43 protein-coding genes, 9 tRNA genes, 3 rRNA genes and 1 pseudogene are annotated in these 57,671 nt (G+C 39.9%); 16 read left to right on the plus strand and 40 right to left on the minus strand.

What is annotated here, in order from left to right; translation table 11 throughout:
• Window positions 1–54: 54 nt before the first annotated feature.
• The 14 genes from QE422_RS18310 to QE422_RS18375 all read right to left on the minus strand — a co-directional run bounded on the left by QE422_RS18310 (window position 55) and on the right by QE422_RS18375 (window position 14,798).
• Window positions 55–127, minus strand: a tRNA-Arg gene (locus tag QE422_RS18310).
• A 286-nt stretch (window positions 128–413) separates the two neighbouring features.
• Window positions 414–487 (minus strand) — tRNA-Ile (locus QE422_RS18315).
• An 815-nt stretch (window positions 488–1,302) separates the two neighbouring features.
• Window positions 1,303–1,587 carry a hypothetical protein gene (locus QE422_RS18320; RefSeq protein ID WP_307461558.1) on the minus strand — a complete coding sequence of 95 codons (285 nt, stop codon included), beginning with the start codon at window positions 1,585–1,587 and terminating at the stop codon, window positions 1,303–1,305.
• 5 nt (window positions 1,588–1,592) lie between these two features.
• Window positions 1,593–2,612: a lipopolysaccharide assembly protein LapB gene (locus tag QE422_RS18325; protein WP_307461560.1), complete on the minus strand. Its 1,020-nt coding sequence runs from the start codon at window positions 2,610–2,612 to the stop codon at window positions 1,593–1,595.
• Window positions 2,605–4,302, minus strand: coding sequence for an APC family permease (locus tag QE422_RS18330; protein WP_307461561.1), 1,698 nt, complete (start codon window positions 4,300–4,302; stop codon window positions 2,605–2,607). The genes QE422_RS18325 and QE422_RS18330 overlap by 8 nt, the downstream gene beginning before the upstream one ends.
• Entirely contained in the window at window positions 4,292–6,577 is a 2,286-nt protein-coding gene (locus QE422_RS18335) for a hypothetical protein (RefSeq protein ID WP_307462401.1), read from the minus strand. The genes QE422_RS18330 and QE422_RS18335 overlap by 11 nt, the downstream gene beginning before the upstream one ends.
• Window positions 6,578–6,677: 100 nt before the next feature.
• Window positions 6,678–7,421, minus strand: a complete 744-nt coding sequence (locus QE422_RS18340; protein WP_307461563.1) for a hypothetical protein — start codon at window positions 7,419–7,421, stop codon at window positions 6,678–6,680.
• Complete coding sequence (locus QE422_RS18345) at window positions 7,394–8,527, minus strand: AAA family ATPase (RefSeq protein WP_307461565.1); 1,134 nt, start codon at window positions 8,525–8,527, stop codon at window positions 7,394–7,396. Before QE422_RS18345 ends, QE422_RS18340 begins: the two co-directional genes overlap by 28 nt.
• Before the next feature lie 88 nt (window positions 8,528–8,615).
• Window positions 8,616–9,257 carry a hypothetical protein gene (locus QE422_RS18350; protein ID WP_307461567.1) on the minus strand — a complete coding sequence of 214 codons (642 nt, stop codon included), beginning with the start codon at window positions 9,255–9,257 and terminating at the stop codon, window positions 8,616–8,618.
• A gap of 396 nt (window positions 9,258–9,653) precedes the next feature.
• Window positions 9,654–9,762: ribosomal RNA gene (rrf, locus tag QE422_RS18355) — 5S ribosomal RNA — on the minus strand.
• 151 nt (window positions 9,763–9,913) lie between these two features.
• Window positions 9,914–12,673 (minus strand): 23S ribosomal RNA (locus QE422_RS18360).
• Between the two features lie 158 nt (window positions 12,674–12,831).
• Window positions 12,832–12,905 (minus strand) — tRNA-Ala (locus tag QE422_RS18365).
• 80 nt (window positions 12,906–12,985) lie between these two features.
• Window positions 12,986–13,059 (minus strand) — tRNA-Ile (locus tag QE422_RS18370).
• A gap of 222 nt (window positions 13,060–13,281) precedes the next feature.
• A 16S ribosomal RNA gene (locus QE422_RS18375) occupies window positions 13,282–14,798 on the minus strand.
• The 16S, 23S and 5S rRNA genes sit together here with 2 tRNA genes alongside, the layout of an rRNA operon.
• A gap of 814 nt (window positions 14,799–15,612) precedes the next feature.
• On the opposite strand from QE422_RS18375, the gene QE422_RS18380 reads away from it, so the two are divergent.
• From QE422_RS18380 to QE422_RS18390, 3 genes are all read left to right on the plus strand, one after another.
• Window positions 15,613–15,750, plus strand: coding sequence for a hypothetical protein (locus QE422_RS18380; protein WP_307461569.1), 138 nt, complete (start codon window positions 15,613–15,615; stop codon window positions 15,748–15,750).
• Window positions 15,751–16,475: 725 nt separating this feature from the next.
• The gene (gene deoD, locus QE422_RS18385) at window positions 16,476–17,186 is read left to right on the plus strand and encodes a purine-nucleoside phosphorylase (protein ID WP_307461570.1); all 711 of its coding nucleotides are present in this window, start codon (window positions 16,476–16,478) and stop codon (window positions 17,184–17,186) included.
• Window positions 17,187–17,419: 233 nt separating this feature from the next.
• Window positions 17,420–18,241, plus strand: a complete 822-nt coding sequence (locus QE422_RS18390; protein ID WP_307461572.1) for a glycosyltransferase family 2 protein — start codon at window positions 17,420–17,422, stop codon at window positions 18,239–18,241.
• On the opposite strand, the gene QE422_RS18395 is transcribed toward QE422_RS18390, so the two are convergent.
• From QE422_RS18395 to QE422_RS20030, 10 genes and pseudogenes are all read right to left on the minus strand, one after another.
• A complete protein-coding gene (locus QE422_RS18395; protein WP_307461575.1) occupies window positions 18,233–19,033 on the minus strand; it encodes a TatD family hydrolase in 801 nt (266 codons plus the stop codon). The genes QE422_RS18390 and QE422_RS18395 overlap by 9 nt on opposite strands.
• A gap of 68 nt (window positions 19,034–19,101) precedes the next feature.
• The gene (locus QE422_RS18400; RefSeq protein WP_307461577.1) at window positions 19,102–19,929 is read right to left on the minus strand and encodes a Sir2 family NAD-dependent protein deacetylase; all 828 of its coding nucleotides are present in this window, start codon (window positions 19,927–19,929) and stop codon (window positions 19,102–19,104) included.
• 18 nt (window positions 19,930–19,947) lie between these two features.
• Window positions 19,948–20,017, minus strand: a tRNA-Val gene (locus QE422_RS18405).
• An 86-nt stretch (window positions 20,018–20,103) separates the two neighbouring features.
• A tRNA-Gly gene (locus QE422_RS18410) sits at window positions 20,104–20,175 on the minus strand.
• 159 nt (window positions 20,176–20,334) lie between these two features.
• Window positions 20,335–20,406 (minus strand) — tRNA-Gly (locus tag QE422_RS18415).
• A 4-nt stretch (window positions 20,407–20,410) separates the two neighbouring features.
• Window positions 20,411–20,484 (minus strand) — tRNA-Ser (locus QE422_RS18420).
• A 4-nt stretch (window positions 20,485–20,488) separates the two neighbouring features.
• Window positions 20,489–20,564, minus strand: a tRNA-Val gene (locus tag QE422_RS18425).
• A gap of 7 nt (window positions 20,565–20,571) precedes the next feature.
• Window positions 20,572–21,195 (minus strand): SDR family oxidoreductase, encoded by a 624-nt coding sequence (locus QE422_RS18430; RefSeq protein WP_307461579.1) that lies wholly within the window; start codon window positions 21,193–21,195, stop codon window positions 20,572–20,574.
• Window positions 21,196–21,266: 71 nt separating this feature from the next.
• A complete protein-coding gene (locus QE422_RS18435) occupies window positions 21,267–21,935 on the minus strand; it encodes a hypothetical protein (RefSeq protein ID WP_307461581.1) in 669 nt (222 codons plus the stop codon).
• Window positions 21,936–22,159: 224 nt separating this feature from the next.
• Window positions 22,160–22,257: pseudogene (locus QE422_RS20030) on the minus strand (DNA-binding response regulator); the annotation flags it as partial.
• A gap of 627 nt (window positions 22,258–22,884) precedes the next feature.
• On the opposite strand from QE422_RS20030, the gene QE422_RS18445 reads away from it, so the two are divergent.
• Genes QE422_RS18445 through QE422_RS18455 form a run of 3 tightly spaced genes read left to right on the plus strand, consistent with a single transcriptional unit; the run spans window position 22,885 to window position 25,627 of the window.
• On the plus strand, window positions 22,885–24,000 hold the full coding sequence (locus tag QE422_RS18445) for a hypothetical protein (RefSeq protein WP_307461585.1): 1,116 nt from the start codon (window positions 22,885–22,887) through the stop codon (window positions 23,998–24,000).
• 11 nt (window positions 24,001–24,011) lie between these two features.
• Window positions 24,012–24,836: a hypothetical protein gene (locus QE422_RS18450; protein WP_307461587.1), complete on the plus strand. Its 825-nt coding sequence runs from the start codon at window positions 24,012–24,014 to the stop codon at window positions 24,834–24,836.
• 8 nt (window positions 24,837–24,844) lie between these two features.
• A complete protein-coding gene (locus QE422_RS18455; RefSeq protein WP_307461589.1) occupies window positions 24,845–25,627 on the plus strand; it encodes a hypothetical protein in 783 nt (260 codons plus the stop codon).
• Window positions 25,628–25,919: 292 nt separating this feature from the next.
• Here the strand turns inward: QE422_RS18455 and QE422_RS18460 are convergent, their stop codons facing one another.
• Window positions 25,920–26,594, minus strand: a complete 675-nt coding sequence (locus tag QE422_RS18460; RefSeq protein ID WP_307461591.1) for a response regulator transcription factor — start codon at window positions 26,592–26,594, stop codon at window positions 25,920–25,922.
• Window positions 26,584–27,888 (minus strand): HAMP domain-containing sensor histidine kinase, encoded by a 1,305-nt coding sequence (locus QE422_RS18465; RefSeq protein ID WP_307461593.1) that lies wholly within the window; start codon window positions 27,886–27,888, stop codon window positions 26,584–26,586. Before QE422_RS18465 ends, QE422_RS18460 begins: the two co-directional genes overlap by 11 nt.
• A 201-nt stretch (window positions 27,889–28,089) precedes the next feature.
• Between QE422_RS18465 and QE422_RS18470 the strand changes: the two genes are divergently transcribed.
• A complete protein-coding gene (locus QE422_RS18470; protein ID WP_307461595.1) occupies window positions 28,090–30,456 on the plus strand; it encodes an outer membrane beta-barrel family protein in 2,367 nt (788 codons plus the stop codon).
• Between the two features lie 51 nt (window positions 30,457–30,507).
• Here the strand turns inward: QE422_RS18470 and QE422_RS18475 are convergent, their stop codons facing one another.
• From QE422_RS18475 to uxaC, 7 genes are all read right to left on the minus strand, one after another.
• On the minus strand, window positions 30,508–33,060 hold the full coding sequence (locus QE422_RS18475) for a fibronectin type III domain-containing protein (RefSeq protein ID WP_307461598.1): 2,553 nt from the start codon (window positions 33,058–33,060) through the stop codon (window positions 30,508–30,510).
• 294 nt (window positions 33,061–33,354) lie between these two features.
• Window positions 33,355–34,002 carry a hypothetical protein gene (locus QE422_RS18480; RefSeq protein WP_307461600.1) on the minus strand — a complete coding sequence of 216 codons (648 nt, stop codon included), beginning with the start codon at window positions 34,000–34,002 and terminating at the stop codon, window positions 33,355–33,357.
• Between the two features lie 2 nt (window positions 34,003–34,004).
• Window positions 34,005–34,718 (minus strand): DUF434 domain-containing protein, encoded by a 714-nt coding sequence (locus QE422_RS18485; protein ID WP_307461601.1) that lies wholly within the window; start codon window positions 34,716–34,718, stop codon window positions 34,005–34,007.
• A gap of 262 nt (window positions 34,719–34,980) precedes the next feature.
• Window positions 34,981–36,507 carry an MFS transporter gene (locus tag QE422_RS18490; protein ID WP_307461603.1) on the minus strand — a complete coding sequence of 509 codons (1,527 nt, stop codon included), beginning with the start codon at window positions 36,505–36,507 and terminating at the stop codon, window positions 34,981–34,983.
• A gap of 82 nt (window positions 36,508–36,589) precedes the next feature.
• On the minus strand, window positions 36,590–37,249 hold the full coding sequence (locus tag QE422_RS18495) for a bifunctional 4-hydroxy-2-oxoglutarate aldolase/2-dehydro-3-deoxy-phosphogluconate aldolase (protein ID WP_307461605.1): 660 nt from the start codon (window positions 37,247–37,249) through the stop codon (window positions 36,590–36,592).
• 261 nt (window positions 37,250–37,510) lie between these two features.
• Complete coding sequence (locus tag QE422_RS18500; RefSeq protein WP_307461607.1) at window positions 37,511–38,515, minus strand: sugar kinase; 1,005 nt, start codon at window positions 38,513–38,515, stop codon at window positions 37,511–37,513.
• Window positions 38,516–38,872: 357 nt separating this feature from the next.
• Window positions 38,873–40,270, minus strand: a complete 1,398-nt coding sequence (gene uxaC / locus QE422_RS18505; RefSeq protein WP_307461609.1) for a glucuronate isomerase — start codon at window positions 40,268–40,270, stop codon at window positions 38,873–38,875.
• A 1,979-nt stretch (window positions 40,271–42,249) separates the two neighbouring features.
• Between uxaC and QE422_RS18510 the strand changes: the two genes are divergently transcribed.
• The gene (locus tag QE422_RS18510; protein WP_307461611.1) at window positions 42,250–44,292 is read left to right on the plus strand and encodes an ATP-binding protein; all 2,043 of its coding nucleotides are present in this window, start codon (window positions 42,250–42,252) and stop codon (window positions 44,290–44,292) included.
• 83 nt (window positions 44,293–44,375) lie between these two features.
• Here QE422_RS18510 and QE422_RS18515 read toward each other — a convergent pair whose 3' ends face one another.
• A complete protein-coding gene (locus QE422_RS18515; RefSeq protein WP_307461614.1) occupies window positions 44,376–44,735 on the minus strand; it encodes a helix-turn-helix domain-containing protein in 360 nt (119 codons plus the stop codon).
• Window positions 44,736–44,831: 96 nt separating this feature from the next.
• Here QE422_RS18515 and QE422_RS18520 point away from each other — a divergent pair, with 96 nt between their 5' ends.
• Window positions 44,832–45,179, plus strand: coding sequence for a nuclear transport factor 2 family protein (locus QE422_RS18520; protein WP_307461616.1), 348 nt, complete (start codon window positions 44,832–44,834; stop codon window positions 45,177–45,179).
• A gap of 101 nt (window positions 45,180–45,280) precedes the next feature.
• Here the strand turns inward: QE422_RS18520 and QE422_RS18525 are convergent, their stop codons facing one another.
• From QE422_RS18525 to QE422_RS18540, 4 genes are all read right to left on the minus strand, one after another.
• Window positions 45,281–46,270 carry an alpha/beta hydrolase-fold protein gene (locus QE422_RS18525; RefSeq protein ID WP_307461617.1) on the minus strand — a complete coding sequence of 330 codons (990 nt, stop codon included), beginning with the start codon at window positions 46,268–46,270 and terminating at the stop codon, window positions 45,281–45,283.
• Between the two features lie 846 nt (window positions 46,271–47,116).
• Window positions 47,117–48,280, minus strand: a complete 1,164-nt coding sequence (locus QE422_RS18530) for an MFS transporter (protein WP_307461619.1) — start codon at window positions 48,278–48,280, stop codon at window positions 47,117–47,119.
• Between the two features lie 88 nt (window positions 48,281–48,368).
• Window positions 48,369–48,956, minus strand: a complete 588-nt coding sequence (locus tag QE422_RS18535; RefSeq protein ID WP_307461620.1) for a TetR/AcrR family transcriptional regulator — start codon at window positions 48,954–48,956, stop codon at window positions 48,369–48,371.
• Between the two features lie 206 nt (window positions 48,957–49,162).
• Window positions 49,163–49,540, minus strand: a complete 378-nt coding sequence (locus tag QE422_RS18540; RefSeq protein ID WP_307461622.1) for a VOC family protein — start codon at window positions 49,538–49,540, stop codon at window positions 49,163–49,165.
• Between the two features lie 227 nt (window positions 49,541–49,767).
• On the opposite strand from QE422_RS18540, the gene QE422_RS18545 reads away from it, so the two are divergent.
• Complete coding sequence (locus QE422_RS18545) at window positions 49,768–50,958, plus strand: GAF domain-containing sensor histidine kinase (protein ID WP_307461623.1); 1,191 nt, start codon at window positions 49,768–49,770, stop codon at window positions 50,956–50,958.
• A 25-nt stretch (window positions 50,959–50,983) separates the two neighbouring features.
• Here the strand turns inward: QE422_RS18545 and QE422_RS18550 are convergent, their stop codons facing one another.
• Complete coding sequence (locus tag QE422_RS18550) at window positions 50,984–51,367, minus strand: helix-turn-helix domain-containing protein (protein WP_307461624.1); 384 nt, start codon at window positions 51,365–51,367, stop codon at window positions 50,984–50,986.
• Window positions 51,368–51,495: 128 nt separating this feature from the next.
• Here QE422_RS18550 and QE422_RS18555 point away from each other — a divergent pair, with 128 nt between their 5' ends.
• Both QE422_RS18555 and QE422_RS18560 read left to right on the plus strand, forming a co-directional pair.
• The gene (locus QE422_RS18555; RefSeq protein ID WP_307461625.1) at window positions 51,496–52,287 is read left to right on the plus strand and encodes an SDR family oxidoreductase; all 792 of its coding nucleotides are present in this window, start codon (window positions 51,496–51,498) and stop codon (window positions 52,285–52,287) included.
• A gap of 20 nt (window positions 52,288–52,307) precedes the next feature.
• Complete coding sequence (locus tag QE422_RS18560; RefSeq protein WP_307461627.1) at window positions 52,308–52,631, plus strand: nuclear transport factor 2 family protein; 324 nt, start codon at window positions 52,308–52,310, stop codon at window positions 52,629–52,631.
• Between the two features lie 91 nt (window positions 52,632–52,722).
• Here QE422_RS18560 and QE422_RS18565 read toward each other — a convergent pair whose 3' ends face one another.
• On the minus strand, window positions 52,723–53,715 hold the full coding sequence (locus QE422_RS18565) for a phosphotransferase (RefSeq protein WP_307461628.1): 993 nt from the start codon (window positions 53,713–53,715) through the stop codon (window positions 52,723–52,725).
• Between the two features lie 461 nt (window positions 53,716–54,176).
• Here QE422_RS18565 and QE422_RS18570 point away from each other — a divergent pair, with 461 nt between their 5' ends.
• The 4 genes from QE422_RS18570 (at window position 54,177) to QE422_RS18585 (ending at window position 57,510) form a co-directional block, all read left to right on the plus strand.
• Window positions 54,177–54,752, plus strand: a complete 576-nt coding sequence (locus QE422_RS18570) for a DUF4840 domain-containing protein (RefSeq protein WP_307461630.1) — start codon at window positions 54,177–54,179, stop codon at window positions 54,750–54,752.
• A gap of 82 nt (window positions 54,753–54,834) precedes the next feature.
• The gene (locus tag QE422_RS18575) at window positions 54,835–55,320 is read left to right on the plus strand and encodes a hypothetical protein (RefSeq protein ID WP_307461631.1); all 486 of its coding nucleotides are present in this window, start codon (window positions 54,835–54,837) and stop codon (window positions 55,318–55,320) included.
• A 167-nt stretch (window positions 55,321–55,487) separates the two neighbouring features.
• Window positions 55,488–56,114, plus strand: a complete 627-nt coding sequence (locus QE422_RS18580; protein WP_307461632.1) for an RNA polymerase sigma factor — start codon at window positions 55,488–55,490, stop codon at window positions 56,112–56,114.
• A complete protein-coding gene (locus QE422_RS18585; protein WP_307461634.1) occupies window positions 56,104–57,510 on the plus strand; it encodes a porin family protein in 1,407 nt (468 codons plus the stop codon). Before QE422_RS18580 ends, QE422_RS18585 begins: the two co-directional genes overlap by 11 nt.
• Window positions 57,511–57,671 lie beyond the last annotated feature (161 nt).

Raw genomic sequence — 57,671 nt, forward strand, 5'->3', positions numbered from 1 at the left:
TTTTATTATCTTTCCCGGGAGACAGCCGGTGCCGATCGTTTCATAGACCTTTTGTGATTCCGACAGGACTTGAACCTGTAACCCTGGGTTTAGAAAACCCATGCTCTATCCATTGAGCCACGGAACCTTTGGTGTGAGTGGTCAATCCGCTTTGCTTGTTAATGGCCAATTCCTGCGGATCAATGGTCAATCTTTACCCATTTAAAATTCACTTGCAGAGCAAAATTGACCATTCACCATTTACTAATAGAAACCACCCCGTCAAAAAATTCTTTGAATTTTCGCCACCCCTCCAGAGGAGTGGAATTGCGGTTAAGTTTTTTTCGTTTACGCTTTTGATTAAACTTTGGCCGTAAATTCACTATTCACTTGCAGATCAAAATTCACTATTCACAATTGATCATTCACTTTTGTAATCCCGGAAGGATTCGAACCTTCAGCCTTCGACGTATCAGGTCGATGCTCCAACCATTTGAGCTACGGGATCGTTTATTTTATCTTTTAGGCATAAAAAAAGCGCCTCTTTTCGGGAGGCGCTCTATATTTTTACACGTGTCGGTTCATTAGCCGACCCATTTATATAAGCACCTTTTACCCATCAGTTCACTGTCAAGAAGAATAACACACGCATATCCCTGCCCCATCGGCTGTGTGCCGTGTTCTCTTGAAGATAAATTGAATATGTTGTTAAATTGTTTCATTTTATTTTTCTTGTTTTAAAAAAGTTTTTTTGATAGCTGAAAACCTGTTGCTTTCAATTTTCGGTTGCAAAGTAATGACGAAATTTTTTAATCCACAAATTTATTTTTCAATTAAACATTTGAAAATCAGTAACTTAATATTAACATTTAAGGTAGACAATTTCTGTCCGCAATATTCTGCAGATGCCTTAGATACCTAAATGACTGTCTCTCATTGGGTTACTGATCACGCTTTATTTTCGTATTAATTGTTCATTTGTTATTAAAAATTTTTCACTTTTATGGTTATTTTTTTTCGTTCTAAATAATTTCTGCCCTAAAAACACAGAAAACGCCCCGACAATCGAGGCGTTTCTGCAGTATTTTGATTTAATTTTTACGAGATTATTGTAAATATTTTTCAAAGCAAGCACGTTTCGCCTCATCCGATATCATTCCTTCATACCCAAACGATCCCTTTAGTACAGGGCGATCGCATAGATTTAAACTGATATGTGCTCTTTGTATTGTCATAAATTTGTTGCGGCAAAGATAAATATTTTTCTGAAGCCAAAGAAGTGTTTATTGATCCTGATCATAAAACCGAATGGTTTCGGAAGCCTTATTCCCGTAGTTTTTTATAGATTTCTTCTTCATCAAGTATTCTACCGAATTCTTCCAGATCGGGCAACAGGCTTCCCTGATAATCATATAAACTTTTGTATTTGGTAGTGGCAATAATCACAATTTCTTTTGATTCCATCAGAGAAAGGTGCGGAAATATTTCTCTTATCTTTTTTATTGCATATAATGGTGTTATGGCTGCAGCAGTAATTTCCTCAGCGATTTCAAAAGCACTTTTGCCGTCGCGTTCTAAATGAAGATATTTAACTGTGTTATTTTTCAAATTAATTAATTCCTAAACATTCTGTTTCTTCCCATCTTGTATCTCGAAATATCTTTCAGAATCACTTCATCCTCCGGGTTGAAATGTTTCAGCTCATTTACGATTTCCGAACGGGTAGCTACTTTTTCGGCAATAATTTCGTAGGCAATATTTCTTGTGGTAGATTGGAGCTTCGGATCTTTCTTAAATTCATACTTCATAGCTTCTAGGTAAACAGTTTTTTTCTCAGAAGACGTTTTCTCATAAAGTTCCTGGATCTGTTGATCTAATTTTTTAACATCTGAAATATTAGCAAAATAATTGTTCAGACAATTGAATGCATCGCGGTCTTCTTCCCAACCTTTCAATAAAATCTGCTGTGCTTCATCAGGCATTTCCATTTTTTTACGGTAAATCAATGAGCCTTTTACCATCTGGTTGTTGCTTACGTAATCATCAGCAACCATCTGATAATAAATATTGGCATTTTTAGCATCATTCATCTGCCTGTACAGATCTCCTACTTTTTCTTTTTGCTCGAGCTCTTTGTATAGATCGATTGCTTTTTTATATTGTTTTGCTTTTTCGTAACAGCTTGCGGCTTCAGATTTATTCTTCAGTTTTTTAAGATAAATAACTGCAGCTTCATTGTACAATTCGCCATCTTCCAGGGTTTTCGCTCCACGATAGTAGTCTTTCAGCAAATTTATATATACTTTTGCTGCCCTTCTGTAATCTTTTTCACTGATGTATTTTTGGGCCAGCTCTTCGTATTTATTCCTGATTTTATCAAAAACAGAAGCCTCCAGATAAATGTTTCCTCCTCTTTCCCCTTTTCTGCCGGAAGAATTCTTTTCTTTTTCCTTTTTTTCGAGCTGCATGATCACCCCAAGAATGATGAAAGCGACAATAATGAAAATGACCAGCGTACCGATCACACTCCAGAAGCTTTGATGGAAAAGCTGCGCCAGAATTCCGATCACCTTTATGATGATGAGAATAAAGAACGCGGCCATGAATTTTTCGATAAATTGCTGCTTATTCATGCTTATCGGATTTTAAAATGGTTTTGTCTTCACTGAAAAGGCGGTACAGAAGCAGTACGACTCCTATGATAAGAATCCACACAAACCAGTTGTAGCCGAACATCCCGATCAGCGGATAGAAGATATAAGCCAGCATGGCAACGAGAATACCCATCAGGAAAATTTTAATTCCGCCAGGAACATTTTCCCCACCTACATTCAGGGATCTTTTTTTAACCACGAAGGAATACAGTCCGACTGCACCCGTCATAGCCACAATCAGCCAGAAAATTTCAGCAAAAGAGATACTTTTTTCTTCTGCTTTATTGTTTTTGGCATTTACTGATACAATAGGAGGCGGAACCTGCGGATATTCTTTTGTTCCATAAAGCCTTCCAAGAGAATCTTCTATCAAAACGGCTTTCTTTTTCATAATGGTTTTTACAATTCCTTCATCCGCCGGTTTTCCCGATCCTGTTTTCTGAATGGAATCTGCTATTTTTTTTCTGATCTGTTGCTCGTTCTGAGCCAGATATTTTACAATTTTTTTCCGGTAAACCCTTTTAAGAGAATCTGTTGCGGCATCTGTTTTATCATTCAGCCTGAAAATATCATCCTGAATTTTGTCGATTGGTCTTCCGCCGTTTTCCAGATATTCCTGATAGCTTTTTTCGTCAGGCTTGCTCATGCTTAATGACGCCTTCATATGCTCCTTCATAAGTTCTCTCCGCTTTTTTCCATACAGTGAATCGATTTTCAGATCGATATCCGTAACCCCTGACTTATAAGCTACTACAGGAGCCATCATGGTTTTTTCGGGAGGCTGAATTTTGCCTGAGGAAACTGTCTGCGATTCTTTGGATTGATTTTGGTTAAAAGTCATAAACACTCTTGCCAGCCCGAGCATTAACAGGATAACCCAGAATACCCAACCATAACTTTTCCCTGAAGATTTTTCATTGAAAGAATCGTCCTCTTTTTTACCGAAGAGTTTTTCCAGCCAGGGAATTTTAAATTTGAAAATCCCGAAACCGTCGCCTCTCGATGTTCCCATAATATCCAGGGGAACCCCCAGCTCAACTGCCCGGTCCGGATATTTTTCGATATATTTTAAATACTTTTCAATTTCCTTTTTGTTTCCGGCCATTACTTTTTTCAGATCAAAGGGAAGATTATTCATCCATTCTTCTTCAGTCTGCGGTTTCTGCAGTGCCTCCAGGATTTTTTCATCATCCATTTCCACCGTAAAACTTTCAATTTTCTGCGGAATGCGTACTCCTTTCAAAGGTTTTCTTACCTGATCTCCCGAAGGTTCTGGGTTCTGAATTATTGACAGCCAGTCGATTTCTTCATTCAGCTTGACCAATCCGAATTCGGGATGCATGAGAAGAAATGTCGCATCGGCCAATTGCCAGTCTTCAGGATTGATCTTCGGATAAAACAGGGTGTTTTCAGGAATGAAAAATTTGTCGTCGACCCCTTGGAAATAAGCATTTCTGCCGATTTCACTCGGAGCTAAATCTTCGAAAACCAGGAAACATCCATACAAGGCATTCGGTTCGGAAGCAGGAACCGGAAATGACAGAACCTCATTCAGATTGATTCCTAAAATTTCCATCTCACGAAGCCACACGAGCGGTGAAGACCCTTTAATCAAAAGTCCTTTTTTTGGATAGCTGTTTTTCGGAAAAGGTTTGATTCTAAGTTCCATATTCCCAGATTTGATCGATAAACCGTTCCATATAATCGGCGTACATTTCTTCCATCGTCCTTACTTTCAGCAGGGTATTCTGCGGCAAATAATATTCGGAACCTCCGAATTCGGTATGCGTTGCCAATGCCAGATTCCCATATTCTGTGGAAGGAATATAAAATTCCGGTATCTTTTTGTTGCTGCTTTTAAATGTAAGCATTCCCCGGGAATCCGTAATAATCTCACTTCCATCTGAAAAAATGAATTTGTTTTTATTCTGCTCGGTGTAAATTTTCAACGGATGATTGTTTCTGTAAAACGTGATCGAATCTTCGCTGTATTTGTTCAGCTCATTATTTGAAACGATCAGTTTTTTTTCCGTGTTGATTCCGATGTTATGAAAATTATTCAGGATTTTCAGTCCGCTGTGAGTTAATTTATTAAGTTCTTTTTCAGCTTTTAAGATATTTTTATCTATTTCAAAATCATTTTTAACTGTTTCCAAACTAATATTGCCATCAATACTTATCTCAAAAATCCAAGGTGATGTTCTATTACGCAAATAAAACTTTTTACTAAAATAAGTTAATTTAAGACTATCTGGCAATTCTCTTTTACCCGTTAGATTCAGCTCAGAATATTCTTTGGTATTTAAATTTAATTTGGAAATCAGTTTTTTATCGGGCAAATACTGACATAAGATAAAATCCCCCTGTTTATTTCTCGCTAATGCAAACTGACCTTTCGGTTTTACGGAAATACCATCAACTAATACTTCACATCCATGATGGGTTTTATAGGTATCATAGTAATCCCGGTTGTAATAATTATCCGAGAGATAAGTTCTCAGCAGCTGTTTTTTATTGCTGAGTATATAAAATTCACCTTCATACAGAAAAGTGGCGATTTTATTGATCGGTGCAGGAAACAATAGCGGGTAATTAAACGGAACATCCGCTTTTTTGCCGTTTCCTGAAAGCTTATTTTCCGTTCTCCGTTTCCGTTCAGGTGGATTGGCCCACAATTCCTGCAACGGCAGCATAATTTTCTGGATGTGTTTCCGTGTGCCTTTGTGATGCTTGTAAAAGTTCAGCTCCCCATTTGCGGAAGTTGTTACCAGAAATTTCAGGCGGTCCCTGTTTTCATGAATTACTTTCTGAAGATTGTGATTTGCTACATTTTCCTGATTGGTAATAAAAAATACTTCCAGATCTTTTTCTTTATGCTCTTCCTGGAAAAACCTTTCGAGCGTATGCGAAACTTCCAAAACCGGACTTACCTGATTTAGGTTTTCCACTATTTCATCTACTTTATCCAAAGCAATCGGGATGATGTTCTGTCCCAATGCAAAAACCTTACATTCCGAATGGGCTTTCGGATGTTTGATGACTGCAATGGCCGATGCAAACGCCAAAACTTTCGGCGTTCCCCAGTTTTTCAGGGAAGTGTCGATTAAAATAATTCTTTCAAAAATATTTTCTTCGGGGGGAATCTCTCTTTGGATATACAATGCTTCATTGTTGGCCACACGGTTCATAAAGACATCATCCTCATTGGCAAATTCAGACAAAAGCATCCGGTGCAGCTCGCCTTTATTCGTCATATCCGAAATTCCCCCGATCGGCTGCTCTCCCGGTGAAAGATGGCGCATCGGAATTTTCAGTCCGCTCCATATTCTTTTAATTAAACTTCCGACCTGAAACGTTTTCGGTTCTTCGACGAGTTCCTGAATGAAATCCTTTCCGGTTTCCACTGTCGTTTCTTCTTCCACTACTTCATCCTCCAGTTCGGGAAGATCCGTAAACCCTTTCATAGCATTTATGATGGATTCCGGAGTCGGAAATTTATTCTGAAGCAGTGCTAACGTTTTAATATCTCTGTTGACCGCGATTGAAGTCAGATCCTTTTTAACAGCAGCTTCGCCTATGATTTGAGGCTTTGTTTCAAATATTTTTAAGATTAACCCTGAATTGACGGAAGAAATCTGATTGTGACTGTCTTTAAAAATGGTCTGTAAAAGAATGATCTTATTCCGTCCTTTCTTGAAGGAGCCTCCGATGGTATTTATATTTTCTAAAAATTTTATGGCAAGATTAACGTCCGAACTATTTTCCGCTAACATACCCTTTTGTCTGTTCAGATGATAAAAAACACCATCCAGATTCAGGTAGCCATCATGAAGCGCATATAAAACAAGCAGCAAAGAACCAAAGGGAGGAAACCCAGACTCTTTTAATTCTTTGAGGATTTCAATGACATAAGGTCTATAAGCAATCGCTCCTACATTCGGGATCGAAAGAGAAGGTTGTTATCATTATACCGGGTATCGTCAGGAATATCTTCATCCGTTGTCCATTCCCAAAAATAGTTGATATACGATTGAAAATAAGCAACTATATCCATTCCTGTGATTTTAAAGTCAAACGGAATGAACTTACAGAAAGTTTCCGGAAATCATCCTTATTCAGATGGAGAACACTTCCGTTTTCATTCCACAACAACCACTGATCGCGTCCCGTATTGTATTTTCTCTGCAATAAAGAACTCAGGTTTTTAAACTCAAAATCATAACCTGCCGGTAAAAGATGACCGTCTTTCGACCAAAAGGTTTTTCCCGGTAAACTCAGTAAGGGATTTCCAATAAATAAAGCCTGGTCATTAATAATACTCCAGTCGATTTTCTCTAATTTAAATTTTGGCAGCGTGATGATAGTTTCTCTGATTTCTTCTACCGAACATAATAAGGCTGTTGCAGGATGTTCTTCCTCGCCTGGTTTTAATTTAACTTCAATTTTCTCATCAATTCTAAAAAAATTAGGATTGAATGATGGAAAAGTTAAACGCAACGCTTTATCAATGGGAGTCCAAAGCAAAGCCGTTCTCATTTTTTTGCTTGGAATCAGGGCATCTTTCCTGAATAACAGCCCGTCCCTTAATTCGTATATCAGAAAATTAGGCAGCTGTTGAATTTCTGCAGAAACCGCCTGCTCATCTGTGAAACCTTTTAGCCATATGACATCCTCTTCCAATGCAATCTGAACATTTTTCCAATCCCGTACCGAACCTAAAAAGTCTTCATCTTCACGGGGAATTTCTGCCCAGAATTCTTTTAGACCGTCTGAAGAATCTTTTGCCATAGACTTTCGATTTCTTGTTGAATGTATTGTTTCTGTTCAGGATTTTTGATCCAGTCGCAACGGGTCTGAAGGTATCTTAATTTATCTTTGATCACATTCTGCTCTTCAAAACTTAAAGATCCTCCATTCCATTTTTCCATTAAGATTTTTACATCTTTCATCACTTCTTCCGGATTCGGCGTTTTGTTCTGCATTGCCTGCGGATGGGATTTCAGGTGGTCGTCTTTTTCAATCGTCCGGTTGATAATTCCTTCGAGAATTTCAATTTGCTCTTCCGTATCCCAGATATGTTTCAATACCCATAAATCTGATAATATGGCCTCGTTTCTGCCACAAATCAGGGCGCTTGCCGCGATCAGATTCTGCAATTTTACGGCTCTACGGTCCGAAATGGCGATTCCCGTATTCCGGAGATTGATTATGGTATTTAAATAAACTTCATAAACAGGTTTTAAATCTACCGTTTTACACAAGTCCTGAAGCTCACGAATTTCATGGGAGAGGATTTCCGGCACTTCAGCTCCGGTATTGTTCTCAAGCTTTCTTCCGGCTAAAAGTACCTGGTGCAGAAGATCCGGGCTCACATAATCCACATTGATCCGGATCAGGAAACGGTCGAACAAAGCATTCAATGCTTCATCTTCAGGCAGCACATTGCTGGCTCCCACAAACATCAGTGCCGGCATATGTTTTGTCTCTTTTCCTCTTTTGAACATTTTTTCGTTGAGGGCCATCAGCAGAGAATTCAGAATTGCGGAGTTGGCATTGAAAATTTCATCCAGAAAAACCAGTGAAGCCTCGGGCATCATTCCATCAGTGTTGGTCAGTAATTCTCCTTCTTTTAATTTACGAATATCGAAAGGGCCGAATATTTCATTCGGTTCGGTAAAACGGGTCAGGAGATATTCAAAGTTTTTCCCGTCTTTTACAGTTTTAGCCAAAGTCCTGACAATGGCAGATTTTGCGGTTCCGGGAGGTCCGTACAAAAAGGCATTTTCTCTTGCCAGCAGACAAATTCCCAGTAAATCGACGACGTCATTTTTTCCGACAAAAGTATCTTTTACGTAGGTAAGAACGGTGTTTAATTTTTCTATATTTTGAGTCATTATGTTATGTAATTTTTAACAGAAAGTGTAAATTCTACGGTATTAGTTATTCAATTAGAAAGATATTACTTAAAAAATTTGATTAATCTCATTTACTTACAATTTTTAATTCTTTCCAGAAAACATCTTTATAAAGTCCGAATTCCGCAATCAGTAATTGATTGATATATGGAATTTCGGCTAATGAATATGCTTTTCTTTCTACAATTCTTTCAAGGTATAACTTTCGGTAGGTCCTGTCTTTTAATTCTTCTTCCCAACTCATACCAGACAGATGCAGATCTAATCCCACCGCGGAATAATGAAATTGTTTTAAAATATTTTCGAGGATCCCAATTAAAGGATCTTCTGGATCTGTATTTTGCAGAGCGGAAATAACCTGGGGTAAAAACCTTAATGACAGATCGGCTGATAATAACGTTGAAATCGTTCTGTTTCCTGTAAAAGAAGGAATCAACATGTGTAAATCCTTTTCTGTATTTTCTCTTATCAAATGCAGTTGAGCACTGTAATAAAGAATTTTTGCAGCCCAAACAGCACTTTTACTATCAAAGCTGATTTTATCAGAGAGAAAATCCAGTCGTTCCTTTTCAAACTCCGTTTCAAAATAGTCCGCAGCGTCCTTTTCCTCTTGTTGAGAAATTTCCTGAAGACTGGTAAAAATAGTGATGCACTCTTCTTTTCTTAATAAGAATAAAGTGTCTAAAAATGGAGATTTCGGCTGCAACATCTAACAAAAATAAAAAATATAATTTATGAATTTTAAATTTTATTTCTGAATTAAAAGATAATGAATAGAATAAATTAGAAAACATATCCAACGATTTGATTTTGTTGAAGTGAAAGGAGAAATAAAATCATTTTATAATATGATTAGATCCTTATTGAGCGATAAATATAAGTAATGAGCAATAAGCAATTGGTAATAATTGATAATTGATGAATGATGAGGTAAGACTTTGTATAGGTTGTGGTGCTATGATTGCTGCTGTATTTTTCCTTTCTTGGGAGCATCCTCTTTAAACTTTAAACTTTAAACTTTAAACCTTGAACCTTGAACTTTAAATCTTGAATCTTGAGCAAAAAAAAAGTCTCATACAAATAAATGCATGAGACTTTTAATAAAAACTGGCGGCGACCTACTCTCCCGCTATTCGCAGTACCATCGGCGCTGGTGGGCTTAACTTCTGTGTTCGGAATGGGAACAGGTGAGCCCCACCGCTAAAACCACCCTAAAGGTTGTATATAGGTTTAAGGTTTTTAGTTTTATGTTCAAAGTTTATCACTTTGAATTTTAAACATTGAACCTTAAATCAATTTATCGGTAAATTTCATCACAAAGGCAAAACCTTGGTTGCACTTATAAGGCTTTATTGAGAACCAATAGGCAATAAATCTACGGGTAATTAGTACTACTCGGCTATGCTGTTACCAACTTTACACCTGTAGCCTATCAACGTGGTCATCTCCCACGACCCTTAAAAGATGTCTCATCTTGAGGCGAGTTTCACACTTATATGCTTTCAGTGTTTATCTCTTCCAAACATAGCTACTCAGCGGTGCACCTGGCGGTACAACTGATACACCAGAGGTTTGTTCAATTCGGTCCTCTCGTACTAGAATCAAGCCCTCTCAAACATCTAACGCCCGCAATAGATAGAGACCGAACTGTCTCACGACGTTCTGAACCCAGCTCGCGTGCCACTTTAATGGGCGAACAGCCCAACCCTTGGGACCTTCTCCAGCCCCAGGATGTGACGAGCCGACATCGAGGTGCCGAACCTCCCCGTCGATGTGAGCTCTTGGGGGAGACTAGCCTGTTATCCCCGGAGTACCTTTTATCCTATGAGCGATGGCCCTTCCATACGGAACCACCGGATCACTATGTCCTGCTTTCGCACCTGATCGACTTGTAGGTCTCACAGTCAAGCACCCTTATGCCATTACACTCTACGCACGGTTACCAAGCGTGCTGAGGGTACCTTTGAAAGCCTCCGTTACTCTTTTGGAGGCGACCACCCCAGTCAAACTACCCACCACGCAATGTCCTTCTAAAAGAAGTTAGGCTCCAAGTAAGTAAAGGGTGGTATTTCAACGTCGGCTCCACAAACACTAGCGTGCCTGCTTCAAAGCCTCCCACCTATCCTACACATTACTTACTCAAAGTCAATACGAAGTTATAGTAAAGGTTCACAGGGTCTTTTCGTCCCATTGCGGGTAATCGGCATCTTCACCGATACTACAATTTCACCGAGCTCGTGGCTGAGACAGTGCCCAGATCGTTACACCATTCGTGCAGGTCGGAACTTACCCGACAAGGAATTTCGCTACCTTAGGACCGTTATAGTTACGGCCGCCGTTTACTGGGGCTTCAGTCAAACGCTTCGCTTACGCTAACGCCCTTCCTTAACCTTCCAGCACCGGGCAGGTGTCAGACCCTATACAGCATCTTTCGATTTAGCAGAGTCCTGTGTTTTTGATAAACAGTCGCCTGGGCCTCTTCACTGCGGCCAGCATTGCTGCTGGCGTCTCTTCTTCCGAAGTTACGAGACTATTTTGCCTAGTTCCTTAGCCACGACTCACTCGAGCACCTTAGGATTCTCTCCTCGACCACCTGTGTCGGTTTTGGTACGGGTTGCTTCACTTCGGCTTTTCTTGGATCCGATTACACTACAGCAGCTTCGCCCGAAGGCTAGGCCTTGACACTTCCGTCCGTCTTTAGTAGCTACATCGAACCGTCCCCTTTTTAGTGTGAGCAAGTATGGGAATATTAACCCATTGTCCATCCACTACCCCTTTCGGGTTCGCGTTAGGTCCCGACTAACCCTCAGCTGATTAGCATGGCTGAGGAAACCTTAGTCTTTCGGTGAGGGGGTTTCTCGCCCCCTTTATCGTTACTTATGCCTACATTTTCTTTTCTATAAGCTCCACCAAGCCTCACGACTCAGCTTCTACGCCGATAGAATGCTCTCCTACCAGATGTAATATAATTACAAATCCATAGCTTCGGTATTCTGTTTATGCCCGATTATTATCCATGCCGGACCGCTCGACTAGTGAGCTGTTACGCACTCTTTAAATGAATGGCTGCTTCCAAGCCAACATCCTAGCTGTCAATGCAGTCCAACCGCGTTGCTTCAACTTAACAGAAATTTGGGGACCTTAGCTGTTGGTCTGGGTTCTTTCCCTCTCGGACATGGACCTTAGCACCCATGCCCTCACTGCCGTAGAACATTTATTAGCATTCGGAGTTTGTCAGGAATTGGTAGGTGGTGAAACCCCCGCATCCAATCAGTAGCTCTACCTCTAATAAACTTATATACGACGCTGCACCTAAATGCATTTCGGAGAGTACGAGCTATCTCCCAGTTTGATTGGCCTTTCACCCCTACCCACAGGTCATCCGAAGACTTTTCAACGTCAACCGGTTCGGTCCTCCACTTTGTGTTACCAAAGCTTCAACCTGCCCATGGGTAGATCACAAGGTTTCGCGTCTAATCCTACTAACTATGCGCCCTATTCAGACTCGCTTTCGCTCCGGCTCCGGACCTGAAGTCCTTAACCTCGCTAGTAAAATTAACTCGTAGGCTCATTATGCAAAAGGCACGCCGTCACAGAATTAATCTGCTCCGACCGCTTGTAGGCGTACGGTTTCAGGTTCTATTTCACCCTTCTATTCGAAGTGCTTTTCACCTTTCCTTCACAGTACTTGTTCACTATCGGTCTTTCAGGAGTATTTAGCCTTGGAGGATGGTCCCCCCATATTCAGACAGGATTTCACGTGTCCCGCCCTACTCATTTATCACTTATGTATGCCTTTCATATACGGGGCTATCACCCTCTATGGCCGTTCTTTCCAGAACATTCTATTAAACATATAAAAGCTTTTGGGCTAATCCGCTTTCGCTCGCCACTACTTACGGAATCTCTTCGATTTCTTTTCCTCCGGGTACTTAGATGTTTCAGTTCTCCGGGTTTGCTCTCTAATAAATTAGAGTAATACATCTTCAATGTATTGGGTTGCCCCATTCGGACATCTCGGGATCAATTCGTGTGTGCCAATCCCCCGAGCTTTTCGCAGCTTACCACGTCCTTCTTCGCCTCTGAAAGCCTAGGCATCCGCCATACGCCCTTAACGATTTCTTTCCTATTTTTAGGTTACTCAAGCACTTATAAGTGCTCGGTTTTCTCTTTGTGATGTCTTTACCGTTAATGTCAATGATCTTAATATCTTCTCTTCCGTCTGATGAACAGATGTTGTTTTTGGCTCCATCCGTAACTTTTAAATCAAACTTCCAAAACTGTGGAGAATAAGGGAGTCGAACCCTTGACCTCCTGCGTGCAAGGCAGGCGCTCTAGCCAGCTGAGCTAATTCCCCCTCTAGTAGTTTAATGTTTAAGGTTTCATGTTCAATGCCTTAACCTTGAACCATAAACTTTAAACCTTCAACTTAATTAGTAGTCTCGGGCAGGCTCGAACTGCCGACCTCTACATTATCAGTGTAGCGCTCTAACCAGCTGAGCTACGAGACTCTGTTATGAGTGATAAATGATAAGTGATGAATGATATAGTTACTATAGTCATTCCCTTCTCTCACCTCTCTTCTCAATCTCTTATCCCTTATACTAATTTCTAGTGGGTTTTGTATTTTTAATATAAGCAACCAATAAAAAACTAAAGCTTGAACTTTAAGTAAGTCCTGTGGACATCTTCATGTCCGTAATTTTGTTTATTCTCGTATGAACGAGACTCTAAAATGAGATGTTCCAGCCGCACCTTCCGGTACGGCTACCTTGTTACGACTTAGCCCTAGTTACCTGTTTTACCCTAGGCAGCTCCTTTTACGGTCACCGACTTCAGGTACCCCAGACTTCCATGGCTTGACGGGCGGTGTGTACAAGGCCCGGGAACGTATTCACCGCGCCATGGCTGATGCGCGATTACTAGCGATTCCAGCTTCATAGAGTCGAGTTGCAGACTCCAATCCGAACTGAGACCGGCTTTCGAGATTCGCATCACATCGCTGTGTAGCTGCCCTCTGTACCGGCCATTGTATTACGTGTGTGGCCCAAGGCGTAAGGGCCGTGATGATTTGACGTCATCCCCACCTTCCTCTCTACTTGCGTAGGCAGTCTTACTAGAGTCCTCAACTTAATGGTAGCAACTAGTAACAGGGGTTGCGCTCGTTGCAGGACTTAACCTAACACCTCACGGCACGAGCTGACGACAACCATGCAGCACCTTGAAAATTGCCCGAAGGAAGGTCTATTTCTAAACCGATCAATTCCCATTTAAGCCTTGGTAAGGTTCCTCGCGTATCATCGAATTAAACCACATAATCCACCGCTTGTGCGGGCCCCCGTCAATTCCTTTGAGTTTCATTCTTGCGAACGTACTCCCCAGGTGGCTAACTTATCACTTTCGCTTAGTCTCTGAACCCGAAAGCCCAAAAACGAGTTAGCATCGTTTACGGCGTGGACTACCAGGGTATCTAATCCTGTTCGCTCCCCACGCTTTCGTCCATCAGCGTCAGTTAAGACATAGTGACCTGCCTTCGCAATTGGTGTTCTAAGTAATATCTATGCATTTCACCGCTACACTACTTATTCCAGCCACTTCTACCTTACTCAAGACCTGCAGTATCAATGGCAGTTTCACAGTTAAGCTGTGAGATTTCACCACTGACTTACAGATCCGCCTACGGACCCTTTAAACCCAATAAATCCGGATAACGCTTGCACCCTCCGTATTACCGCGGCTGCTGGCACGGAGTTAGCCGGTGCTTATTCGTACAGTACCTTCAGCTACTCTCACGAGAGTAGGTTTATCCCTGTACAAAAGAAGTTTACAACCCATAGGGCCGTCGTCCTTCACGCGGGATGGCTGGATCAGGCGCTAACCCATTGTCCAATATTCCTCACTGCTGCCTCCCGTAGGAGTCTGGTCCGTGTCTCAGTACCAGTGTGGGGGATCACCCTCTCAGGCCCCCTAAAGATCATCGACTTGGTGAGCCGTTACCTCACCAACTATCTAATCTTGCGCGTGCCCATCTCTATCCACCGGAGTTTTCAATAATAAATGATGCCATTCATTATATTATGGGGTATTAATCTTCCTTTCGAAAGGCTATCCCCCAGATAAAGGCAGGTTGCACACGTGTTCCGCACCCGTACGCCGCTCTCTCTGTCCCGAAAGACAAATACCGCTCGGCTTGCATGTGTTAGGCCTCCCGCTAGCGTTCATCCTGAGCCAGGATCAAACTCTCCATTGTATGTTTGTTCCAGGCTCACTCAAAGTTTTTTTACGCTTTAGTTTTTCCTTACTTGGTTGTTATATTGTATGTCAATGATCTTCTTTATCTCTCGCTTTGTAACGTAGCAATCGTTTCTGTCAGTGTTGCTTTCGTATTTGCGAGTGCAAAAGTAATAACTTATTTTTAAATGACCAAATGTTTTGAAAAGAAATTTTAAAGTTTTTTTTCTTAACCTTAACCCTCTCTAAACATTCAATCCCTCTACTCCTGCGCTCCCCTTAATCGGGACTGCAAAGATACAAATCTTTTTTATTCCCGCAACTCTTTTCTAAAAAAAGTTTTTGATCCTAAAACCGATTAAACCGTATCTTCCATAACCATAGAAAAGTATTTATTCTTTATTCCAAAAGAAATAAAAAACAAACCCTCCATCTCTATATAAAGTAGTTTTCTTTAAAATAATATCCGCTTATCTAAAAGCTCTTCTGCGCTTACTGAACTACTCTCGTTTTCAGTGGGGCAAAGATAGAAACTTATTACCCAATCCTCCAAATATTGTTAACATAATATTCATATAAATTACTCTTTGTGGGTAAGTAGGAAGGGTAAGGCCCTAACAGCACAGGAGTTAAAACAAGCTTCAGACTTATCCACATTGAGGGAAAGTTGCCTTAGATTAAAGGAAAGGTGAAGAAAGCTGGAGAGTAAAAGAGTTTGAGGACGGGAATGTTGGAAGAGTTTAAGGGCGGGAGTGCTGGAGCGTTGGAGCGTTGGAGTGTGAGAGGGTCTTCTGGAAGGAGGTATGGGGAAGTGAGGGTCGGAAAGTTGGAGGATGAAAGGGTATCGCGGAAGGATGCGAAAGGGTTGGCGGGAAGGAAGTAAAGAAAGAGGAAGAGCAAGAGAGAATGGAGATTTGGGAAAGGAAGAAAGTAATCATGAGAATGAAGAAAAAGGAAAGACTGTAAACTGAGAAGGAATAATAAGCATGGAATGAAGTATTGAGGGATGAAGTAAATGGATAAATAAAATAGATAACCGCAGATCCATAATAACTGCATACAAGATCACACCCCTTCAGGGCTGGATTATTACCGCGGTTTTTAACCCCGGGCTATTGATAAAGCCCTTTCAGGGCTCGACTTTTTAAATAACTGTTCTTACCCCAGGCTGCGCCCGGGACTGATGTAAACCGCCCCTGCAGGACTTAAGGCTATTTGAGGTTGGTGTTTATTATAGGTGTTCCTAATTAGTATAAAAGATAGATGCATTCATATTAAAGAAAAAGGGAAAAGACAGATTGTTATAGACTGCCTGTCATAAAAGACGACCACCATAGCCCGGATCGTAGCGGCTACCCCACAGTACGCAAAGGCAAAGCTGGAGGATCAGCCGCTGGAAAGCCAGGCGCGAGGAGTAAAAGCAAAGAGCCGGATTCAGCTCCTATAAAAATTGAAAGTTGGAGGGGTGTGGAGTTATGGAGTTGAAAGTGTTTATAAAATATGGATGGAAGTTTTTAGTATTAAAAAAAGGAAATATTAGAATGAGAAATCACGGAGAGTAGTATTTTTAATCATATTAATAAAATATTCTTATACCTATATATAGTATGTAAATTCATCGTGGAAATCTACTTAGTAATTATAGGATGCATTAGAATTCGTATTTTGTTATCTTTGTCGTTCCAAATAAAAAATTATGAGTATCCACATCAGTGCCCAAAAGGGAGAGATCGCGAAAGTTGTTTTGCAACCCGGAGATCCGTTACGTGCCAAATATATTGCTGAGAATTTTCTGGAAAATGCAAAGCTGGTAAGTCAGACAAGAGGTATCTTCTATTACACCGGTCTTTATAAAGGTAAAGAAATTACCGTGGGAGCCAGTGGAATGGGATTCCCGAGCATCGGTATTTATTCTTTTGAACTGTTTACGGAATATGAAGTGGATACGATTATCCGAATCGGGACCTGCGGCGCCTATACAACAGATCTTAAAGTATTCGACATTCTTAATGTTGAAAATGCAGCCAGCGAGAGCACTTATGCAAAATATGCATGGGGAATTGAAGAGGATATTCTTTCTCATCAGGGGAATATTTTCAGCATTATTAATGAAGCTGCGGAAGAAATGTCACTTACTACAAAGGCGACCAATATTCACAGCAGTGATATTTTTTACAGAAAGGATCCTGCTGTTCCTGCGATTGCTACACAATACCACTGCCCTGCGGTAGAAATGGAAGCTTTCGGATTGTTTGCCAATGCTAAACATTTGGGGAAAAATGCAGCAACGATTCTTACGGTTTCGGATATTATTCCGACCCATGAGAATATTTCTGCCGACCAAAGAGAAAAAGCTTTGAAACCAATGATTGAGCTAGCTTTGGAATCAGCCATCAAGAGCCTTTAATTATATTTTGTAAGTTTTATACTTCTAAACTTTCATAAAGAGAGTGTTTTACCTGGGTAAAGCACTCTTTTTTAATGTGAATAAAATTGCCTTAAACCTGTTTCATAAAGATTTTAACCCTATTTTTAAAATTATTCTACTGATCATCAATATTTTAAAATGTCTCTAAGTGAAAGCGTATGATGTCCTCATAAAAAATAATAAATTTGTGGCCTGAAATAAATCAAAACATCTTGAAAAAGTTTTCAGTTCTAATAGCCAATTACAACAATGGCAGGTTTTTCAGAGCCTGCTATGATTCTATCATTTCTCAGACTTTTACCCATTGGGAAGTAATTATTGTGGATGACCGGTCAACTGACGATTCGGTAGTCATTATCAAAGATATTATCCAGGGGGATTCCCGGTTCAAATTGTATGAAAATGAGAGTAATCAGGGCTGCGGTTTTACAAAAAGTAAATGTGTAGAATATGCTGAAGGCGACCTTTGCGGTTTCCTTGATCCCGATGATGCCCTATCCCCTATTGCCTTGGAAAAATCTGCCGCTGCCTACGAAAATACGCCAGCGATCGTTGCCACTCACTCCCACATGATGATGTGCGATGAACACCTGACCCCTGTCAAAACATTTTCACAGATCAAGAAAATCTACAACAATACCTATTTTTTCAACTGTCCCATTCAGATTTCTCACTTCTTTACTTTTAGAAAGGAGACATATTGCAAAACCAATGGAATCGATCCTGCTCTTAAAAGTGCCGTCGACCAGGACCTGTATCTTAAAATTCTTGAACATGGTGATCCTGCGTTTGTTAAAGAAAATCTTTACTTTTACAGACTTCATGCCAAAGGTATTTCCCAATTTAAATCGAAGGAAAGCGCCAGAGCCCAATTTGCCAGGGTTATTTATGAAGCCATGAAAAGAAGAGGTTTAAGCAAGATCAACAATAAAAAAATCCCGGAAAAGTATACGAATGCCAACGAGATATTCGAGCTTCTCCATTATCAGACCCGTTTTTTTTATCGGTTGAAATCGAGGATTAAGTTATTCTGAAATAAAATCGATTCCGAAAAAATCCAAGGCAACTTCCGTGGTTTCGTCAGCAACTTCGGAAATACTTATCTTTTTCAAGTTTGCAATGGTCTGGGCAACGTAGGGCAAAAATGCGGGTTCATTTCTACGGTTCTGCATCCGCGGCATATTTTTCGGAACCATAAAGGGCGCATCGGTTTCGATCATCATCCGGTCTAGCGGAACATAACGAATCACTTCTTCCAAATGTTTAAATCTATTCTGATCGCTGATGGCTCCGGTAAATCCTAAATAAAACCCTTTATCCAGATACGCTTTCGCTTCCTGTAAAGTTCCGGTAAAACAGTGCACAACCGCTTTCGGAAGCCGGGAGACATATTCATCCGTAATTTCGTTAAATCTTTTGAAAGCGGACCGCTCATGAAGAAACAATGGTTTATTGACTTCAATAGCCAGTTCCAGCTGAGCGCTGTAGCATTTTTCTTGAACAGGCCTTGGTGAAAAATCCCGGTCGAAATCCAGTCCGCATTCACCGACGGAAACCACATGGCTCTGCTTCAATAGTTTTTTTAGTTCGTTAATACTTTCGCTGTTGAAAGTTTTTGCATCGTGCGGATGAATTCCGGCCGTCGAAAAAAGCACCTCCTCATAATTTTCTGCTATTTTAGCTGCTTCCCTACTCCCTTTTACACTGGTTCCGGTGAGGATCATCCATTGAACGCCGCTGCCAAGAGCAGAGTTGATGATTTCATCGTGTTCGTTATTAAATTGTTTATTGGTTAAATTAACGCCAATATCGATATAAGTGTTCATTTTTATTAAATTTTTCTTTTGTTCCGGTACAAAGATTTATGATTTGGAATCTCTGTAACCGTTATTTTTTATTTTAAAATTTCTTCAATTATCCTTTTCAATTGCGGAAGCGCTACAGAACTGCTTTCCTGAATGGAGCATAAGGTTTTGCTTCCTCTTAAAATATAATCGAAATGTGTGTCATTATCCGGGTTGATTAATACGATCCATTTTGCGCGGATCTTTACGGTCTCAACAATATTTATAGGCAAAGCGGTAGATCCCGAAGTTCCGACCACGAATAAAATATCCGTATTGTCTGCAATATGGTAAGCCGTATCGAAATGATAATATTTTTCGTTGTAGCTCTCGTCAAACCATAAGGTATGAGGGCGGAGCCAGTTTCCGCACTTTTTGCATTTCAGATCGTCGATATCGTCCGGTGTTAAATCTTCCGTATATTCTTTAGCCTGAATATTCTCAGGAAAATCAAAAGGTTCGCTGCATCCTTTGGAACAGCGAACTTTCTGTTTGCTTCCATGAATTTCGTAAACTTTCCGTGTTCCGGATCTCTGATGAAGTCCATCTACATTTTGGGTGATTAATTTAAACCGTTCTCCCAAAAGCTTTTCTATTTCCGTGATCGCAAAATGTCCGGCATTAGGTTTCGCTTCTTCAATCATATTTTTCCAGAACAGGTTGTATTGCCAGACTTCTTCCTGATTCTGACTAAAATATCTGTACGTTCCGAATTCCTCCGGACGATGATATTTGGTTCCTTTGATCAAGATGCCATCAATAGACCGATAAGTCGGCAATCCGCTTTCCGCAGAAATTCCGGCGCCGGTAAGAAAGGTGAGGTATCCTTTTTTTTCTTTGAGGATCGTCTGTAAAATTTCTTTAAGTTCCTTCATCATTTTAATTTTTTTAAAAAGGGAAACAGGCAGGATTTGAACCCGCAATTTCTCTGTGTTTGAGGTATTTTTCCATTTAAATTACTGCTTCCGTTTTGGGAGTACAGCAGGACTCGAACCTGCAACCTCTGATCAGTGAAGTCAATGTTCTTCCATATTAGAACTATGTACCCCTTGTGAAACGGGCAGGGCTCGAACCTGCAACTTCTGACTTGGAAGGTCAGAGCTCTTCCGTTGAGCTACCGTTTCGGTTTAGGGAGGCAAGTAGGATTCGAACCTGCAACTCATCTTAGCAAGATGTATTTTCCCATTTTAATACTATTGCCGCCATTTTAGGAACACAGCAGGACTCGAACCTGCATTTCCAGCGCTGAAAGCTGGCGTCTTTCCTTTAGACCATGCGTTCTCAGAAACGGGCGGGACTTGAACCTGCAACCCCTGACTTGGAAGGCCAATGCTCTTCCATTGAGCTACCGTTTCGGTTTGGGGAGATCAGCGGGATTCGAACCCGCATCCATTCTTAGCAGGAATAAATTTTTCCGGTTAAACTATAATCTCCGTTTGGGAAAGCGTACAGGACCCGAACCTGCAACCCCCTGCATGTAATGCAGGTGCTCTTCCAGCTGAGCTAACGCTCCCCCTATTTTACCAGCTGTTAATTTTATAATTTTTCAGCAAAACCCCACTGTAATAATTTCCGTTGATTCCTTCCACAATCGGATGCAGAATTCTTGCGGCACCGTCCACCGAATCCACTGGCGGAACATACCCCTGCTCGAACTGCTTCTTCCGTAAACTTTCCTTCGCTCCTGTGGAAATCCAGCCGACGTCCACCGCCGTCATATAAATCTGATCTTTTTCAAATTCTTTAGCCGACGTCAGCGTCATCATATTGAGCGCTGCCTTCGTCATATTCGTATGCGGATGGAATACCGTTTTGTTGGTATAACTGAAAATACCTTCTGAAGACGTTACATTTACAATGAATTTCTCTTTAAAAGAGGAAGCCTTCATTAAAGGTTTAAGTTCCTTAATCAGAAAATACGGAGCGATATGATTAATTAAATTTACTTCCACCAATTCATACATCGAAACTTCTTCGAGAGTCGAATTCCAGCTGGTCTTATCCCGATGATCGACAGGCTGTCCGAAACGCGTCAAAGCAAGATTTGCTTCTTCATTCTGCGCATATTCCAGTTTCCTGATCTCCGTGGAGATTTCTGTTGTATTGGGGATTAATTTCTGATTATTTTTAAGTTCAACCAACATTTCGTTTTCACGTTTTAGGATCGGCAGGTAATATTCATCAGGATATTTAATGGTCTGGGCAGCATTATTAATCAGAATATCAAGCGTATCGAATTTGATTTATAAAAATCGATAAATTCCTGAATAGCTTTTAAATTTCTCAGATCAAGACCATACAGCCAAAGCCTGTCTTTCCATTCTTCATAATCGGTTTCTTTCTGTAAAGTTTCCAGCGCCAACGCAGGAAAACGGGTCGTCAAAACCAGATTTGCTCCATTTCTCAACAGCTTTAATGCCGTTGCAAGACCAACCTTTACCCGTCCGCCGGTCAGGATTACATTTCTTCCTGATAAATCGGCAGAGACAAAACGTTTTTCATAATTTTCTTCTGCACATTTCGGACACAGCCTGGTGTAAAAAGAGTGGGCATACTGATAGCTTTGGTTACAGCAGTAGCAGTTTTTAGGAATCTGCAGACGGGTAAGCTGCGTTTTCTCTTTTTCATCGTCATAAAAAGAAGAAACCCCGACCAATGCTTTCTGCATCAGTACCGATTCCGCACCGATCTGCAGGTCATGCGACCTCATCCGGGAATAACTTTCCTGCCGGTTCTGCTTTTTCGCATTCTTATGGATTTTCGTAATCAATCCTGAAAAAGTGTTATTATCAGGGTTAATAAAAGGATCATCCTTTAAGGCATTCAGTACCTTGAGGCAGGATTCCCATTCGTTCTGCGTAAAATATTGATGAAAAGATTCCATTGTTTTTATATTACGCCGACAAAATTATCCGGGTAATACGCAATGTTTTTACGCAGAAAAAATATTTTTAATCCGGAAATTCTATATTGAAACCAATACCTCTAACGGCGTCGAAACGGATGCGCTTATCGTGCTGAAAGTATTTCCTAGCCGGATCATAAATACGTCGAGGCTTCTTCCGAGGAAATAATAGTTCTCACCCAAGAGTGTTCCAGGACCTCTTTCCGGTCGATGCTTTGCCCTTTCGCCGTTAAAAATAAAACAGGAATATCCGACCATTGGATAACTCGAAGCCATCCATTACAGGAAGCATGACGTCCAGAAAAAATGTTAATTTATCTTCAGGACAAGTTTCTGTTAGTGATAATCTGATAATATGTCAAAATTGCAACCGCACATCTATAAGATTTTGATTTTTTACTATGAGATTTTAATTATAAGAATATTTACACCTAATCAAATAAGCTCAGTTATACAGCTATTATCTTTTTTAGATAAATATCTACACAGCTGTAGATATATATCTATTACATTTAACAAAATGATTTTCAACATATTGTTAAATTTGCATCATTAAATATATTTTGTTATCAAAATAACCCTTGATTTACAAATGATAAAAAAAGGATTTAGAATATTAGTATTGACACTATATATTGTAAAGATTATTCCAGACAGATTTAGTATTGTACATATTATAAGAATTCATATTATTTAATTAACTGTAATTATCAAAATGAATTATAAAAAAAGCGTTATTGCCATAATTATTGAGTGTTACTTTCATTTCTAAAGCCCAGGTAGGAATAGATAAAATACTCTTTTATACAGATTTGATATCTCAGGATCGTGGTAAAAATTTTTAACTGAAAACTGTCCGTATTTAATCTTTGAAAACTCGCAATATACCTGGGTTTTAAGAATATGTTTAAAATTAAAAATATCATAGATGAAAATTATTACTTTAAAACTTTTGTTTGTTACTTCCTCATTCTTTGCACAAAGTCAGCAAATAGGAATTAATACAACCAATCCCGATCCGAGTGCCATTCTGCACATAGAAAATTTTAGCGGGATACCTGCAACTGCTACAGCAACTATTTCAGGGGGAGCTGTAAATTCAGTTACGATTACCAATCCGGGAAAAGGTTATACTTCACCTCCTACGATTAATTTTTTTGGTGGCGGAGCAGTTTTGAATGGTGGATCAAAAGCTCAGGCAACAGCCACAATCAGTAACGGATCTATTACCGGAGTTACAATAACCAACGGAGGAAGCGGATATACCGGTAATCCTACAGTCACTATTTCCGGAGGAAATAAAGGTATGCTTTTACCCAACCTTAATATCAGTAATTTGACGAGTACGGCCAGTCCGGTATCTTCTCCTGCTGATGGTCTGCTAGCATATAACGGAGCTTCTAATACAAATTCAAAAGCATTGTATTTTTTTAATTCTACTTTAAATAAATGGCAAAATACCTTAAACGCTGAAGATACCCCCAAAATAGCGTATGCGGATCTGTCCGGAAATTTATCAGTATTGGATAATGCCGTTTCGGGTGTAGCCAGTTTACTGTTGGTTAATCCCCTATCTATATCAGGAGTGTCCAACATCAACGGCTTTAAGATTGTACAAAGCACGATCTCCGGTCAAAACTATTATTCACTTATACTACCCCAGGGAAATTATCTGGTAGAAGTAAATCTTAATCTAAGCGCTCCACAGGAAAACCCGCCGGGACAGGGAGGAACGACTCCATTAGGATCAAGCGCTTATTATTTAATGGGATATTTTATAGACTTTTTCAATGATACGTATGATAATTCAACGGGTACTTTTACGCATGCTGTTAATGCATCAAGAAAAGAAATTCCTTTAATATCCAAAGTAAATACCAATCATTTAGCAACCTGGTCTTATTACTATTCGGTACCGCCTAATGCAAACTCCAATACAATCGGGGGCTTGAGACTTTATCTGGGACGGATGATGGGAGGTACTTTTTATGATCTGGTAAATGTGATCTCCAATGAATCCTATATAAAAATATCCAAACTTTAAAAATGAACATAATGAAAAAGAACTATATACTTTTAGTGTTTTTAATTACATATAATCTCCTTTTTTCCCAAGTAGCCATTGGTAAGACAACAGTTGATCCGTCGGCAGTTCTAGAAGTTTCTAATCTGGGAAACAGAGGAGTATTGCTGCCTCGCATTGATATTGTGGATATATTAAATAACTCCTTACCCGTTGCATCTCCCGCAGAAGGTCTTTTAGTGTACAATAAAGGCAATTCAATCAGCCCGGGGTTATACTTATGGCAAAATAATAAGTGGAACCAGATAGCCGATACCTATAATCTGGTAAGTTACCTTATACTCCACCGAACAACAAATTACAGTATATTAGCGGGTACACCCAATGGCACCTTTAAAAACTTTGATGATGCTGCATTTACAGTGCTTAAAAATGATATTGGCGCTTCCTACGATAACAGTACAGGATATATAACGCTTCCGGGTAATAGCGGATACCTGGTGAATGTATGCTTTAATATTGCAACCACCCAAGAAAGTACTACTGCAGGGATCGCCAATGGCCCGTTACAGCTTCATCAATATATCATGAAACTGATTGATCCAAGTACGGGAACTCAATATGGAAAATCAATAAGTATCAATGCTACTTCAATTGCTAATACAAGAGTTCATACGCTCAATCTTAGTTTTTCTTTTGTCACTACGTCGTCCACAACTATTAAACTTATGCCTTCACTAGCGCATGCTAACGGCGGAACATACCAGTCAGGCAGTGGCGGTAATTCTCCCAACAATGGCGAAATTATCATTACCAATGCTAAAATAGATATTCAAAGATCAGCTCTAAATCAATAATTGACGCCATGAAAAATATAATATTTCTTACAATCCTATTGTTATTCAACGCAAAAGCTATATCTCAGGTAGGAATAAATACTACAACTCCCAGTTCCAGCAGTGTGCTGGACATTAGTTCAGCAACCAAAGGTGTACTGTTTCCCCAATATGACCTTACTGTTCTAAACAGTACCACTGTACCGGTATCAAACCCTGTTGACGGTTTAATGATCTATAACAAAGGAGGAGCATCTACATTTCCGAAAGGATATTACATCTGGTTAAAAAACAGTTGGCAAAGAACGGTAATTACAGGTTCTGAGCCTCAACTTATGACACTTAATATTATAAAGTCATCAGCGAGTAATGTCATATTAATTCCTATTAATAGTTCTAATAACGTAGTGCCTAACCTTGTAGTGACCACTAATAAAATTGATGGAGCCTCACTAGGTACTGATAAGTCAACCATCACTTTACCCGCCGGAACCTATATAATAAAATATTCTGTTGACTGTGTGAGAGGTGATGGTGATAATACTGCGAATACAAAATATTTTGATAAAAATTTCACCTGTACAAGATCATATTTAATTAATGCTTCGAGTAATGCTCCTTTAACTGAGCAAAATAGAATGTGTGAACTGAGTGATTTCTTTACATTTTTTCAAGGTACATTCTATCTCACTTTAACAGCCCCTACCGCAATAAAACAGAAGTTTGAATTTGATAATAGCAATGGACTAACGAATAGTTCATTGGATATCAGATCGTCATTTACTTTAGTTATCACGAGAATGACACAATAATAAAAAATTGTTTTCTATTTTTTATAGGCTAAAATCTATCAGATAATTTTAAATGATAAATTGCCCAAATTGATTATTTAAAAGAATTGATTTAAAGGATCGCTAGGTAAAAAATTAATTCAATTTACTCACCGGTACCAATATAAAGCTGCATTTATAATGTCTAAATGCAGCTTTATTATTCTTTAAATTAAAAATTTACAAGACCAGCATTGTTTTCAAGATTTTAAATTACCCACCTTTTTTCGAAATTCACCTATTGAGTAACATCATCTTACGCAGAAAAATATTTTCAATCCGGAAATTCTATATTAAAGCCGATGCCTCTAACGGCGTCGAAACGGATGCGCTTATCATGCTGAAAGTATTTCCTGAGCCGGGTCATAAATACATCGAGGCTTCTTCCCAGGAAATAATCGTTCTCGCCCCAGAGTGTTTCCAGGATTTCTTTCCGGTTGATGATCTGATGATTGTTTTTTGAAAGCAACAACAAAAGCTCCGATTCTTTTTCCGTGAGTTGTATGGTTTCATTTCTAAACATAATCCGAAACTGTGAAGGGATAAAAGAATAATCACCGATACCGATGATCGTCTGCACGGTCTGCTGCCGTTTCAGGATATTTCTGATCCGGAGAATAAGCTCCTCAGGTTCGCAGGGTTTTGTAACATAGTCGTCCGCTCCTAACTTCAATCCTAAAATTCGGTCGATGCTCTGCCCTTTCGCCGTTAAAAACAAAAAAGGAATTTCTGAAGATTTACGGATTTCTTTGGATAGCTCGAAGCCGTCCATTACAGGAAGCATGACGTCCAGAATAGCCAGCTGAAAACCGCTGATGATCTTTTTATCTTTTAATATTTCTTCAGGATTGGGAATCCAGCGTACCGTGAAATCTGAAAATTCCAGGTATTGCTTCAGGACCATTCCCAGGTCCGGATCATCCTCAACCAATAAAATTTTAGGCTTCATCAGGTATGATAATTTTAAATGAAACTCCTTTTTTCTTTGATGCAATCGCAATATGGCCTTTGTATTTGTCGACGATTCTTCTGATTAAAAAAAGCCCGATACCTAGGCCATTGGTATGGTTATTTTCTTCCCGGCTGATCCGGTAATATTTTTCAAAAATATTTTTATGCTCTTCTTCCGGGATTCCGATTCCATTGTCTGAGACCTCAATTTCCATGGTTTTGTTCATCATCACGAAAACATCAATTTCATTAGCCCCATATTTGACGGAATTATCGATAAGATTATCCATGATCTGCCTGAAATCATATGCATACAGGTGTTTATTTTCAGAAAAGTCAAGTTCTGTATTAAAGACGATGCCCATGTATTGTTTTTTAACCTCAGCAAAATAGTCGTTGAGATCCTTCTTGGTAATCAAAATATCATCGGCATCATACGCATGGATGGAAGACACAATATTTTCCAGGCGCCTGATCTGACGTTCCAGTAAAGCTTTGGACTCCGGATCGGAAGAGCGGGCAATGGAAAACTTCAGGGTAGTAATCGGCGTATTGAGCTCATGCGCTATCGAATCGATGGTGGTGTGCAGCTGGATGATTTTCTTTTCCTGACGGTTTAGGTTGCGGATGCTGTTCCGGAACAGGATAATGATCAGGATAACAATAAGCAGACTGATAACGACCAGCGGAATAATTTTCTTTAAAATCAGGAATTGGAGGTTAAGCACCTGAAAAGTAGACCTCGATTTTACGAGATAGGAATTCTTCTCATCCAGTTTTAGTTGGGGATCCTTATTGGTCTGGCGGCTCGTCCATTTTCCTTCATACACCACCATCGGCCTCTTTAATTCTTCCAGGGTCTGGTACAGAATAATAGAATGTTTTTCCGGTAACAGTTCTTTTTTCTGAACTTCATCGAAAACGGAATAGATCTCATTTTTCATAGCAATCCTGAAGCCTGAGCTATCGACACTTTTCTTAAGCAGCTCTTGCAGCTTTCTGCTGTAAAATGCCTGCGAATGATAGAGCTTTTCCGGATGGGTAATCTCTTCTTTCTGGATAACAATTTCTTTCTTTAATTTTTGAAAGTCTTCCACCAACCTGTCTTCACTTACTTCCGTCTGAGAATCTTCCATTTTTTCCTGTATTTTTTCAGCAATGGCTTTGGCTTTCCGGTTCAGCTCTTTTTCTTCCAGGCGGTATGAATTGTAAATGTAATAGCCCTGCAGAACGATCAGTACCAGAAGGCTGAAAGAGAAAATGATGATGGTTATGTTTCTATTCCGGTTCATTTTTTAGCAGGTTGTTATTTAGCTTGTAAATTTTTTATTTAAAATCCTGAGACATTACCGGAGAATTTCTCTTCGGTCTACGGTTTATGCTGCTTCAAAAATACAATCAATTTTCTTTCAAAATACCCATTAACCTTGCATTAACCGTTCATTAACAAAACTTTCGGGGCTATCGCCTCAATTTTGGAGAAAATTACTGAAATGAAAACATCAACGGTACAAGCTTTCGGCTTTATCTTCCTGCTGTTCCCTATTATTTTATGGAGTCAAACCATTAAAGGGCACATTGAAAATGGAAACGGAGAACCCATCAGTGAGGTCCGTGTCGAAACGGGTAATGCTAAAAATACCATTTACTCTGACCAGGAGGGCAACTTTAGTCTTGAAGGAATTACGGCATTTCCCGTATCATTGATCGTTAAACAGCCGGATTACAGAGATTATGAAATCATGCTGGAAAATAATGAATCTTTGCACATTGTTTTGAAAAAAGATACCGCAAAAAGCATTGAAGGCGTAACGTTAACTGCTAAGAAACCTATTCTGAAAAGGAAAATCGACCGGATGGAATTTAATATCGACAAAACTCCGCTACAAAACCTGAATGCCTGGGAAATCCTGAAAAGTACCCCGAATATCCTGGTAAAAAATGATGAGCTGAGCGTCCGGGGAAATTCCCAGATTATGGTAACCATCAATGATAAAAAAACACTGATGAGCCAGGAACAGCTGAAACAGCTTCTCGAAAGCACCGACGGAAACAATGTATCTTCCGTCGAGGTAATTACCAATCCGCCGGCAAAATATGAAGCACAGGGAAGCGCCATCATCAATATTAAAATGAAGCAGAACGTTCTTTCCGGATACAAGGGAAGAATCTCCACACGCTATACCCAGGCGACCTACGCACGGGGATTGGTCGGAACTTCACAATCGTACAATACCGATAAATGGCAGCTGACGGGAAACTATAATTTTGTTACCGGAAATTATGTACGCTATAATTTTGACGTGGTTACTTTTGATAAGGATAAAACCCGCTGGGAAAGTGATATGGTAAGAAAAACAAATGTCCGCGAACAGCATGTATACAATTTCTCCGGCCAGTACACCGCAGACAGCCTTTCAACCGTTCAGTTCGGGTTTGACGGTAATAATATGCCGGACAGGAGCGGCCGCTTCCTGATCCCCACCCATATTTTCAATACGGAAACCAACCAATTGCAATCGTATTACCTAACTTCCAACAGAAGAAGTCTCTATAATAACGACTTTAATGCTTATTTAACCTACGACCGAAAATCGGGAAACCATAATCTAACCTGGGCGAATAATTTCAGCACCAGACATTTTAAGGAAAGCCAGGATGTGGAGACTCTTCTGGATTTCGCCGGCCAGCCGGAAAGCACCAACCGTTTTGCCAACAACAGCGTACAGGATATTTCACTGTATTCTACCCAGCTGGATTACCGTTACTCTAATGAAAAACTGACCATCGAAAGCGGATTGAAATACAGTTTCGTAAAAAATGGGAACGATCTCAGCTTCTTTGACGGAACAGGGGGAATCCTCACTCCGGATCTGTCGAGAAGCAATCTATTCAATTACCAGGAAAATATTTTCGCCGCCTATCTTTCTTCCGAATATAAATGGAAAAAATGGGAAATGAAAGCAGGGCTGCGCTCTGAAACAACTTTGATCAGAACAAGATCCGACAATCCCAGTGTAGAAAACCGCACCACAAGAACAGGGCTCTTCCCTACTTTTTATCTCATGTACAATATAAAAGAAGGACAGCAGCTCGGATTTTCTTACGGAAAAAGAATCGACCGACCGAACTACGATTTCCTGAATCCGTCCAGGTCTTATTATAATTTATATTCTTATTTCCAGGGAGACGCCAACCTCAGATCAACTATCATTCACAATCTGAGCCTTACCTACACTGTGAAAGACTGGAATTTCGAAGCTTATTTGAGCTATATCAAAGATCCGTCTATGGAAATATCCTTTCAGAATCCACAGACGTTTGAAACCATTTACCGCTATACCAATATTGATCACGGAAAAAATATGGGATTCAATTTCTCAAAAAGCTTTTCTATAAAGCCATTCTGGAAGCTTAATCTTTTCGGGATGGGCGAATATCAGGAAAACTATTTCTTCGGAACTGATACGATCCTGTATAAAAATGATGTTTTCTTTTACAACACCAATATTTCCACCCAAATCACACTGGATAAAGCTAAAACCTGGGATCTGAATGTTTCTTATGAGTATAATTCCAAGAGCATACAAGGATCTTTCAATACCAGTGCTTCCCAGAAGACAAGTATCATCATCAATAAAAAAATGTTTGATAAACGCCTGGAAGCCGGATTGGTAGTCAATGACATTTTCCGTACGGATAAAAATACGATCTCGACCCGATACGCCGACCAGAATCAATACTTTACCGATTACCGGGATACTCAGTATTTCATGATCAATCTCAAATACAATTTTGGAAACCAAAAAGTAAAAGAGGCCAAAACCGGTACGAAAACCGCCGAGCAGAACAGATTGTAACCACAAAAAAGGTGGCCTTTCGACCACCTTAAAGGAATATGGAATTAAAAATTATTTTTTAATTGCTTTGATGGTCTGCTTTGTTCCGTCATTCATATACAGAACAATCAGATACATTCCTGTATGCAATTCACCTAAATGAAGGGTGGAAGAAGGTTTATCAAAAGTTTTAACCGTTCTTCCGGAAACATCGGTTACGGCCATAGATTTTACATTCTTAATATCTGAAATGTACACTATATCAGTAAACGGATTCGGATAAGAAGTAATGGTATTTTTGTGGGCAGCTGTCTCGGAAGTTGCTAAAGCAGATGCCGGTTCCCAATATACATCATCCCAATACACGTTGGGCGAGTTTGTCTGCGCCGGCATTCTTACAGCAACCCTTGCATTGGCAGGAGCCGTTGACGGGAAAGTAATGAGACTTTCCGTTCCCGATGCATAAGTCGTATTGGAAATATTTAAAGTCTGCACAATAACAAACGAGCTTTCATCGGTCGGATTGGTCATGTATCCGATGTTGAGAATGGCCGGAAGTGATGATCTTACTTTAAATCGTAATCGGTATCCTGCATTGATGGTGCTTAACGGCGGCAATATGACAATACTGGTCTGCCCGGCAACATTATTGTACTGAAACATATTTCTTGATCCTGAAGCCGGAGATGCCGCATTGATTGCCTGATTGGCTGTATTTCCCAGAATAAGTCTTCCCCAGCAGGACGGTACGATATTCCCTGTACCATAAGAATCGAAATTCTCGTATAAAGTGGCAACCGCATCACACAACGTGGTAAAAGCAGCAGCAGGAGACCAGTCACTTTTATCGGATGCACTGCAGGCAGACCTTACCCAGAAATAATAAGTCGTTCCTGAAGAAAGATTTGAAATCGTAGCAGAGGTAGAAACGCTTGTTCCGGACGGAGCTGTACTTGAGGAAGGTACTGTGTTGCTTATCGAATAATAATATTCGTAACCATTGGATGGAACTGTAATCGGAGCGGTCCAGCCTACCGTTGCCACTGCTTGAGCAACATTAGAAACAACAAGAGAATTCGGCTCCAGGCATGCTGCTGCCTGCTCCCACACCACATCATCCCAGTATACCGTAGCAGCAGTAGCCTGCGCAGGCATTCTTACCGCGACTCTTGCATCAGAAGGCACTGTAGTAGGAAACGGTACATTGGTATTATTTCCGTACGTCGTATTGGTAATATTTAAACTCTGAACTACCACAAAACTATTTGGGTTAAAAGCATTGGTAAGATATCCAACATCTAAAACTGCCGCAGAACTTGCCTTTACTTTAAACTTCAGCTGAAATCCTGCATTAATTGTACTTAATGGGGGCAGCATCACGATATTTGTCTGGCCTGCCGTATTATTATACTGGGTAATATTCTTGTTTGTAGAGCCGCTGGTTACAACAGCGATGGTCTGCGCCGCATTAGCGCCTGTAACTATTCTATTCCAGCATGGAGGCACAATACTGCCTACCGTGTAGGAATCAAAGCTTTCCGTTAGTGTTGTTACCGGATTGCATAAGGTGGTAAAAGTTCCTACAGCAGACCACACACTCGTGTTTGAGGCATTGCATACCGAACGCACCCATACATAATAGGTGGTTCCCGCCGCTAAACTGGAGAAGGAAGCGTTAGGCGCTGTGGTGCTGCCCGAAGGAACTGTAGAAGATGTTGGCGCTGTGCTTGAGGTAGAATAATAATATTCGTATCCTGTGCCTGGCGCAGGAACAGGCACTGCCCAATTAATGGCAGCAGTTGAAGTTGTTGCAGCCGTCTGGAAAATATCCGATGGCGCAAAACAGCTAGGCGGCGTCCAGGTATATGTTAATCCATTCGCAGGAAGACCGGGTGTCGCATTAGCTGAATTAAAGCTGAACCATTGGGTGGAACTGTTTGCTGTTCCTGCGGTAGAACTGTTAAAAGAAACGGTAGTAGGATTCAGCCTGTTATTAAAATCATTAGCATTAGCACCCCTTAGACCGATCTGCCTTGATGCGGAATTCGTTAACGTGCCGGCAGCGATACTACAGTCATTATAAACGATGGTTATTTTATTGGTGGTCTCCTCCAGCCTGATCTGAAAGCTTATCTTGGCAACCGCCGTTGTACTGGAATTTGAAAATGGCCTCCACTCTTTAAACTGTACCACAAATGTCCTGTTCGGCGCCGTTCCTAAAGTTTCATATCTCAGCTCGCTGGCAATAGAACCGGATACGTAAGCAGCACTCAGATCCCCGCCGAATGCAGAGATCGCCCCGGCATAATAGGTATTCGTACCACTAATAGGTGTGGTATTATATGTAAAAGGAACGGAACTCCCGAAAGTGATATACCCGTTGCTGTTAATATTCAGATCAGTATAAACTGCTCCGTTAAAATTAAAGTTAAAAGGAATAGTTCCTGATGGAAGGGTCCAGTTTTGTGAATCGAAGTCCATAGGACTGGTGGCAGTATCTAAAACCGTACCTCCGGTAATTGGAACATAAGTTCCTGAACTCTGGGCGAAAGAATAGGAAGCTACCTGTGCATTCGCCATAAATGCTGTCAGAACTGACAAAAAAGAGAGTAGTAATTTTTTCATAAATGGATTATTTATTTCGGTGTTAAATTTAATAAAAATAAGCAATCACCTAGCATAAAGCATTATTTTTAATAAAAAAAGTATTAAAATAGATTATTATTAATAATTAACATTAAAACAATTAAATAATTCAATTAAACAGTGAAAATAATATAATTTTATTTAAAACAAAATAAGCCAAAAATCAGTAACAAATCAAAAAAAATTCTAAAAATACAGTTATCTGTAGTGAAAAAATTTAAAAAACAACAATTATAAAGTCTTTTTTTGTATTCCGGAAAATATTATTTGTGATTATTCATTAATAAAAATTTCCAGAAAACCGATCAGCCGGTTTCCACCATGGCTCCATCGGATGCCGTGCCCTTCTCTTTCCCTAACTTCATACACAAGTCCATGCTTATAATGAAAAAAAACATTCCACCAGGTTTTGTTGTCCAGGATATAACGGATTTTATTCAGAACCTTCTGTTGCTTCTGCTGATTATTTCCTTTTATTTCTCCCCAAAAACGGTCGTCCATTCTTCCTACGTGTTTTTCCCAGGCTCTCTGGGCAATGGTAATTTCAATGTTAAAAGGTCTTTCGCAGGCTTCGATCAGGATATTTTGTAACGGCGGAACGGCATTTTCATCCCGCAGGCTCGCGGAGGTCAGCCGCTGGCCCAACAGATCCAGCCAAAGCTCAAAAGGAATTTTCTCCAGCTGACTGGCCTTTTCACTGACTGGCTTTTCAGAGTCAAGAATGCTGATGAACATACTGAAACTTTTATTCCTGTCCGTATGTATTTCTTCATTAAAAAAAGGCAGGTCCCAATCTAAAGTTCCGTTTTTAAATTTCCGGATATTTTCCTCTAATGCTTTAAGATGCTCTCCCGCTAAAATGGCCTTGTACTTCTCTTTCCATTCATTAGAAAATAAAGAAATGATTTCTTCAAAATTCATAATCAGAACATTTTGATGAGACTGGCAGAAAGATTTTCTTCAGCAATCAGAAAACCGACTAGATTAAACCAGCTTTTACAATGATCCAGAATCCATGCGTCTGAGGAAACGGCAATTTCAGCATTTTCAACCAGAAATTTATCCGGATTGAATTCCAGGGCGCCACTCCAGTTCAGATTATTCTCCAGGGCGAAATCCATAATCATCTGCTTCATTCTTCCGCTGTTGGAAACCGGCTGATCAAAGATCCAGACCATTTCCGCCGCTGCCGATCTTCTGAAGAACGAAGCTACATAATCAATTGACCGCTGGGTCTGCTGCACCCTTTTGTAGGTTCCATGTACTCCCGAAAGATCCCGGAAACAGCCATCTGTTCCCTGAAAGACGTATGCCCCTGAAAATAAGCTTTCCAGCAAAATCAGTACATTGAAACCGTCAAGGTAGATGGTCTTATCCTGTAAATCCTGGAACTGAAGCTCTTTTGATTTCCTGCTTTGGATCTGAAGTTCTGAAGCTGCCGCACTGCGTACAGCCTGGATCTGACGGGTTTTCAGTCGGTACCTATTTCCGACCAATTCTGAAGCTGCCCTTTCGGCATACTTTCGGCCCAGCAAATACTCCATGTCCTGAACAGCAAACCTTAGTTTTTCAAGCTGCTTTTCCGAACCGAATAAGACATCATCTCCTGTATTTTTCCCGCGATTCCTATTGTTCATATCCAAAGGTAAAAGTTATTTTTCAGGGTGCAGAAATAATTTCAGGAATTTTTTTACTTAAAATTAAGATTGGCTATCAGTAAGCATCCATTTGAACTGTACTTTAAATTCGAAATTTAACTTTCTAAAACTATTACTCAAAATCTGCCGGCACTGGCTCAACACATTTCTAAATCATTGATGTTTAACATAAATAAAAAAGCCAATGCTGTTATGCTTTGGCTTTTTATTATGTCTAAAATTCGTTCAATGATCAAAAGAACTACTTAATCACCTTGTATTTCGGAACCAATGCTTTCATAATGGCCCAGGCGATGAGGTAAGCCACAGCACCAATCGAGAAAATGATCATGTAGCCTTTATCGATTCCGTCTACAACGACAGCTCCTGACTTTTTCAGATCTTCAAAAAATCCTTCCGGCAATCTTTCATTAATATATTGCGGGTATTTTTCCAGAAGTGGCACTCCGTTTACGGTTGACCAGGCCTTGTGGGCATGATCAAATAATACACCGGAAGATTTATTAATAATGAAAGAACCGATGCCCCCTGCCATACCGCCGATGCCGGTGATGGTCGCAATGGCTTTTTTCGGGAACATATCGCCCACGGTAGAGAAAATATTTGCCGACCAGGCCTGGTGCGCTGCTCCGGCAATTCCGATAATCAGTACCGGGATCCAGTAGGTAATCGAGCCCAGAGGCTGCGCCAGCAAAGCCAGCAGCGGGAAAAAGGCAAAGATCAGCATCGCTTTCATTCTACCCGAATAAGCATTCATCCCCTTTTTCTCAACAAAATATTTCGGAAGCCAGCCGCCGATGATGGATAACAGAGTGATCATATACAGGACAAACAAAGGAAATGCACTTTGGGTAGAATCCATCTGGTACACCGAGCTTAGATAGGCAGGTGTCCAGAACAGAAAAAACCACCATACCCCGTCGGTCATAAATTTCCCAACGGCAAATGCCCAGGTCTGCCGGTAGCTGAAACATTCTCTGAATGAAAATTTCCTTTCCGGAACCGGAGTTTCTTCAACAGTAATTTCTTCATGGTCCTGATTGATATACTTTAGTTCATGCTCATTGACTTTATGATGCTCATGCGGCTTTTTATAATAGAATACCCAAAGCCCCATCCAGAGGAAGCCTAATGCTCCAATGATGATAAAGGCCCACTCCCAACCCAGCGCCTTGGCAATGAACGGAATGGTAACCGGAGCTGCCAAAGCACCCACCGTGGCTCCTGCATTCCAGATGCTGGTGGAAAAAGCGCGGTCTTTTTTAGGAAAATATTCTGCCGTGGTCTTAATGGCTGCCGGAAAGTTCCCGGCTTCCCCGATGGCCAGAACAAAACGGGCAAATACGAATAAGGTGACGCTGGTACTGATAATGGCTGAGGTATCGGAGACTTTTGCAATGAGTTCCTTCGAACCCTGGAAACCGGCCAGCCAGTTTCCGGTGAGGATTCCGGAAGTACCGATCCCGCAGAAGGCGTGCAAGACAGCCCCTACCGACCATATCGCGATAGCCCATAAGAATCCTTTCTTAGTATCCATCCAGTCTACAAATTTCCCGGCGAACAGCATTCCGACCGCATAAAAAATAGAAAAGAGGGCCGTGATGTTTCCGTAATCGCTGTTGTTCCAGTGAAATTCCGGAGCAATGAAGTCTTTCCAGGTCAGAGATAATACCTGACGGTCCAGATAGTTGATCGTCGTAGCGATAAACAGCAAGACACAAATCGTCCATCGGAACTTGCTCGGTTTAAGAGAGATGACTGAACTCATATTTAATTTTAGAATTAGCTATTTTTTGTTTTTTGAATAATGCTTTTAAAGCAAAGCCGTAATTTTTTCCAGTCTTGTCTTATTATTTTAAAGCCTGAATGATTTCCAGTACTTTCCGGGTTTCATTTTCGATGGTTTCGTAATCTCTGGCCTGCATTAATTCTTTGCTGACGAGCTTGCTGCCCATACCTACGGCTGAAACGCCGGCTTTGAACCAGCTTTCAATGCTTTCTTTTGTCGTATCCACGCCACCGGTCGGCATAAATTTCAGGTTCGGAAATACTTCTTTGACCGCCCCCATAAATCCGGCACCCAAAACATTTCCCGGAAATAGTTTGATGAAAGTCACGCCCGCATTTTCAGCTTCGATGATTTCCGTAGGCGTCATACACCCCGGGCTGTACAGCCTGTCTTTAGGGATTAAAAATTCAGCGACTTCCGCTACAAATCCGGGACTGATAAAAAAATCGGCTCCTGACGCGAAGTATTCTTCAGCCTGCTTTCTGTTTTTTATGGTTCCGATGCCCAGCAGCATCTCCGGCATCTCTGTATTACGGATTTCCACCATTTTTCTGAAGTTGATTGCCGCCGCTTCTCCCCTGCTGGTATATTCCACCGCGTAGATCCCGGCTTTGTATAGCGCTCTCAATATATCTACTGTTACCGATTCATCCGCATTGTAATACAGCGGCAAAACCCCTTGATTTACAATTGCCTGGGTAACTGTCTGAATTTTTGTCATTTTTAATTTTTATTTTATAATCCTGGTTTTTAACGCAAAGTCCGCAAAGATTTTATGACTACTAACTGCTTTTAAGCTCGCAAAGTTTTCTTTTACTACTAAACGTTTTAAGGTCGCAAGCTCTTCGACAGGCTCAGCATAAACTTGTGCTCGTACAGCCTAATAAGCTTTCTATTATCAACCCTCTATTTAGAGTTAGTTTAGCTAATTGTTAAAGCTAATTACTGAAATTACCAAAAGCTAAAAGCCAGCAGCTAGCTGCTACCTCTTTATTCTTCCGCCGGAATTGCCAGCCATTACTTCCAGAATATCCTCGGCGCTGCTGTAGTTGATATCGCCTAAAATCGTGTGCTTGATCGCGCAGGCGGCATTCGCAAAATGCAGTGCTTTTTCATCATCAAAATGCTGTAAGCCGTAGATTAGGCCCGCTGCAAACGCATCGCCGGTTCCGATCCGGTCGACCACAGGGTTTACTTCCAGGAGCTCGGTTTCAAAATAGTTTTCCTCTACCAACGCCCTGCCTTGGGTCTGCTGGGCGCTTGCCGTAACCCCGATTCTTATTTTGTCAAAGATTTTATGAATGGAAGGAACCTGTTGCTTTAATTCCCGGCAGGCATGAAGAAAGCCTTCTTTGTCCGACGAAAACTGACTGCCAAGAATTTCGTTAATTTCAGCTACTCCGCCAATGAAGATGGTGGAGTATCCGACTAGCTCTTTTAATACTTCATTTCCTGTCTTACCGTATTTCCAGAGGTTGGAGCGGTATGCCGGGTCTGTGGTAATTTCAATTCCCATATCACGGGCTGTCTGAAGACCTTCTTTCAGGCTTTCGTAAGCGGATTCCGAGATTCCCGGGCTGATGCCTGTCCAATGGAAATAACCGCAGCCTTCCAGCGCTTTTTTCCAGTCGGTTTTTCCGGCTTCAATGTTCGCAAAAGAGCCATTCAGCCGGTTGTAAGCAATCCGGCTGGCACGGACCGCGGAACCGACTTCCAGAAAATACAGTCCCAGAGGATGTTCGTTTTTGGTGATAAAAGAGGTATCGATTCCGAAGCTTTTCACAAAAGCCAGTGCCGATTCCCCTACGAAATCATCGGAAACACAGCTCACATGCTTCACCTCACCGCCCATGGATGCCAGTGATGCCGCGACGTTGAGTTCGGTTCCTCCAAAGAAGAATTCCATCCCGTGGCTCTGCTTCATCGTCCGGTTTCCGGATGGGGAAAGCCGCATGATGATTTCTCCGAATGTAAGTATTTTGTTCATAATTTTTATAATGCTGTTTTTTAACGCAAAGACCGCAAAGATTTCTTTTACTACTAACTGTTTTTAAGTTCAAGGGTACTTCGACGGGCTCAGCATAAACTTTTTCACTTAGCAAGTCTGCGAAGACTTTTTACTCAAAAACATTTTATTAAATCATTAAGATTTTATTAAGAAGTTTAGAAAGACTTAAGCTGCTGCGCTTTAAGAAACACCCTAAATAAAATCTTTGATTTTCCTTAATCAAATCTTAACTTCTTCATTCTTCTTAATGGTTCAAAATTTTCGCGGATTAAACAAATCATTCATACTAAAAAAATCTGCGTCATCTGCAAAATCTGCGAGAGACATTATCTTAGTTTAAAAATCAAAATAATTTTTAGCGTTATGGTAACAGATATCGGAAATAATTTTCCCGATGTGCTCCATATCATCAGGCAGCTCTCCTTTTTGGATTTCCTCTCCGAAGAGGTTGCACAGTACCCTTCTGAAATATTCGTGTCTCGGAAAGGAAAGAAAGCTTCTGGAGTCGGTCAGCATTCCCACAAAACAGCTGATCAGTCCCATATTGGAAAGAGCATTCATCTGCTTGATCATCCCGTCTTTCTGGTCCAAAAACCACCACCCGGAACCAAACTGTACCTTCCCTTTGATGCTCCCGTCGTTAAAGTTCCCGATCATGGTAGCAAAAATTTCGTTGTCGGCAGGATTAAGGTTATAAAGAATGGTTTTGGTTAATTTATCTTTTCCGTCTAACGCGTTTAATAATTTCGATAATGTTTCCGCCTGCACAAAATCCCCGATGGAATCCCAGCCGGTATCTGGACCTAAAATCCGGTGCATCCGGGCATTGTTGTTTCTTAAAGCGCCCAAGTGGAACTGCTGCACCCATCCGAACTGGTGATACGTTTCGCCTAAGAATAGTAAGATGGCTGTTTTAAACTGGTTTACCTGCTTTTCGGCAATTACCTTTCCGGCCAGTTTGTCGGCAAAGATGGCATCAACCTCAGCTTCCGTAGTTTCCTCAAAGGAAATGTTGTTTAGTCCGTGGTCACAAAGCCTGCAACCGTTTTCATGGAAATATTCAATTCTTTTGAGCAATGCATCGCAAAGCGTCTGGTAAGAAGTGATCTCAACACCGGCCGATTCGCCTAATTTTGAAATATAGTCTGCAAAGTTGTGGTTCTCGATCAAAATGGCTTTGTCCGGGCGGAATGCAGTGGTAACTTTAACCTTCCAGCCGCTTTTTGCCAGGTCCTGATGGTAATTTAAAGTATCCAGAGGATCCTCCGTTGTACAGAGGGATTCCACATTCATTAATTCTAAAAGACCTCTTGTCGATTTTTCAGGAGTCTGAAGCTGGGAGGAGATGTTATCGTAGATTTCCGAAGCATTGTTTTCACTGAGCAGTTCATCGATGCCGAAATATCTTTTCAACTCCAGGTGTGTCCAGTGATACAGCGGGTTTCTTAAAGTATACGGAACCGTCTTGGCCCAGGCTTCGAACTTTTCCTTATCGGAAGAGTCCCCGGTGATGAATTTTTCATTAATGCCCAGCGTTCTCATTGCCCTCCATTTGTAATGGTCGCCCGCAATCCATACTTTGGAGATATTTTCGAAAACGGTATTTTCTGCCATATCCTTAGGAGTCAGGTGGTTGTGGTAATCAATGATCGGCTGCTTTTCCGCGTAGTTGAAGTAGAGTTCTTCAGCGTAAGTATTTTGCAGTAAAAAACTGTCGGTGATAAATGATTTCATTCGTATATTTAAAAGGTCTTACCTTCATTTTATTGATACATCATTGATCAGAAATTATTCCCGAATCTTCCATGGGACATTTGTTTTCCGGATGTCGGATGCAGAAAAATTCTGATTTTGTCACAGGTAACTCTTCTTTTCACAAATTTCTAATTTTTATTAAATTATATAATCAATTATGCAAAACAGTGTAAGAAAACAGCTTTGAAAAAATACCCGTGCCTTTAAATATATAATTATTATCTAACTCGTTAATAAAAAATTAACCTAACCCTATAACAATTTGAAAACAAATTAATTAACCGGTAAAATATTTTAGAAAACAATATAAAACCGGTAAAAAAACTATTTTTATTTTACCTAAAACAAGTATCTGAATTTCTTTTTCTCACTGAATCATCCCAAAACAAAACATTTGGCATTTTACTATCAATTAAATGAAAATACGATCAAATAAATATACTTTTTATAATTTTATAACTTAAAAATCGCCAATTATTCAACAGAATTATTCTTAGTAATTATCATAAAATTTATGAAAAGTAAAAAAATCATTTATCACGAAAGCAAATGATTATATCCTTAGAATTGAGTGGTAATTTATGATAACCTGAGGATTAAAATATAATTTTCCCAAAAAGAAAACCGTTTATTTTAACGATGACAGAATGATTTTTTATTTGAATACATAAAAATTTGCAATATTTAACTAAAATCGGTTTTTAATTAAAGATTTTTCAATGCATCAACTATTTCTTCACCATGTTTTTCTCCCCGGCAAAATTTGAATATTTTCATATAAAATCTTCAGAGCAACTGTGCTTTTAATTAGTACTATCATGGAAATAGAAGGAGACAAGATTGTTTCTCCAGAGCGTTTAATTTTAGAGATGGAAAAATAAAAGCGCCTGCTGTTACACAGACGCTCCTGACTCCATCTTCTTCATGATACTTTCGACCACTACTTAAACATTCACATCGCTTTTTTATTGTGTTTCTACCTTCTTTTTTTAAAATCCCGCAGGCATTGTCAGATCATCCTTTTGACTTGCATCAAATAATTTTATGGCTAAAAAACTGACCTGCTCGCCTGCGGAATAAGAACCTGATATATCCTCAAAAACCACAATCACCGGAACTCTTCAGGTTCTTAATTAAAACTCAAATTCTCCGATCAGAATTCCGTCATCATGGTTTTCATTTTCTTTCTGATTCTGGAACACCACTATTTAAATTTTCTATGGACTATCTACTTACTTTGGCAATTGCCTCTACTATTATAGATGCAGAAATTGCTAAAAGCGTTGGAAAAAGATTGAAAAAAATTTAAATAAAATCCTATCATTTTATTTTTCAGTAGTTTATTTTTTTTGAAATTATCAGGTCAGTTTAGAAAGATTATCAATTGTTTTATAAAAATTAACAATTTGAGCAAGCTTCAATTTATGATAAAAGCAAAATAATCCTGACAAGTGTAAACAGCCGTTGGGCAACTTATTAAAAAATAATCCAAATTCCTTTGCTGCCTTATGAATTCCATCATAAAAACTGCAGTAAAAAAGCTTTTATCTTTGAAAAGTATTCATTCACTCCTTGCAACTTATTTTTTCAAAGACCGTTTTCCAACCCGGGGAACGGCCTTTTCGTTTAATGGCTTCCTGTAAATAGAAAAAATTTAATTCTAAATAAAAAAATTCCACTGAAGACCCTATCTCTACATCGTCGCTTAAATTCTTTTTATTAAATGTTAATTATCAAAAGATTAATGATAAAATCAGCCCCTCCTAACCAATCTATACATATCCATATTGATTGTAATATCCAATAAATAAGAGGCCGAATAATCCTTTACATACAATTACGGTCCCAATCTTGTAAATGTTAGCCATAGCATCAAACTTTATTGAGTATTGATCTTTATATTTTATACCTTTGTTTATACCAATACAAGTGCAAATTATTATTCAATACATTTACCCATGTCTGATATAAATCCATCGGAAGAACAGAAAAGACTGGCTGCTCTTCGTTCTTATCATATTCTGGATACGGCTTCAGAGCAGGATTTTGATGACCTTACCGAGCTGGCAGCGGCTATCTGCAATACTCCTATTGCATTGATCAGCCTTGTAGACGAAGACCGCCAATGGTTCAAGTCTCATCATGGTATAGAAACCCGGCAGACTGAGCGGTGTTATTCCTTTTGTTCCCACGCTATTGAGAATCCGGAAATTTTAATGCAGGTTGAGGATGCCAGCCTGGATCCCAGATTTCACAATAATCCGCTGGTTACCGGAAATCCCGATATCCGGTTTTATGCCGGTATGCCACTTCTGGATGATGAAGGCCATGCGCTTGGTTCGTTATGTGTCATTGATCAGAAGCCCGGACATTTAAATGAGGTCCAGCAAAAAGCGCTTCGCACACTTGCCCGACAGGTTATCGACAAATTATTGCTGAGAAGAAGCAATAGGGAAATGCTTATAGCGAATGAAAAGCTTGAACAGTCGAACCGATATTTGACGGATGCAGAAGAAGAGTTAAAAAAAATCAATACGGAACTTACAGACAGTAAGGAAAGATTACAGACGATACTTGATATTGTAGGAGAAGGCATCGGCATCACCGATGAAAAAGGCAACTTTATTTATTTCAATAAGTGCGGCCGGGAAATCTTCAAATTTGATGAAGAAACCCTCCCTGCTTTGCATTATGGATCCCCGGAATGGAACAACCGCCGGCTTGACGGTTCGCCGCTGCCTGTTGAAGAGCATCCGGTAACCATGGCACTTCGTACAGGATCCCAAGTTAAAAACTACGAATTCCTGGTTACCAACCGGCAGGGCGGTTCTATGTATCTGCGTGTAAATGCGACTCCCCTTACAGAAAATGAGGAAAACATTACCGGGGCCATCGTAAGTTTTGCCGATATTACAGAAAGCTATCTTTTGCAGCAGCAATTGAAAGACCGGGAAGAAAGACTGCAGGTGGCTATTTCTTCTGCCAATCTGGGAACCTGGCATATGGATTCGCAGACGAGAGAATTTTTCCCTTCTCCGAGGCTAAAAGAACTGTTCGGTTTTCATCCTGATGATGATATGCCTTATTCAGCTGCTTTAACCCAGATCGCCGATTCGCACCGCCACGAAGTTATTAAAGCAGTGAAAGAATCCGTAATCAACGGGGAACCATATGAACTGGAATATCCGGTCATCGGCTACCGCGATAATAAACTCCGCTGGATCTGCGCGACCGGCCATCTGTATACAAAACCCGGAAATCCCCATGTTTCGCATTTTTCAGGAACCATGGCCGATATTACGGAACGTAAGCTGGATGAACAGCGTCGGAGTGATTTTATCGGGATGGTAAGCCACGAATTACGGAATCCGCTTACTGCGATCGGAGGTTACACTTACCTTCTCTCAAAAAGAGCACAGAAAAACAATGATGAAATGGTCTCCAATGCTACCGGTAAATTAAACAGACAGGTGAAGCGTATGGAAGCACTGATCAATGGCTTCCTGGATGTAGCCCGGCTTGGCGAAGGGAAAATACAGCTTAACAAATCATCGTTTGACATGGCTGATCTTGTCCGTATCGCCGAAGAAGAGTCGCTTGCGACCATTACTTCCCATACCGTTGCTTTTGCTCCGGTAGAATTTACTCCAGTGAAAGCCGATAAAGATAAGATCGAGCAGGTGCTTATCAATTTCATCAATAATGCTGTTAAATATTCGCCTGAAGGCAGTACCATTAATGTATCCTGTGTAACGACAGAAGGAATGGCGCACGTTTGCGTAACCGATAAAGGAATGGGAATACCCGTAAAAGACCAGCCGTTTATTTTCGACCGTTTTTACCGGGTTGAAAGTGAAAATATGAAAAATAAGAAAGGATTTGGAATCGGACTTTACATCTGCAAGGAAATTATTGAAAGACATCACGGACAGATCGGAGTCGAAAGCATCGAAGACCAGGGAAGCACATTTTGGTTTACCATACCTATTGTTACCGAATAGTTTATGAAACTATAATATAAGATTTAAAATTAAAATTTCATAAAATAGAAATAAACATTTTTCAACATGTATGGCTTTTGCTATTATATTTTCAGCTTTTTATGCCTTTCTCCCCACTGTTCCATCTGAAGAATGATGGGTTTAAGCTCGTACCCTATTTCCGTTAATTCATATTCAACCCGAGGGGGAACTTCTGCATATACAGTCCTGGTAAGAATATGATTCTCCTCAAGCTTACGCAATTGCATGGTAAGCATGCGTTCGGTAATGTTTGGAATTGATTTCTTTAGTTCGCCAAAGCGCATTTTACCATTCGTTAACCAGGAACAAATGACCAGCGACCATTGTCCACCGATAATATTTGCGGCATAGACTTCAGAACACTCATCCGCCAAAACTTTTTTATTTTCAAAATTAGTCGAGGTTTCCTTTATTTTTCCCATTACTTCACTTTTTTATAGTACCTTACAATAAGATGCTAATATACGAAAGTGACGGTAAATGCTCTATTTTTGTCTCATCACTAAAAAACAGACAAAATGAACAATGCAACGATCTTACACCAGGCCAACGAATTTGTAAAGAAAGGAGATTACGACAGCTTTTTATCTTATTGTATCCATGACACCCGATGGGTTTTCGTTGGTGACCGTACGCTCGAAGGAAAAGAACAGGTACGGGCTTATATGAATGAAGCCTATTTGGAGCCGCCAGTATTCACTGTTGAAACAACCATTGAAGAAGGTGACTTTGTAACCGTGACTGGTGAAATCAGCCTGAAAACCGAAAATGAAAGTTATAACCATTACACTTATTGTGATATATGGCGATTCGAAAACGGAAAAATAGCAGAACTGAAAGCGTTTGTAATAGAAAAGAAACCCTGAATAGTTACTAAAATATATATTCTCTTTTCAAATTTTGAAAAGGGAATATATATTTATTATTTTGAGACATAGCAGGAAAAGGTGAAATACTTTGATTTTAATTACTTTTGAGCGTGTTTTTTAAGCCATTCCAGATATTTTTCCTTTAAAAATAGATTTCCGTCTTTTCTGTATTCCGGAGTAGATGCTGTAAAATGATCTCCGGGATAGTAAGCAAATTTAAAATCCGAATTCAGTTTTTTCATTTCCGTTTCTAAGGCGCGAACAGATTTATTTAAGAAAAAATTGTCATCATTACCCACTGCAACCCTTACTTTCCCATCTAGATCATTCTTAAGGGATTCCCAGTTTTCCTTTAAAAAGGCTGTAATATCATATTTTTTCCAGTTTGCAACTACAGACTTATCAATATTTCCTGTGATGGGATCACACAATCTTTCAGGCGAACCGTCTCTACCTTTCTTACTAAAAACAGAATTAAAAGAATTGAGTTGCTCGCCGCGATAAATTACATTTTCAAGTTGAAAAACATCTTTCATTTTCATCCAGGGAATATTTCCTGCAACAGAAGATAACAACCTCGGGCTACTATCATTTTGATAAAACATATTTACATCACTGTATAAATTTATCATTTGAAAATTTTCGAAATTTACAGGATCCGGCGAACTGGCGAAACAAGCCGTAAATATCTTTGAATAATGGGTCTGAAGCCATAAGGAAGACCAACCGCCACTGCTATGGCCGGTAAGCAGTCTTGCCCCGTTGCATCTATAGCTCTTCTCCAAAACAGGTATAAATTCTTTTGTTAAAGCTTCTCCCCAAGGTCCGTTATTATCGCTGTCAGCGTATACAGAATGTCCTAATTTACCATTGCCATCCAGAAAAACTTTTATAACAGGAACATTTTCAAGCGAGCTGGCCGGTAAATTGTGCCCAGAAAAGTAATGATAATCTGCTCCATAACCAAAAATTGTAAATAAAACCGGGAATTTGCTATTGGGCTCTGTAAAATATTCTACAGGTAAAACCACCGCGGCATTTACTGTCATTGGTATTCCTTGAAAATTGCTCAATAAAACAGACGGCACTTTCAATTCTTTCGCATACTGGGTGTCGGTAAAAGTTTTTTCCGGAACAATCTCTGTAGCGTTAATTTTGATGACCTCAGAATAATTTTTGGTCAGTATAATCTTTTTGCTTTTACTGAATAAATTCCCGGCACTTTCTGAAATTTGTCTCCCACCAAGATTTCTGTCCCAAACAATCTGTACATAATACGCTCCGCGCTCAATGTCTGACAGCATTTTAGGGTAAGAAACGGCATCATCGCCGATTAGAGAAGACTCCCCAGCCTTTAGATTTTTAACCGATTTCCGGAAACAGGGAAATAGATCCACTCCAATCATGCCATTTTTGGGTTCCTGATTATCTTTTGAGAGGTAAACAATTACATTTCCCGTAAAGTTATCAGCATATACTGATGGCGAATAACTTACTTCAAATGTCTGCGCAAAACTTTGTGCGCAGAAAATGGCAAAGAAAAAAATCAGTAATAATTTTTCCCTGGATCCTGCTTTGAAAAGTAATTTAATTGTTGGCATGAAACACCTATTTTAGTTATATGATTAAATATAAGACAATCATTAAGCAGGGATCATTACATCGTTTTGTGAGCTTATACTTCTTTATTAAAAATTAAGTTTCATTTCCAGTGTATACTTCTATAGTTTCCAGAACTTTTCTCGCAATTAATCTCTTTTTCTAAACTATTCCAGGCCGTTTGGATTTCAATTTTTATTGTATTTAAGTTCTTACAGCAAGGCATTTTCTGGTATCTGATATAGAGTTCTCTGAGACCATTTCCATTTTTATTAATGACCCTTTTCGGGAGGTTTTAATTAAATTCAAATAATAACAAGCTAAGAATACCTATATTATCTTTCAGGTAACTTATCCAGATAGGCACGCCAGAAAATAACCAGAATCGCCAAAACTCCGAATACCATTCCGCCCCATGGTGCAATGGATATTCCGTATTGACTGATAAAAAATCCTCCGATGGCCGTTCCTGTAGACACGCCTAAATTTCCGAAAGAGGTCTGAAGACTGTTGGCAAATTCTTTTGCATGAGGTGCTGCTGAAATCATGTAACCTACACCAATCAGAAAACACGGGCCGTACATGATTCCCCATACTGCTGTAACGGCAGCCACACTTAAAAAGGAATCCTCAGTAAAGTAGAATAAAAAAGGGACAATAAAAACTCCGGTGATGAAAAACAACGCCGTCCAAAACATATTTTTGCCCAATAACTTTCCTGATACATAATTTGATAAAACTCCCATAGCTCCGAAAAGCAGCAACAATACGCTGATCTCTTTTTCACTCATATGCTTTTCTTTGGTAAGATAGTCTGCAAAATAACTGTACGAACAGAACCATGCGGTAATTAAAAACAGATTTAAAAGGGTTCCCGAAATGAAGCGGGGCTGCGTCAGTATCAGAAGCTGGTTTTTAAAAGAAGCAGGCTGCTCATTCGGTAGAGAAGGTACATATCTGATGATAATTAAAATGGTTGCCAGTATTACAAATCCCTGGATAGCATACGTCGACTGCCATGAGTACATACTCGCTATAAAAGTACTTACAGGAATCAGGGTAACCTGGGCGAGGGCAATTCCCCCGATAATGATGGAAGTAAGCTGCATCTGATCTTTCTGAGAGGTTCCCCGGATTGCAGCGGCAATCGTCATGGAAAAAAAAGCGGGATGAAGAAGCGTCGGAAGCACCCTCAGCAGTATCAACAGCCAAAAAGGCGGACTGAAGATCGAGAAAAAATTCGAGATGAAAAATAATCCCATCGCACAGAGCATAATGGTCTTTTTATCAAATTTAGAAGCGAATAATACTGTAAAAGGGCCTGTTACTGCTATCAACAGGGCAAAAGTACTGAGCAGGTATCCGGCGGTACTAATGCTGATGTCATAATATTCGGCAATCTGCGGCAGAACGCCGATGATTCCGAATTCGGTGCTGATGATTCCAACGACCCCTAAGCATCCTATATAAGCTATTCTTTTATTTAAGTTTGTTTTCATAATAAACTGATCGGTTTAAAATAAGGTAAAAAAATATATTTGATTGTTTTTTAATTTTTGAAATCAGAAAATTGCCGGGTTTACGTACTTATTTTTCGGTGCTCACCAGTTGGATCATCAGCTGAATCATGTGATCAACCTGCGTCTCGTCCCGGTACAGGACATAGTTTTTTAAAAGGGTTGCAGATGAACTTGCAAAGAAGGCGGCCATCGCTTTTATATCCAGGTCTTCTTTAATACGCTTCTGAAGCATTCCCCGTTCGAGAACGGCAAGATATACCTGCTCTATTTTTTCCTCATTACTTAGCAGCATTTGGTTAATTTCTTCATCAGCTAAAGCCATTTCAAAGATCATTTTTAACGCGAGACAGACCTTTTGATCCTGCATACTTTGTTTTACAGCCATCGTCAACAGCTGCTTCAGATCTTCCAGAGCATTTAAAGTTTTGTCCTGCAAAAAATATTGGTACTCCGAAATCTTAGCCTTCTGATACCGGTCAAGACACTTCAGCAGCAGTTCTTTTTTATCGCCGTAGGTAGGATATATACTGCTTCTGTTGATTTTCAGGTGGCTTTCAAGATCGCTCAAGGAAGTAAAGTGATACCCCTGCTCCCAAAAAAGATGCATGGCAACCTCCAGTTTTTCTTCGTAATCAAATTCTTTTTTTCTTGGCATGATCCTGCAAAGATACAATATTAAACCGATCGGTTTAAATTAATTTAAGTTTTATTTTATGCATTATTTCCTTATTAATACTGGCTCTCATAAAAAGCGGTTGATTTTCTGAGACCTAATTCATCAATATTCATGTAATGTTTTCTCAGATAGATTATATCATCCAATAAGTTAAAATGGTTCCAAAAATAAATCTCTCTTAGTACTTAATAATTGCTAACTTCTATCAGATTTTGATCGGGATCTCTGAAATAGACTGATTTTATGTTGCCCATAGCACCGGTTCTGTCAACAATCCCTTCAAGGATTTCAATATTTTTTTCCTTGAGTTCCTGCATCACCTCCTCCAGGTCTGTATCGGCAATAAAGCATAGATCGGCCGATCCGGGAGTCGGATGCTGGGCTTTCGGCTCAATTTCTTTTCCTTTCTGATGCAGATTTATTTTTTGATGACCGAAGACGAGTCCTTTTCGGTTGTCTCCGAAAGTCACGGCGTTAAAGCCTAAGACTTCAGTATAAAATTTAATTGTCTCATCAATATCGGCTACGGTTAAAACAAGATGATCAATTTTCCGGATTACCATATTTGTATATTTGATGAAATGTACTGAAATTTTCTCATAGCTCTTAGAACAATTATTTAATAGTTCCCAACAAAAGTTTATAGTTACCGATCATTTTGAGATTGCCTAAAAAATGTTCCTTCTTAACTCATCATAAGAGATTAAAAATCAGCAATAATTTTCATATCTTTAATGCTCAGAAATACTTTTGGGTCATTCGATCTATAGTATAAAGATCAGTTTATCATATGAGCGACCTAAATAAAGCACAGGATTTCCAAACCGACATAAACCAAATCAGCCAGATTCCTGCAGTTACCAAAATACTTGAAGTTATCTGTAATGTTACCGGCATGGGCTTTGCGGCCGTTGCCCGTGTTACTAAAGATCGGTGGATCGCCTGTGCGGTGAACGACAAAATCAATTTCGGTTTGGGAGTAGGAGGAGAATTAAAGGTGGAGACTACTTTATGCCAGCAGGTAATGGAAAAGCAGAAAGAAGTGGCCATCGATCATGTTGCTGAAGATCCCATCTATTCAGATCATCATACACCGAAAATCTACGGTCTTCAAAGTTATATTGCCATTCCGCTTTTCCTGACAAACGGAGATTTTTTCGGAACCCTATGTGCCATCGATCCTAATCCTGCACTGGTTAATAATGAAAAGATGATCGATATGTTCAAGCTGTTTGCTGAGCTCATCGCCTTTCATTTGGAATCCCTCCAAAATCTGAGTGATACACAGGCTAAGCTGGAGGAAGAGCAGTCCAACGCAGAAATAAGAGAGCAGTTTATTGCCATTTTAGGGCATGATCTCCGTAATCCTGTGGGTGCTATTTCCAGCGCAGCGCAACTGATGTTCCGTAATTCTCTGGATGAGAGAAATTTAAAACTAGCTAAAATTATAAGTGATTCTACCCTGCGGGTACGAGGATTGATCGATAATATGCTTGATTTTGCCAGCGGACGCTTAGGCGGCGGAATCGTACTGAATTACCACAACGATCATATGGTTCTTAGAGATGTTCTTCATCAGATCATTACCGAGCTCGAAACGGTATACCCGGACAGAGAAATCATAGCAGACCTGAATCTGAACCACCCCGTCAATGGAGATTACAAACGCATCGCACAGCTCTTTTCCAACCTTTTGGGAAATGCCATTACGCATGGCTCCAAAGAATCGCCGATCATCGTAACGGCAAAAAGCGAATCCGATCTTTTTGAACTGTGTGTCATTAATAAAGGAAACAAAATTTCTTCCGAAGCAGAAAAACATCTGTTTCAACCTTTTTCCCGAGGGAAAGTTCACCACGGACAGGAGGGGCTTGGTTTAGGTTTATATATCGCCAGTGAAATTGCCAATGCCCATAAAGGGGAAATCCTGGTTAAATCTTCCGATGAGGAGACCTGTTTTACGTTTCGGTTTAATCAGTAAAATTAAATATCGTTTTTAAAATATTTTAACTGGGATTTTCCTGATCAGCAGATCCCTGAATTCTTTTCATGATCAGCATTCGCAGCCGATCCTCGTGTTCATCTGCCCATTGTCCTAAAGCACCTACCAAAGGAATTAAGCTCTTCCCCAGCGCGGTAAGAGAATATTCTACTTTTGGCGGAACGACCGGATAAATAACTTTCGAAACCAGTTCGTGTTCCTCCATTTCTTTCAGCTGCATATTCAGAACCCTCCGCGTGGCATCCGGTATTTTCCGTTGTAACTCGCTCGGCCTTTGATGTCCCTGATCAATAAACCAGAGCAGACGGATCTTCCATTTGCCGTACAGTACTTCCCCGATCAGATCCAGACCGCAATTTAAGTTCGGTATTATTTTTCGCTCATACATATCACAAAAGTAAACGTATGTTCCGATTTGGGCAATAGGGGAATAATTTATCCCTATATGAATCGTAATTCCGTACTTGTGCAAACTGTTTTTATACCCCAATTTTGTCCTATAAACAATTCTAAAAAATGGAACAATTTAATTTTAACAATGAGTTATCAGGCAAGATTGCACTGGTAACCGGAGGTACAAAAGGAGCAGGAAAAGCAATTGCAGAAAGGCTGTTGCAAGCCGGCGCCACCGTTATCATCTCAGCCAGAAATGCCCCTGAAAACGAGAACAGCCGTATGCATTTTATTGCCTCGGATCTAAGTACAGCGGAAGGAGCACAAAAAGTAATCAGCGAAGTACTGTCTTCTTATGGCCAGTTGGATATTCTGGTCAACAACCTGGGTTCCTCTGCTACACCTGCCGGAGGCTTCCAGGCCTTAACCGATGAAGATTGGGAATCGACTTTACAAGCGAATCTGCTTGCTCCGATCCGGCTGGACCGGGGATTTTTACCCCAAATGATCGACCGGAAAAGCGGGGTTATCATCCACATCGCTTCCATACAGGGCAAACTCCCTTTGTACGATTCCACCTTACCGTACGCCGCCGCAAAAGCCGGATTGCGAAATTACAGCAAAAGCTTATCGAACGAAGTTACCCCAAAAGGTGTCCGGGTACTGACGGTCTCTCCGGGCTGGATCAATACGACGGCCTCGGAAGCCTGGCTCGGTGAAATTGCAAGAAATGCAAACAGTACCGTCGAAGAAGCCCAACAGGGAGTGATGGATGCCTTGGGCGGAATCCCCTTCGGAAGGCCTGCCGAACCGAAAGAAGTCGCTGAATTGGTTGGTTTTCTCGTATCACCGAGAGCAGGTTATTTAACGGGAACTGAATTTGTCATCGACGGGGGTACCGTGCCCACCGTGTAATAATTAAAAAAAAATAAAATATGAATTTACCTCAAGTGATCACCGATTTGGTAAAAGCCCAGGACGATTTTGACAGCGTTGCCTATGCGAATTGTTTTTCCGAGACCGCTGTTGTTTTTGATGAAGGAAAAACGCACCACGGAAAAAAAGAAATAGAACATTGGATCTCAGATGCTAACACCCGTTATCAATCGGTTATGAAGCCTTTAAGCTATGAAGAAAATGGAACGGAAAGCATTTTAAAAGCGGAAGTTTCAGGAACGTTTCCCGGCAGCCCGATTGTCTTAAGCTATCATCTGCAAATTAACAATGGCGCCATACAGTCATTGAAAGTTACGGGATAAAAAAACAGCTAAATTTTAGCCGTTTTTTTTCAATTTTTTTTGTTTATTACAATTGAGAATTTGCTATTATATTGTTGATGTATTTCATTTGTTACGCAATCTCAATCTTGTGGTAAGCCATCCATCGTTTCAGATTTCCAACCATTCTTTTTAGATGGTCTTCATTCAGGAAGATGTTCGTCCAGTAGTCAAACCGGTCGCACTGAACGCTGATGTAATAGGTCATGATGGCTAAACAGGCGAAGGGTAAGAATTCTTTTTCTTCGTTACTGATTTCAGTTACTGTTTCGTAACCTTTGATAAAACAGTCTGCTTTTGCGTGATACTCGTCTTCGTTTAAATGCGTGGTAAACAGCTGAAACAAGAAATAAGAAACATCAAAGCATAAATAACCGTTGCCACAGAAATCAAAGTCAAAAAAGGTGATTTCCTTTTCATCGTCAATATGCAGATTATCGAACCAGACGTCAAGATGAACCGCTCCGTATCTCATCTTTTGTGGGTTAATACGATCCATTCTCAACGTTAAAAATTCAGATAGGGTTTCTAAAAATTTAATCTCGCTGGTGTTTCGATGATAGAATGCTTTTGTTCTTGAAACAGGATTACTAAGCAGGTTCTCAGTATTGTAAGACATTCTTTTCAGCTTAAGGTTTTCTGTCGACTGATGAACTTTTGCCAACGCCTGCCCGATGAGAAAACTGGTCTCCTGCGAAAATTTTGCCGTTTTTATTCCCTTCGCATACGAAAACAGAACTCCGAATCTGGTCCCTTCCGGTGCTTCCATCTCCTGAATGAACTGTTTTGATTGATCCGCTATTGGAAAAGCAACCGGCCGGCCTGTTTCTTTTAAAAGGTTTAAAAGCCTCAGCTCTTCTTCAATTTCCAGCCTCGTCCGCCAATCATAGGTATACACTCGGAAAACATATTGATCTTCCCCATCCTCAACAATATATAAATGATTCATCGCAAGCCGGAATACCTTACATTCCGTTTTGTTGCTCAGTCCATATTGTTGTTGAATAAGCTGACCAAGTGCATGGGGTGAAAGCGTACTGTTGATGGCCGGAAATTTCTTTGTCATTCGTCCTTACTTTATGGCAGGTGTAAAGATAGGGAATGTGTTAAAAATTATTGATCACAATACTGGTTTTTTAAGTGTTTTGAAGGGATGTTTTGAGGAACGATTATATCATTTAAGTCCCGGTTTATTTTGCTTTTTTATTTGCTAATCTTCTCCAAATAATTTTTAATCGGTATAAATAATTGATCCTGACCAGAAATACAATATAACGCATTTTAAGCTACTTGTGAAAGTATAATATTTCAAAAATACAGTGAGTTCTAAGCGAATGGTTCAGGAATTACATAAAATACAAAGGCAAACAGCCATAAAATAATAAAATTAAAATACTCATTTTCAAAAGGTTAATTAAAAAATCAAAATTTATTTAATTTTTAGGTGCAAGGTTTTCGCAATTGCGCCATTTATTAAATGAGTACTCAAGATAACGACATTAATTAAAAATATTTAAACAATTCAAAATGAAAATTCTATCAATATCAAAATCTGTAGTGGCAATGTTAGCGTTAACAAGCCTTTTATTCATCTCATGCAAGAGAGATGATGACACTTATATCAAACCAACAGACGTTACAGCTGTTGGCGGAGAGTATTCAGGCGAAGTTACCGTAAAAGGTACCGCTACCACAAAATACCCTACTAAATTCAGTATTGGAGGCGTAGGGATAGATCTTTATCAGATACCGTTGAATGAAATCATGCCATTGGTTGTTAAGGATGCTACTCAGGCACAGGCCGCCTTAGCGAAAACACCTTATGGCCAACTTATCATGGATTATTCAGCTGTAGCCTCTGAATCCGGAATTATTAACGTTTTCGCAACCCCTGAACAGATGAAGTTTGATGTTCTTGAAAATGGAAAAACCAAAAAAGTGATTGTATCATTTAATGTTACCAATCAGCCGGTCTATACCAGAGCTACCAAGACGATTGACTTTGAAGTGCAGTCCACGCAAATTACGGTCGATGGCACTGCGGTAACCGCTGCACCTATTAATTATAAGTTTTTTCAATGCAAAAACCTAAGTGCTAAATAGTGATCATATATGACTATGCTACAGCTAATTTTGCATAGTCATATTGAACGTTCCAGTATTAACAATCAAAATGACAGAAAAAATGAAAAGAACTTTTTTATTAGCTGCCCTTGCAACAGCAATCAGCTCAAACATCACATTCGCACAAGCTAAACTTACTCAAAAGCCTTTAGCTGCGGCAAAAAGCCAAACTATAAAACAGGTAAGCATACCATTTAAAGAAGCAAAAAGTTATTTTACCAATAACAATGCTAAACCAGGTGTAGTCAAAATTGTAACCCAGGAGGCGTTTGACAAATACTTCGGTGCTGCTTCGACAATGAAATCTTCAGGGACGAAAATAGATTTTTCAAAGCAGATCGTATTAGCTGTTATCGGGCAGCAAAGTAAGAATATGGTATCGCTGGAAGCAAAATCAGTAACTAAAAAGGCAGACGGAACATTGGTGCTTCTTTACCGAAAGCATGTCGGAAAAAAACAGGGCTATAGCAGCCTTACAAGCCTTATCCTCATAGTGGACAAACAAACTGCAGGTCCGGGAGATCTCAAAGCAATAGAAATAAAGTGATTTAATTTGATGTGGTTATGAAGGGGACAAACATTCCAAGTGAATGTGTCCCTTTTTTTTCACGTTCAATTCTGGAAAAGAGTCTGTCCAAACTCTCTAATAAAAAAAGTTGAATTTTTATGAATTTTGCCACGTGTAACATAAACTTTACTATAAATGACCTAAATTTGTCATTAAAATTTGATGATGAAAAACCTATGCCTCCCAATCCCTTGAAAGTAGTTATTTCCGAAGAACAGGAATTGGTCAATGATCTTTTAAAGAAAGACAAAAATGCCTGGAAGTATTTCTATAATCTGTATGCAAAGGATCTTATCCGAATCTGCGGTCGTTATGTCAGCGATAGCGAACAGATCAATGATATCCTTCAGGAAGGATTTGTAAAAATGTTTCAGTCCATCGATAAGTTTGAGTATCGGGGAGATGGTTCATTGAGGGCCTGGATGACGAGGATAATCATCAATGAAGCACTTGGCTATTTGCGAACCTCAACTAAAAATATGGAAGAACCGGTTGATCCGCAGGAAATTCCGGATCATGAGGATGAATCTGATGAGCCTGAAATGCAAGATGTTCCCTCATCTGTTTTATATTCGATGATTCAGGAACTCCCTGTTGGATACCGGACTGTTTTTAACTTATTTGTATTTGAAGACATGGGTCATAAAGAGATAGCAAAACGACTGGGTATAGCAGAGGCATCGTCAGCCTCCCAGTTTCACCGGGCAAAAAAGATTCTGGCGAAAAAAATTACCGATTACAAACAAAGTAATGAAAGGCACTATGGACGATAAATGGTTAAATAAATTGCGGGAGAAGGTCAATGACCATGATCCGCAGTATAAAGATGATTTTTGGGAATCAATAGAAGAACGCCTTTTTCCTGAAGAGGATAAAAAACTGGCGCCGGTGAAGAAATTTCCGATTGCCCGGGTGATTACCTTTGCGGCATCTATCGCAGCATGCCTTTTGGTGATGTTCGTTTCCTATTTTCTTTTAAACGATAATTCTTCACCATCCGGTAAAAACCAGATAGCCGGAGCGAAGAAACCTGTTGATACATCTTCTTCACCTCAAAATGATGGGGCGGATCTTTTGACAAGTGAGCAGAACGACACACAGGTTGGCCAAACGATGCCTGAGCTTAGCGATCTGGAAAGTGCCAAAGAGCAGAGAAAAGCTGTTAAAATAAATTTGAAAGACCAGTTTGGCAGCAATCGCAAAGATGCTGATCAAAGTATAGCTGCCGCCGTACCGAAAGTTGGTACAACGGAACCGGTACTTTCAGACAACAACGTACTTCCAGATAACAAGGTACTTTCAGCTAACAATAATGCACCAAAGGCTGATGCGAACAGTTCCAACGGTATTCCGCAAATACTGAAACCAAACGAAGAAGATAATGAGCTCATCAAAAAGGAAAAACTTCTTGAGGATCTTACCATCAATAAAAAACTGATGGCCAAGGCCAAAAAGCCAAATATCCTGAAAGTATTAGGGGGGAGTTTATTATCTGCCGGAGTGATCCCTGGCGCAAGTTCCGTAGCCAATGGTTATGCCTCATTCGATAATATAGCCGCGGGTGCTGATTCAACCCACGTAATCGGACCCGGATCAGACCACTTATCGGATATTTTAGCCGGTAACCAGAATCAGCAGGTGAATTCAACCATCAGAAAAAACAAAGCATTATCTTTTGGAATATCTGTAAATACGGACATTTCAAAAAAATGGAGCCTAAGCTCAGGACTGTTTTATACAAAACTTTCTTCTGAGATTGAAGCCGGATCAGATGAATATAATTATTCCATCAAGCAGGTTTCCCACTATATCGGTGTACCTGTCCAGTTGAATTACCGCTTTATCAATAAACCAAAAGTTCGTGTTTACGTCGGTGCGGGCGGGCAGGTCGATTTCGCTGTGGCATCAAAAAGAACAAATAGCTATGAAGTGGCAGGAGCCAGTTTCTCCGATAACGATCCTTCCTACAAGCCTCAGAATGTCAGGTTTTCGCTTGCAGCAGCCCCGGGAATAGAATACCGTTTCAGCAAAAACCTGGGATTATATGTAGAACCGGGCATTAGATATTTCTTCCGTGAAAATAACTCCAACGAAGCGAATACGGAACGAAATCCTGCTGGCTTCAGCTTACGTACAGGACTAAGGTATACTATAAATGCTAAAGATTAGACATATGATATTTAATTACTGATTATCATAGATCATAAATACAGTAGAAGTTTTCTCAAAGGCGTAGCTTATTGTAAAAAAAATATTCTCTATTTATTCCTGGTAAATAGAGAATATTATGATCCATGAAGTATTTTACCTGGCTACTGAGGTTGCAATTG

The organism is Chryseobacterium sp. SORGH_AS_0447 (assembly GCF_030818695.1).
Lineage (GTDB): Bacteria > Bacteroidota > Bacteroidia > Flavobacteriales > Weeksellaceae > Chryseobacterium.

Bases quoted from the DNA above. Each gene is read 5' to 3' on its own strand.
- QE422_RS18325 (WP_307461560.1), bottom strand. From the start codon at position 2,612: ATGAATAAGCAGCAATTTATCGAAAAATTCATGGCCGCGTTCTTTATT.
- QE422_RS18330 (WP_307461561.1), bottom strand. From the start codon at position 4,302: ATGGAACTTAGAATCAAACCTTTTCCGAAAAACAGCTATCCAAAAAAA.
- QE422_RS18340 (WP_307461563.1), bottom strand. From the start codon at position 7,421: ATGGCAAAAGATTCTTCAGACGGTCTAAAAGAATTCTGGGCAGAAATT.
- QE422_RS18345 (WP_307461565.1), bottom strand. From the start codon at position 8,527: ATGACTCAAAATATAGAAAAATTAAACACCGTTCTTACCTACGTAAAA.
- QE422_RS18350 (WP_307461567.1), bottom strand. From the start codon at position 9,257: ATGTTGCAGCCGAAATCTCCATTTTTAGACACTTTATTCTTATTAAGA.
- QE422_RS18380 (WP_307461569.1), top strand. From the start codon at position 15,613: ATGAAAGGGTATCGCGGAAGGATGCGAAAGGGTTGGCGGGAAGGAAGT.
- deoD (WP_307461570.1), top strand. From the start codon at position 16,476: ATGAGTATCCACATCAGTGCCCAAAAGGGAGAGATCGCGAAAGTTGTT.
- QE422_RS18395 (WP_307461575.1), bottom strand. From the start codon at position 19,033: ATGAACACTTATATCGATATTGGCGTTAATTTAACCAATAAACAATTT.
- QE422_RS18400 (WP_307461577.1), bottom strand. From the start codon at position 19,929: ATGATGAAGGAACTTAAAGAAATTTTACAGACGATCCTCAAAGAAAAA.
- QE422_RS18430 (WP_307461579.1), bottom strand. From the start codon at position 21,195: ATGTTGGTTGAACTTAAAAATAATCAGAAATTAATCCCCAATACAACA.
- QE422_RS18435 (WP_307461581.1), bottom strand. From the start codon at position 21,935: ATGGAATCTTTTCATCAATATTTTACGCAGAACGAATGGGAATCCTGC.
- QE422_RS18445 (WP_307461585.1), top strand. From the start codon at position 22,885: ATGAAAATTATTACTTTAAAACTTTTGTTTGTTACTTCCTCATTCTTT.
- QE422_RS18450 (WP_307461587.1), top strand. From the start codon at position 24,012: ATGAAAAAGAACTATATACTTTTAGTGTTTTTAATTACATATAATCTC.
- QE422_RS18455 (WP_307461589.1), top strand. From the start codon at position 24,845: ATGAAAAATATAATATTTCTTACAATCCTATTGTTATTCAACGCAAAA.
- QE422_RS18460 (WP_307461591.1), bottom strand. From the start codon at position 26,594: ATGAAGCCTAAAATTTTATTGGTTGAGGATGATCCGGACCTGGGAATG.
- QE422_RS18465 (WP_307461593.1), bottom strand. From the start codon at position 27,888: ATGAACCGGAATAGAAACATAACCATCATCATTTTCTCTTTCAGCCTT.
- QE422_RS18470 (WP_307461595.1), top strand. From the start codon at position 28,090: ATGAAAACATCAACGGTACAAGCTTTCGGCTTTATCTTCCTGCTGTTC.
- QE422_RS18475 (WP_307461598.1), bottom strand. From the start codon at position 33,060: ATGAAAAAATTACTACTCTCTTTTTTGTCAGTTCTGACAGCATTTATG.
- QE422_RS18480 (WP_307461600.1), bottom strand. From the start codon at position 34,002: ATGAATTTTGAAGAAATCATTTCTTTATTTTCTAATGAATGGAAAGAG.
- QE422_RS18485 (WP_307461601.1), bottom strand. From the start codon at position 34,718: ATGAACAATAGGAATCGCGGGAAAAATACAGGAGATGATGTCTTATTC.
- QE422_RS18490 (WP_307461603.1), bottom strand. From the start codon at position 36,507: ATGAGTTCAGTCATCTCTCTTAAACCGAGCAAGTTCCGATGGACGATT.
- QE422_RS18495 (WP_307461605.1), bottom strand. From the start codon at position 37,249: ATGACAAAAATTCAGACAGTTACCCAGGCAATTGTAAATCAAGGGGTT.
- QE422_RS18500 (WP_307461607.1), bottom strand. From the start codon at position 38,515: ATGAACAAAATACTTACATTCGGAGAAATCATCATGCGGCTTTCCCCA.
- uxaC (WP_307461609.1), bottom strand. From the start codon at position 40,270: ATGAAATCATTTATCACCGACAGTTTTTTACTGCAAAATACTTACGCT.
- QE422_RS18510 (WP_307461611.1), top strand. From the start codon at position 42,250: ATGTCTGATATAAATCCATCGGAAGAACAGAAAAGACTGGCTGCTCTT.
- QE422_RS18515 (WP_307461614.1), bottom strand. From the start codon at position 44,735: ATGGGAAAAATAAAGGAAACCTCGACTAATTTTGAAAATAAAAAAGTT.
- QE422_RS18520 (WP_307461616.1), top strand. From the start codon at position 44,832: ATGAACAATGCAACGATCTTACACCAGGCCAACGAATTTGTAAAGAAA.
- QE422_RS18530 (WP_307461619.1), bottom strand. From the start codon at position 48,280: ATGAAAACAAACTTAAATAAAAGAATAGCTTATATAGGATGCTTAGGG.
- QE422_RS18535 (WP_307461620.1), bottom strand. From the start codon at position 48,956: ATGCCAAGAAAAAAAGAATTTGATTACGAAGAAAAACTGGAGGTTGCC.
- QE422_RS18540 (WP_307461622.1), bottom strand. From the start codon at position 49,540: ATGGTAATCCGGAAAATTGATCATCTTGTTTTAACCGTAGCCGATATT.
- QE422_RS18545 (WP_307461623.1), top strand. From the start codon at position 49,768: ATGAGCGACCTAAATAAAGCACAGGATTTCCAAACCGACATAAACCAA.
- QE422_RS18550 (WP_307461624.1), bottom strand. From the start codon at position 51,367: ATGTATGAGCGAAAAATAATACCGAACTTAAATTGCGGTCTGGATCTG.
- QE422_RS18555 (WP_307461625.1), top strand. From the start codon at position 51,496: ATGGAACAATTTAATTTTAACAATGAGTTATCAGGCAAGATTGCACTG.
- QE422_RS18560 (WP_307461627.1), top strand. From the start codon at position 52,308: ATGAATTTACCTCAAGTGATCACCGATTTGGTAAAAGCCCAGGACGAT.
- QE422_RS18565 (WP_307461628.1), bottom strand. From the start codon at position 53,715: ATGACAAAGAAATTTCCGGCCATCAACAGTACGCTTTCACCCCATGCA.
- QE422_RS18570 (WP_307461630.1), top strand. From the start codon at position 54,177: ATGAAAATTCTATCAATATCAAAATCTGTAGTGGCAATGTTAGCGTTA.
- QE422_RS18575 (WP_307461631.1), top strand. From the start codon at position 54,835: ATGAAAAGAACTTTTTTATTAGCTGCCCTTGCAACAGCAATCAGCTCA.
- QE422_RS18585 (WP_307461634.1), top strand. From the start codon at position 56,104: ATGGACGATAAATGGTTAAATAAATTGCGGGAGAAGGTCAATGACCAT.